The sequence below is a fragment of the Streptococcus sp. Marseille-Q5619 genome (genome assembly GCF_946901205.1).
Classification (GTDB): domain Bacteria; phylum Bacillota; class Bacilli; order Lactobacillales; family Streptococcaceae; genus Streptococcus.
Genome location: NZ_CAMPPO010000007.1, coordinates 57,672 through 115,342 on the forward strand (window position 1 = coordinate 57,672; position 57,671 = coordinate 115,342).

The following is a 57,671-nucleotide window of genomic DNA, read 5'->3' on the forward strand; positions in this document are numbered from 1 at the left end:
CAACTTTTCACAGATGCGGGAATTCTTTGATGAGCATGGTAAGAAATGGCCGCTCATGTGTATGGAGTTCTGGGATGGTTGGTTCAATCGTTGGAAGGAACCGATTATCACACGGGATCCAAAAGAATTGGCAGATGCAGTTCGAGAGGTTTTGGAACAAGGCTCCATCAATCTCTACATGTTCCACGGTGGTACAAACTTTGGCTTCATGAATGGTTGTTCGGCTCGAGGGACTTTGGACCTGCCACAAGTTACATCTTATGATTACGATGCCCTTCTAGATGAGGAAGGAAATCCAACTGCCAAATATCTGGCAGTCAAGAAGATGATGGCAACACATTTTCCAGAGTATCCGCAGTTGGAACCACTCTACAAAGAGAGTATGGAGTTGGATGCTATTCCACTGGCTGAAAAAGTTTCCTTGTTTGAAACCTTGGATAGCTTGTCAAGTCCTGTAGAAAGTCTCTATCCTAAAAAGATGGAGGAATTGGGACAAAGTTATGGCTACCTACTTTATCGAACAGAAACAAACTGGGATGCAGAAGAAGAAAGACTTCGTATCATTGATGGTCGAGATAGGGCCCAGCTTTATGTCGATGGTCAGTGGGTCAAAACCCAATATCAGACAGAGATTGGGGAAGATATTTTTTATCAAGGTGAAAAGAAAGCGCTGTCTAGATTGGATATCTTGGTAGAAAATATGGGGCGTGTCAACTATGGACATAAGTTCTTAGCAGATACGCAACGTAAGGGAATTCGGACAGGGGTTTGTAAGGATTTGCACTTCTTACTAAACTGGAAACACTATCCACTCCCACTAGACAATCCTGAGAAAATTGATTTTTCAAAAGGATGGACTCAAGGGCAACCAGCCTTTTACGCTTATGACTTTACCGTCCAAGAGCCAAAAGATACTTACCTAGACTTATCTGAGTTTGGTAAGGGAGTTGCCTTTGTCAATGGGCAGAATCTAGGACGTTTTTGGAACGTCGGCCCAACCCTCTCTCTTTATATTCCTCATAGCTATCTCAAGGAAGGTGCCAATCGTATCATCATCTTTGAAACAGAGGGCCAATATAAAGAAGAGATTCATTTAACTCGTAAACCTACACTAAAACATATAAAGGGGGAAAACTTATGACAATTGTAGGATGCCGTATCGATGGACGTTTGATCCACGGACAAGTAGCCAATCTTTGGGCTGGAAAACTAAATGTTTCACGTATTATGGTTGTAGATAACGAAGTTGTCAACAATGACGTTGAAAAGAGTGGTTTGAAACTTGCGACACCACCAGGTGTGAAATTGAGTATTTTGCCAATTGAGAAAGCGGCAGCCAATATTCTTGCTGGAAAATACGATAGCCAACGTCTCTTTATCGTGGCTCGCAAACCAGACCGCTTCCTTGGTTTGGTTGAAGCAGGTGTACCAATTGAAACCCTTAATGTTGGGAATATGTCTCAAACACCAGAAACTCGCCCCATCACACGTTCTATCAACGTAGTAGACAAGGATGTGGAAGACTTCCACAAATTGGCAGAAAAAGGTGTTAAACTTACTGCTCAAATGGTTCCAAATGATCCAATTTCAGACTTTTTGAGCTTATTAAAATAGGAAAAAATTTTTAGGAGGTCATTGTTATGATACAATGGTGGCAAATTTTACTTCTCACTTTGTACTCAGCTTATCAAATCTGTGATGAGTTGACGATCGTTTCATCTGCAGGTTCCCCTGTATTTGCTGGTTTCATTACTGGTTTAATTATGGGAGATGTGACTACTGGTCTGCTTATCGGTGGTAACTTGCAGCTATTCGTTCTTGGGGTTGGTACCTTCGGTGGTGCTTCTCGTATCGACGCTACTTCTGGTGCGGTTCTTGCGACAGCCTTCTCTGTTTCACAAGGAATTGATACAGCACTTGCGATTACAACAATCGCTGTGCCAGTAGCAACTCTCTTGACATACTTCGACGTTCTTGGACGTATGACAACTACTTTCTTTGCTCACCGTGTGGATGCTGCAATCGAACGCTTTGACTATAAAGGTATTGAACGCAACTACCTACTTGGTGCGATTCCTTGGGCTCTATCTCGTGCCCTTCCAGTCTTCTTTGCGCTTGCTTTTGGTGGTGAATTTGTACAACACGTAGTAGATTTCGTTACAAAATACCAATGGGTTGCAGATGGTTTGACACTCGCAGGACGTATGCTTCCAGGTCTTGGATTTGCAATCTTGCTTCGTTACCTTCCAGTTAAACGTAACCTTCACTACCTTGCTATGGGATTTGGTTTGACAGCTATGTTGACTGTTCTTTACTCATATGTAACAGGTCTTGGTGGCGCTGTTGCAGGTGTTATCGGTACTCTACCTAAAGATGTTGCTGAAAAAATTGGTTTCGTGAACAACTTCAAAGGATTGTCTATGATTGGTATTTCTATCGTAGGTATCTTCCTTGCAGTGCTTCACTTCAAAAATAGCCAAAAAGTAGCTGTGGCAGCACCTTCTACACCATCAGAAAGTGGGGAAATCGAAGATGACGAATTCTAATTACAAACTTACAAAAGAAGATTTTAACCAAATCAATAAACGTAGCTTGTTTACTTTCCAATTAGGTTGGAACTACGAACGTATGCAAGCTTCTGGTTACCTTTACATGATTTTGCCTCAATTGCGTAAAATGTATGGGGATGGCACTCCTGAATTGAAAGAAATGATGAAAGTTCATACTCAATTCTTCAATACTTCACCATTCTTCCACACCATTATCGCTGGTTTTGACCTTGCCATGGAAGAAAAAGATGGTGTAGGTTCAAAAGATGCCGTTAACGGTATCAAGACAGGTTTGATGGGACCATTTGCTCCTCTTGGAGATACAATCTTTGGTTCACTTGTACCTGCTATCATGGGATCTATCGCAGCAACTATGGCTATCGGTGGTCAACCTTGGGGTATCTTCCTTTGGATCGCAGTTGCAGTAGCGTATGACATCTTCCGTTGGAAACAGTTGGAATTTGCCTACAAAGAAGGGGTTAACCTTATCAACAACATGCAAAGTACCTTGACAGCTTTGATTGACGCTGCATCTGTACTTGGTGTCTTCATGATGGGTGCTCTTGTAGCAACAATGATCAACTTTGAAATTTCTTACAAATGGGCAATCGGTGAGAAGATGATTGACTTCCAAGACATCTTGAACCAAATCTTCCCACGCTTGCTTCCAGCAATCTTTACTGCCTTTATCTTCTGGTTGCTTGGTAAGAAAGGTATGAACTCTACTAAAGCTATCGGTATTATTATCGTACTTGCTTTGGCTCTTTCTGCCTTTGGTAAATTTGTACTTGGAATGGGCGCATAATTTATGGCTAAATCATTAATTTTGGTGAGTCATGGTCGCTTCTGTGAAGAACTTAAAGGTAGCACTGAAATGATCATGGGTCCACAAGACAATATTCATGCAGTGGCTCTTCTTCCAGAAGATGGCCCAGAAGAATTTACTGCAAAATTTGAAGCTGCTATTGAAGGATTAGATGATTTCCTAGTCTTTGCGGATCTTCTCGGTGGAACACCATGTAACGTGGTAAGCCGTTTGATTATGGAAGGTCGTGACATCGAACTTTACGCAGGGATGAATCTTCCAATGGTGATTGAATTTATCAATGCTAGCCTTACAGATGCAGATGCGGATTACAAGAACCGTGCTGCAGAAAGCATTGTGAAAGTTAATGATTTATTAGCGGGCTTCGATGATGACGAAGATGAATAAGATATGACAACGTGAAAATCACAGGGAAAATAGGCGATAGGAGGATGGAGCGATGCTCCGACGATAATCGGTCTTTTTCCCAAAGATTTTAGTTGGAACTCGATTCAATTCATGTGACAACGTGAAAATCGTTAGAGCATTTTATATAGAATATACATGGGAATGGGGCTTACTCCCATTCCCATATTTGATAGAAAAAGAGGAATTCAATGCTACATTATACAAAAGAAGACTTGCTCGAATTGGGTGCAGAAATCACTACACGTGAAATCTACCAACAGCCTGATGTATGGAAAGAAGCTTTTGAATCTTATCAAGCAAAACGTGAAGAAATTGCAGCCTTTCTACAAGGGATCGCTGATAAACATGACTATATCAAGGTTATCTTGACAGGTGCGGGGACTTCTGCTTATGTGGGAGATACCTTGGTACCTTACTTTAAGGAAGTCTATGACGAACGAAAATGGAATTTCAATGCCATTGCGACAACAGATATCGTTGCCAATCCAGAAACTTATTTGAAAAAAGATGTGGCAACTGTACTTGTATCCTTTGCTCGTAGTGGGAACTCGCCTGAAAGTGTGGCGACTGTTGATTTGGCTAAAGCCTTGGTGGATGAGCTTTATCAAGTGACCATTACTTGTGCTGCAGATGGGAAATTGGCTCTTCAAGCTCATGGAGATGATCGCAATCTCTTGCTTTTGCAACCAGCTGCTTCTAATGACGCTGGATTTGCCATGACTTCTAGCTTTACTTCTATGATGTTGACAGCTCTCTTGGTCTTTGATCCTACAGAATTTGCTGTTAAAGCTGAACGTTTTGAAGTTGTATCTAGTCTTGCCCGTAAAATTCTAGACAATGCAGAAGATGTTAAAGAGCTTGTTGATCTCGACTTTAACCGTGTCATCTATCTAGGCGCTGGTCCATTCTTTGGACTTGCTCATGAAGCTCAGCTTAAGATTTTGGAATTGACAGCTGGCCAAGTGGCGACCATGTATGAAAGTCCAGTCGGCTTCCGTCACGGTCCAAAATCACTGATTAACGAAGATACAGTTGTCTTAGTCTTTGGTACAACGACAGACTATACTCGTAAGTACGACTTGGACTTGGTTCGTGAAGTTGCTGGTGACCAGATTGCTCGTCGTGTTGTGCTTTTGAGTGATCAATCCTTTGGTCTTGAAAATGTCAAAGAAGTGGCCCTTGGTTGTGGCGGTTTCTTGAATGATATTTACCGTGTCTTCCCTTACATCGTTTATGCTCAACTCTTTGCTCTATTAACTTCACTCAAGGTAGAAAATAAACCTGATACACCGTCTCCTACAGGTACCGTAAACCGTGTGGTACAAGGTGTTATCATCCACGAATATCAAAAGTAAAACAGTGTTTATGAATTCTTGACAAGAGGATTTGTAAATCATCAGATAGACCATAGATTGTCAGTAGGCTTTCTATGGTTTGTTTGCTTGAGAGAAATAGTAAAAGGAGAACAGAATGAAAGCATACACAGAGCGTGTATTTGGAAATGTTGAGGACAAGGATGTCTTGGCCTATCGCTTTGAGACGGACGGTGGCTATCAGCTTGAGGTTATGACTTATGGTGCGACCATCTTGCGTTATGTCACACCTGACAAGGCTGGAAATTTTGCCAACGTTATCTTGGGATTTGATGACTTTACTAGCTATGTAGGCAATAGTCCTAAGCATGGAGCGAGCGTAGGTCCAGTAGCAGGGCGTATTGCAGGTGCGACCTTTGAGCTTAATGGCAAGACCTATGACCTTGAAGTCAACAATGCTAGCAACTGTAACCATAGTGGTTCAACTGGTTGGGATTCTAGCTTGTTTGAACTAGTTGAAGTGAGCGACCATGGCTTGACCCTCTACATAGAGCGGACAGATGGGATAGGGGGATTTCCAGGAAATCTCAAGATCTGGATCAGTTACTACTTGGAAGAAACTGGTGCCTACGAAATCAGCTACAAGGTAACAACAGATCAGGATACGCTGGTTAATCCAACCAACCACAGCTATTTCAACTTGTCTGGTGATTTCACGCAGACGATTGACCGTCATGTCTTCCAACTAAACACAGAGGGCATTTACCCAATCGCTCCCGACGGTGTTCCTGCCAAAACTCCAGAAGCCAACCGTGATGTGGTCAAACACATCTACAATGGTGCCTTGTTGAAAGATATCTTTGCAGAAGAAGATGAGCAAATCCAGTTGGTATCTGGCTTAGATCATCCATTTGCCCTTCCTGCAGGTCATGACAATGCTGGATTCCTTTATGACCAAAACTCAGGTCGCTTCCTGCTTTTCAAGACAGAGGCTCCTTGCTTTGTGGTCTACACAGCAAACTTTGTGGATGAGAGTGTCATCATAGGAGATCGGCCAATGGTACAGCACAATGGGATTGCCCTTGAAGCGCAAGCTTTACCAGATGCCATTCATAGCGACCTCAAAGACAAAGTTATTATTAAAGCCGGTCAAACCTTTACAAGCAAGACACGTTATGAGCTTGTTGTGAAATAAAGGATGAAGCTTCTACTTTTCGAGGTGAGTTTTATTTACTTCATGACATTAGTAGAAACAGGCAAAGAATAGGAAAATATGATATAATTAAGTGTCAAAAAGTATTTATCAAGATACGATTCAAAAGATATAAGGAGTAAACAATGAAGAAAATTGTATTTGCTAGTGCCTTGGCTTTGACCTTGGCAGGAGCAGTTTTGACAAATGATGTTTTTGCGAATGACAGATTGGTGGCAACGCAATCTGCTGATGGTAATGTATTGACCTCAGAGGTGTTAAAACCTTCTAGTGGCAATGTTTTGGTTGGAATCAAAGGAGAATTTGTGGCTCCTCATCAACAATCTATTTTAGATGCTATCAATAAAATTCGTAAAGAAGCAGCCGACGAAGGTTTGGTAGATAAGTATGTTCCTGTCAAATGGTCAGTTGACCATGAGAAAACGGCTTTTGTACGCGCTGCTGAGGTATCTGTTGCGCTGAAGGCTGAACGTCTTTCCAGTAAAAACAACTGGACTGCCTTTCCATCTGGTAATAGCCTAAGTGGAGAAGCTTTAGATTTGAATCCTGATGGATTTCTAAAAGCAATTGAAAACTGGCATGCTGAAAAGGCGAACTATGTGGCGAAAAAGAAAGATAAAACATCAAAAGAATTTTCATCTTATTATGAGAACTTGATTAACCCTAAATTTACCCATGTGGGTCTTGCTGCTTTTAAAAATGCAGCTAATCCTCAGAAAGCAGCAACCGTTGCTTTGGCTCTAGGAACTACGACTTCTTCAGAGGAATTGGCTGGTGGATATGGTTCTGCTGTTCAGTACACAGAAGTGACTGCTTCAAACCTTTCAACAGTTAAAAGTAAAGCTATAGTTGTAGAAACACCGCTGAAAGATTTCAGAAAATCTACGTCTGATCAGTCTGGCTGGGTGCAGTCTAATGGCAAGTGGTATTTTTATGAGTCTGGTGATGTGAAGACAGGCTGGTTGAAAACAGGTGGTCAATGGTACTACTTGAATGATCTAGGTGTTATGCAGACTGGATTTGTAGAAGTTGATGGATCGGTGTATTATCTAAGTAACTCAGGTGCTATGTTTACAGGCTGGGGAACAGATGGTAGCAGATGGTTCTACTTTGATGGCTCAGGAGCTATGAAAACAGGCTGGTACAAGGAAAATGGTACTTGGTATTACCTTGATGAAGAAGGGATCATGAAAACGGGTTGGTTTAAAGTAGGTCAACACTGGTACTATGCAAATGGTTCAGGCGCTTTGGCTGTTAGCACAACAACACCAGATGGTTACCGTGTAAATGCTAATGGTGAATGGGTAAGCTAGGATGAACATGCTGACTGAGAGGTAAGTTATCCGTCTCACTAGCAACAAGAATGAACGATAAGAAAGAGGTTGATGGCGAACATTGACCTCTTTTTTTTGGTGTGCCTAGGGTCAGTTGTTACTCACTGAAAATAAGAACGAGTCATCATCCATCGCAAATATGCAAGACTATTCCTAATTCAGAAATCAACCTTTTGATATATGGTAATGTGAGTTTTATCTGCAATCGAAAAATAAATACACACCTTGTTTTTGAAGTCAAGGGAGTATAAAAGAGAAACTCTAAGGGAGAGAATGTAAAGAAATACAAAAGTTTTCAAAACTATTTTCATAAAAACTTTGATAAAACAAATAAAATCTCGAACAAAAATGTAACACAAATGTAATATAAAACACTTGACAAGTATTTACGGGGGGGGGGGTATACTTAATATAGTATAGTCTGAAAATGATTATCAGAAAAGAGGTAAATTTAGATGAATAAGAAAAAAATGATTTTAACAAGTCTAGCCAGCGTCGCTATCTTAGGGGCTGGTTTTGTTGCGTCTCAGCCTACTTTTGTAAGAGCAGAAGACGCTCCCGTAGCTAACCAGTCTCAAGCTAAGAAAGACTACGATGCAGCAATGAAAAAATCTGAAGCTGCTAAGAAAGACTACGATGCAGCAATGAAAAAATCTGAAGCTGCTAAGAAAGAATACGAAGACGCTAAAAAAGTTTTAGCTGAAGCAGAAGCTGATCAGAAAAAATATGAAGACGATCAGAAGAAAACTGAAGAGAAAGCAGAGAAAGCAAAAGCAGCTTCTGAAGAGATAGCTAAGGCAACAGAGGAAGTTCAAAAAGCGGTCCTAGATTATCTAAATGCTATCAGAAATCACGACGAAAATGGGAAAAAATCCGCAGAAGAAGCTGAGAAAAAAGCTAAGGAACACGAAACTGCTGCGAAGGAGAAATTTAATACTATTCAAACAACAATAGTAGTTCCTGAACCAGATAAGTTAGCTGAAACTAAGAAAAAAGCAGAAGAGGCTGAAAAAAATAAACCAGAACTTACTAAGAAAGTAGAAGAAGCTAAAGCAAAAGCAGAAGAAGCTAAAAAAGCAGAAGAAGTAGCTAAGAAAAAATCTGATGAGGCAGCTCAAGAAGAAGAAGTAGCGAAGAAAAAAGTAGAGGCAGAGAAGAAAGAAGCCGAAGCCAAAGAAGAATTAAAAAACTTTTTGAATAAAGTAGAAGAAGCTACTATAGCGGAAATCAATAATAGTGATAAAATCAAGCCTGAAGATAAGCCTAAAGCTATTGAAAAAGCAAAAGAAGCTATCGGGAAAGAATATGTTTTAAAGGCTATTGAGAATGGCGAGTTATCAGCTACTGATCTTCTAGCTGATGTTAATAAAGCTGCTGAAGCGCCTGTATTAACAGAAGAGGACGAAAAGAAAGATAATCTCCCTAATAGCACAAGGCAAGATGGTAAATCTCTAACAGACTTACCTAAAGATATTCAAGATGGAATTAAAAAAGGGGAAGAAAATGATGCTGCACGTCCAGCGTCAGAAAAAGCACAAGATCGTGCTGATGATTTAGGTGATGCTGTAGCTAAACAACAAAAGGAAGTTGATGCTTTAAATAAAGAGACAGCAAGTAAACAACAAATTGCTGTAGCAGTAAAAGCTGCTCTTGAAAAAGCGAAGGAGACTCTGAAAGCTACTGAAGAAGCTAATGCAGATTCCGCTATCATTGAGGGAGCTAAAGCTGCTGTTGAAAAACTATCTCAAGCTGAGATGAAAGCAAATTCTGATTTTCAAGAAGCTGGTAGGAGTTTGGAGCAAGAGGTGTCAATTTTGAACGAATTGATAGACTTGTACAATAAAGCTCTTGAAGAGGTTAAAGAAGAAAAAGCAAAAGAAAAAACAGATGATCAAAGAGCTGAAGAAGACTACGCTCGTAAATCAGAAGAAGCATATAACCGCTTGACTCAACAGCAACCTCCAAAAACTGAAAAACCAGCTGAAATTCCAGCAAAACCAGAAAAACCAGCTGAACAACCTCAACCAGCTCCAGCTCCTCAACCAGAGAAAACAGATGATCAACAAGCTGAAGAAGACTATGCTCGTAAATCGGAAGAAGCATATAACCGCTTGATTCAACAGCAACCGCCAAAAACTGAAACTCCAGCACAACCTTCTGTTCCTGCAAGACCATCTAATCCGACATATGTCCCTTCATACCCTTCATATGTTCCATCATACAGCTCATATTCTGTAGTAGAACCAGCTAAACCAGCCGCTCCAAAAACAGGCTGGAAACAAGAAAACGGTATGTGGTACTTCTACAATACTGATGGTTCAATGGCGACAGGTTGGCTACAAGACAACGGTTCATGGTACTACCTAAACGCTAACGGTGCTATGGCAACAGGTTGGGCTAAAGTCAATGGCTCATGGTACTACCTCAACGCTAATGGTTCAATGGCGACAGGTTGGCTACAATACAATGGTTCATGGTACTACCTCAACGCTAACGGCGCTATGGCAACAGGTTGGGCTAAAGTCAACGGTTCATGGTACTACCTAAATGCTAACGGTTCAATGGCAACAGGTTGGGTGAAAGATGGAGATACCTGGTACTATCTTGAAGCATCAGGTGCTATGAAAGCAAGCCAATGGTTCAAAGTATCAGACAAATGGTACAATGTCAATGGCTCAGGTGCCCTTGCAGTCAACACAACTGTAGATGGCTATAGAGTCAATGCCAATGGTGAATGGGTAAACTAAACCTAATATAACTAGTTAATACTGACTTCCTGTAAGAACTCTTTAAAGTATTCCCTACAAATACCATATCCTTTCAGTAGATAATATACTCTTGTAGGAAGTTTAGATTAAAAAATAACTCTGTAATCTCTAGCCTGATCTATGGCGCTAGAGACTACGGAGTTTTTTGATTGGTAAAGAATGGCGGCACTCAAGAGACTCTTAGTTTGCTATTTGATTTGAAAATTACAAATTCTTTCTCTTCTTGGCATTCTTGGTCAGGGAAACCTGGTAAGTATCCTGTTCTTTAGTGAGGTAATTGATGACTTGAAAATCATCGGTTTGAGCCTTGAAATCCACTTCGTAGACAGTGGTGACTTGTTCTCCATCATTGCTGGTATCAATCGAGATGAGGTCTAACTCAGTACAGAATTGTGCCAGTCCAGATTGGATAGTTTGAAGTTTCTCTTCTTGGTTCGCAATTGTGATGGTTAATAGTCTGCGACGTTGGTGGTTGCTCTTGCTTTGTTGTTTCTCTAAAAGAAGCCATACCGTTAAGATAAAGATAGTGAAGAGAACAGCTAAGGTTAGGTAGCCTGTCCCTGCCGCCAGCCCGATAATCATGGCAAGAAAGATAGCAATTAGTTCCCGTGAGCCACTGGTGGCTGAACGGAAACGAATAAGGCTAAAGGTTCCTGCAACGGCGATAGAGGTTCCTAGGCTGCCATTTACCAGAAAGATGACCAAGGTCATCAAGCAGGGGAGTAGGGTCAAACTAACCGCAAATTCCCGTGTATAGAGGGTACGGTGTTTGTAGGCCCAGGTCAGCGCCAAACCTAAAATCAGGCTGACCAAGAGAGCCAGAAAGAGCTGGATAGGATTGGCAGTGGCAGTTGTGTCGTTGAAGATAGAGTTGAAAAGATTAGACATAAGTAGTACCTACACTTTCTGTGCTTGGTCGTGGGCTATAGTCCAGCCCCTGAGACTTGTGGTAGGCGCAGCTGTATTTTGAAAATTTCTGCTCTACCAGTCCATATTGGTCGAGAATATCTTGTAGCCATTGGGGTTTTCTACCTGGAGCTTTAATTTCCATGATGACAATGTCCTCGTTTAGTAGAGGGAAACCGTCTTTTCCTGAAAATAAACTGACATTCTCATCACGATAGGTTAGATTTTGGTCAATGGTGACACGAATTTGATTGTAGGGAAATCCACTAATTTCTTTCTTTTCCTTGAGAGAAAAGCGGTCGTAGTAGATATACATACGAGGGATGATAGCTTGTTGATATTCCTCTTGGAGTTGCTGGATTTTTTCAATCATCATTTGGTCCTTGATGCTGCTATCCAGCTGTCCCTTGGTCATAAACTGGGTGATAGACTGGGGAGTCGACAAGAGACGATATTTTCGCCCGACACCAGTTCTGTCCTTGGATTTGATTTCTAAAAATACCTGACTATCTGGCTGGACTTGACTGAGATAGGTTCGCATCCGAATCTTTTCTTTACGCTTAGTACCTTGGCTATCATCCTGAATCATATCAAATTGCTCTGTATCAAAGTAGATATTAGAAATGGTAGATGTTGGATAGTCATCCTCGACGAGGTATGTTTTTAAGTCTTCTATTAAATTAGCCAAGTCAGTCTTGGTAACGACATATTTGGTTTCAATTCGTTTAAAGCTTGTTTCAATTGGTTTCATAAATCCTGTCTCCTTTATCAAACTGTTTCAGCACTCTATCTTATTAGAAGATATATGTGTCTGGGCAAGTTGAACTTGCTTGTGACTAGTCTAGGGAACTTTCCTAAAACTTTTGTTAAAGATAACTTAACTGAAACTGAACTTAAGAAAACTTTCAGAAAAAGTTTAGAGTTTTTTCAGACTTTCTCTGTAAACTAAGCTCAAGCTAAAGGAAGACGAGGAAAAAAGTATGAAATCAAAAAAATGGACCCTAATCTTAACCAGTGTAACAGCTCTGACCTTGATGACAGCTTGCGGGCAGTCAACGACCAAGTCAAGTACAACTGCAGCGGCAGATACCACTGCCATCACAACTTCAGCTAAAAACAGTCAATCTTCTTATTTTACAGAAAAGGACTACGACACTTCTTTTGATGAAAATACAGCTTCTAAGATTGAGCTATCTGGCTCATCTGTAAACGTCTCTGGAGATGGTGTGACAGTTTCTGGCTCAATGGTGACCATCTCAAAAGCAGGTACCTATGTGATTTCAGGTCAGTCTGACGGAGTGCAAATTAAAATCGCAGCTGATAAGTCTGATGATGTGAAACTTGTCCTAAAAGGCGCGACCATGACCAATACAGATGCGGCTATTTCGGCTACAAGCGCAGGTCATGTCTACCTCACTCTAGCAGAGGGAACCACCAACAGTCTCTCTGACTCAAGTTCTAACAGTGATGAAAAGGCAAATACCGCTCTCTTTTCTAAGGTTGATTTGACCATCAATGGCTCAGGAATTCTCAATGTGGATGGCAAGAAAAGCAATGCTATCAAGGCTAACGACACCCTCCACATCACAGGTGGAACCTTTAACATCACATCAGTTGGCGATGCCTTTAATGTCAATGATGAACTTAATATCACTGGTGCGACCATGACGATTGATGCTAAGGAAGATGGTGTCAAAGTTGACAATGATGATGATATGACTGTCGGAAATATGTATTTGGCGAACAATACCATAACAGTCACAGCAGGCGATGACGGCATTCACGCTTCTGGCAACCTAGTGATTGATAGTGGTACTTACACAGTCAAGAATGCGACTGAAGGAATTGAAGGGAAAGCCATTACGATCAATGGTGGCGATATCAATGTCTACTCGACAGATGATGGAGTCAATGCAGCCAATAAAAATGCCCAGCAAAGTGATATTTACTTTACTATGACAGGTGGAAATCTAACTGTAGAAGTCGGTCAAGGGGATACAGATCCGATTGACTCAAACGGGAATATCACGGTCACAGGCGGAACCATTAAATTGATAGGACAATCAGGCTTTGACTTTGATGGAACAGCAACCTACACAGGTGGGGATATTTACATCAACGGCGAAAAACAAACAGATATTGTCAATTCTATGCCTGGAGGCGGCGGTCCGAATGGAGGTCCTGGCGGTCCAGGCCCTGGCGGACGAGGATAAACAAAAACGAGGCTGGGCAAGAAGTCTTTGAAATCAGAAAACCGCATAGTATCAGGTCTTGAGAAACCTTGGTACTATGCGTTTTATTGTGGGGAGATTTACTTCATTTTCTCCTGAAGTCGACTTTTTGCCCAACATCGTTTTGTCCTGCTATTTGAGTTGTTCTACTTGACTCCAAGTAAAAAAGGAGTATAATGTTGCAATAAATAAAGTTACAACAAACAGAACAAAGGAGAAATAGATGACCTACGCATACAATAGTAAGATTTATTTGGCAGAGGCAGTTTTAAATGTTAAGGATTTGGCAAGTCAGACTGCCTTCTATCATCAGATTCTAGGCTTGGAAATCCTTTCTCAGACAGAATCTGAAAGTATTTTAGGAGCTGGTGGAAAGGCTTTGGTTCATTTACTGAAAACAGACAGGCTAGAGGAGGTGCAAGATCACTATGGTCTCTATCACCTAGCTATCCTTTTACCAAGTCGTGAGGATTTGGCAAATCTGTTTAAGCATATAGCAGAGCTGCAAATTCAGCTAGTCGGTGGGGCGAATCATGGCTACAGTGAAGCAATCTATTTGGAAGATTTAGAAGGGAACGGGATTGAAATTTATCGGGATAAGCCTGTAGAGGACTGGGATATTCGTGAGGATGGGCGCATTGTCGGAGTGACCGAAGCCTTATCTGCTCAAGAAATATATGAGATGGGACGTAAAGTAGAACCTTTTGAGATAGCCTCTACTACGCGCATGGGGCATATTCATCTTTCAGTCAAGGATAGTCAAGTAGCAAGCCAGTTTTATCAAAAGGTTTTAGGACTAGAGGATAAATTTAGTCTACCTAGTGCTAGTTGGATTGCGTCTGGGGATTATCATCATCATTTAGCGGTCAACGAGTGGGGAGGAAAAAGGCTAACCAGACGTGAACAAGGTTTACCCGGCTTGGCCTACTATGTCATTGCAGTCGCAAGCAAAGAAGAACTTCTAGCAATTGCCGAAAGAGGACAAGAAGTTGAAGAGCCTATCAAGTGGCTGACATCAACTCAGTTGGAAGTGACAGACCCAGATGGAATCGTGACGCGTATCCGCTTAGCTAGATAGGATGTGAGAAAGACCAGCATCTAATACTCAATGAAAATCAAAGAGCAAATTAGGAAGCTAGCCGCAGGCTGCTCAAAACACTGTTTTGAGGTTGTAGATAAGACTGACGAAGTCAGCTCAAAACACCGTTTTGAGGTTGCAGATAGAACTGACGAAGTCAGCTCAAAACACCGTTTTGAGGTTGCAGATAGAACTGACGAAGTCAGTAACATATATACGGCAAAGCGACGTTGACGCGGTTTGAAGAGATTTTTGAAGAGTATAAATTGTATAAAATGCTCCTTATCCTAGTCAAATCTGTAAATATTTTGATATGATAGTAGGGAATAAGGAGAAGAATGCAATGACCAGTGAATACCAGAAAATGATAGCAGGAGAGGTTTACCGTCCATCGGACCCAGAATTGCGGGCCTTGGCTCAGGCTTCTCGCCAAAAACAGGCTGCCTTTAACCGAGAAGAAGATCCCTTAAAGGGAGCTGGAATCATTAAGGCTTGGTTTGGCTCGACTGGGAAAAATCTTTATATCAATACTCGCTTGATGGTGGACTACGGTGTCAATATTCATCTAGGGGAAAATTTTTATTCTAATTGGAACTTGACCATGCTGGATGTTTGTCCGATTCGTATCGGGGACAATGCCATGATTGGTCCCAACTGTCAGTTCTTGACTCCACTTCATCCGCTGGATCCACATGAGCGCAATTCAGGTATCGAGTACGGTAAACCTATCACAATCGGAGATAATTTCTGGGCTGGTGGTGGCGTCATTGTCCTGCCTGGAGTCACACTTGGAAATAATGTCGTCGCAGGAGCAGGGGCCGTGATTAGCAAGTCCTTTGGGGACAATGTTGTATTAGGTGGCAACCCTGCGCGCGTGATTAAGAAGATACCTGTGAAATAGAAGTAGAAAGGAACAGCGGGTGTTGTTTCTTTTCTGTCATTCCCTTGTTCTTCTATAATGGAGAAAAAGGGAGTGGAGATAAAAACTTCTTCTACATTTTTACCCGGTTCACATTCACCTACTCTATATCTTAGCAAGTCTGCTTCATTAAGCAATTGCAAAGCATCTTGTAATTGGGATGATTTTTGATACAAGAAGTATTAGTGTAGGAGAGAGTTTTTGTGGATGACTAGATGATATCAATGATTTTTCTATTTATTTTCAGTCAAAGATGATACAATAGTAAGGTCGCAAACACTAGACTGCGCAGGCAGGAGGTGATCTTATGTGCGTTTTCATCGAACTTGTCTTGCTACCTATTCTTGCTGGTACACTAGCGAATGTCTTATCGGAGTGGCTTATCCGATTTGTAGCAAGCAAATGCGACAAGAAAAAGAAATAGCCTGAGCGCCTTGAGCAAGCGCAAAAAAACACCACTGGCGGCAACCGGTGGTGTTTTCTTATATGCTTATTTCATCGAACTTTTAAGCAAGTCCATTGTACCATTAAAAAGAGTCTCTGTCAAAAATATTGTTATTGTATTGTTTTTATTCTCAGCCTCCTCCTTGACACTCCGTCAATTTTTGATACAATAGTACAAAATTAGAGGAGGTGGGCTATGATTCAGAAACATGCGATTCCCATTTTAGAGTTTGATGATAATCCCCAGGCGGTTATCATGCCCAATCACGAGGGGCTGGACTTGCACTTGCCCAAGAAATGTGTCTATGCATTTTTAGGTGAAGAGATTGACCGTTATGCGAGGGGAGTAGGAGCGGACTGTGTCGGCGAATTCGTTTCTGCTACCAAAACCTATCCAGTCTATGTCATCAACTACAAGGGTGAGGAAATTTGTCTGGCTCAGGCTCCTGTTGGTTCAGCTCCAGCAGCCCAGTTTATGGATTGGTTGATTGGATATGGTGTGGAGAAGATTATTTCCACAGGTACCTGTGGTGTGCTAGCCGATATAGAGGAAAATGCCTTTCTAGTCCCTGTTCGCGCTCTGCGAGATGAAGGAGCCAGTTACCACTATGTGGCACCTTCTCGTTATATGGAAATGCAGCCAGAGGCTATTGCTGCTATTGAGCAAGTTTTGGAAGCCAGAGAGATTCCTTATGAAGAAGTCATGACCTGGACGACAGACGGTTTTTACCGAGAAACGGCTGAAAAGGTGGCTTATCGTAAGGAAAAAGGCTGTGCTGTTGTAGAGATGGAGTGTGCTGCGCTTGCGGCAGTAGCCCAACTGCGTGGGGTTCTCTGGGGAGAATTGTTGTTCACAGCAGATTCCCTAGCTGACTTGGACCAGTACGATAGTCGTGACTGGGGCTCGGAAGCTTTTGATAAGGCGCTAGAACTCTGCCTTGAAATAGCCTTTCAGATCTAACTCCTCTCCTTCTTTTTATGGTACAATGGATGTATGTTATTCAAATTATCTAAGGAAAAAATAGAGCTAGGCTTATCTCGTTTATCGCCAGCTCGTCGTATTTTTTTGAGTTTTGCCTTGGTCATTTTACTAGGCTCTCTTCTTTTGAGCTTGCCTTTTGTGCAAGTGACTAGCTCTCAAGCGACTTATTTTGATCATCTTTTTACAACTGTATCTATGGTCTGTGTGACAGGTCTTTTTACCCAGCCTGTCGCTGACACCTACAATATTTGGGGTCAGCTCATTTGTATGTTCTTGATTCAGATTGGTGGTCTGGGGCTTATGACCTTTATTGGAGTTTTCTATATCCAGAGCAAGCAAAAGCTTAGTCTTCGTAGCCGTGCAACTATTCAGGATAGTTTTAGTTATGGAGAGACTCGATCTTTGAGAAAGTTTGTCTATTCTATTTTTCTCACGACTTTTTTGGTTGAGGGTTTGGGAGCTCTATTCCTCAGTTTTCGTTTTGTTCCTCAACTTGGCTGGGGGCGCGGTCTCTTTAGTGCTATTTTTCTAGCTATATCCGCCTTCTGTAATGCAGGTTTTGATAATTTTGGAAGTACGAGCTTGATTGCTTTTCAGACTGACCCCTTGGTCAATCTGGTCATCGCAGGCTTGATTATCACAGGTGGTCTTGGATTTATGGTCTGGTTTGACCTTGCTACGCATATAGGGAAAAAGAAAAAAGGGCGCCTGCATTTTCACACCAAACTGGTTTTATTACTGACGGTGGGGCTACTAGCTTTTGGGACGGTGAGCAGTCTCGCTCTTGAATGGAACAATGCAGGGACGATTGGCAATCTCCCTGTTGCAGATAAGGTCTTGGTCAGCTTTTTCCAAACTGTCAGCATGAGAACGGCTGGTTTTGGGACAATTGATTACAGCATGGCTCGTCCTGTTACCTTATTGATTTATATCTTGCAGATGTTTCTAGGTGGGGCTCCAGGAGGAACAGCTGGGGGGCTCAAGATTACCACATTTTTTGTCCTCTTGGTCTTTGCACGAAGTGAGCTTCTAGGCTTACCTCATGCCAATGTCGCTCGACGGACGATTGCGCCGCGAACGGTTCAAAAATCCTTTAGTGTCTTTATTATCTTTTTGATGACCTTCTTGCTGGGCTTGATTTTACTAGGGATGACAGCCAAGGGAAATCCTCCCTTTATCCACCTCATATTTGAAACCATTTCTGCTCTTGGGACAGTCGGAGTGACGGCAAATTTAACTCCAGATTTAGGGAAATTAGCTCTAAGTGTGATTATGGTTCTCATGTTTATCGGACGAATTGGTCCCTTGACCCTGCTGGTCAGTCTAGCAGATTACCATCCAGAAAAGAAAGATATGATTCACTATATGAAAGCAGATATTAGTATTGGTTAAGAAAGGAAAGAGCATGTCAGATCGTACGATTGGAATTTTAGGCTTGGGAATTTTTGGGAGCAGTGTCCTAGCCGCCCTAGCCAAGCAGGATATGAATATTATCGCTATTGATGACCACGCAGAGCGCATCAATCAGTTTGAGCCAGTTTTGGCGCGTGGAGTGATTGGTGACATCACAGATGAAGAATTATTGAGATCAGCAGGGATTGATACCTGCGATACCGTTGTAGTCGCGACAGGTGAAAATTTGGAGTCGAGTGTGCTTGCGGTTATGCACTGTAAGAGTTTGGGGGTACCGACTGTTATTGCTAAGGTCAAAAGCCATACAGCTAAGAAAGTGCTGGAAAAGATTGGAGCTGACTCGGTTATCTCGCCAGAGTATGAAATGGGGCAGTCTCTAGCACAGACCATTCTTTTCCATAATAGTGTTGATGTCTTTCAGTTGGATAAAAATGTCTCTATTGTGGAGATGAAGATTCCTCAGTCTTGGGCAGGTCAAAGTCTGAGTGAATTAGACCTCCGTGGCAAATACAATCTGAATATTTTGGGTTTCCGAGAGCAGGAAAATTCCCCATTGGATGTTGAATTTGGACCAGATGACCTCTTGAAGGCAGATACCTATATTTTGGCAGTCATCAACAACCAGTATTTGGATACCCTAGCAGCATTGAATTCGTAAAAGAGGGAGCTTCCCTCTTTTTTGATTCCCAAGATAGCAAATAGAGATAGCACCCCTTGTATTCTAGTAAAAGTTCTTCAAAGGCTGGACTTTATGGTAAAATAGAAAGAAGTGACAAGAGAGAGTAATATTCAATGAAAATCAAAGAGCAAACTAGGAAACTAGCCGCAGGCTGCTCAAAACACTGTTTTGAGGTTGCAGATAGGGTTGATGCGGTTTGAAGAGATTTTCGAAGAGTATAAGAAAAAATCAGTCCCCTAAAGGAGTAGATTATGAAGTTATTGTCTATCGCCATTCCTAGCTATAATGCTGCAGCCTATCTTCATTACTGTGTGGAGTCGCTAGTGGTTGGTGGTGAGCAAGTTGAGATTTTGATTATCAATGACGGGTCTCAGGACCAGACTCAGGAAATCGCTGAGCATTTAGCTAGCAAGTATCCTAACATCGTTAGAGCCATCTATCAGGAAAATAAGGGCCATGGCGGTGCTGTCAATCGTGGCTTGGCAGAGGCTTCTGGTCGTTATTTTAAAGTAGTTGACAGTGATGACTGGGTGGATCCTCGTGCTTACCTAAAGATTCTTGAAACCTTGCAGGAACTAGAGAGCGAGGGTCAAGAGGTTGACGCCTTTGTGACCAATTTTGTCTATGAAAAGGAAGGTCAGTCTCGTAAGAAGAGTATGAGTTATGAGTCAGTCTTGCCTGTTCGGCAGATTTTTGGCTGGGACCAGGTCGGAAATTTCTCCAAAGGCCAGTATATCATGATGCATTCGCTGATTTATCGGACAGATTTGTTGCGTGCTAGCCAGTTCCAACTGCCTGAACATACTTTTTATGTCGATAATCTCTTTGTCTTTACCCCCCTTCAGCAGGTCAAGACCATGTACTATCTGCCTGTCGATTTCTATCGTTATTTGATTGGGCGTGAGGACCAGTCTGTCAATGAGCAAGTGATGATTAAGCGCATTGACCAGCAACTGAAAGTCAATCGACTCTTGGTAGACCAGCTTGATTTATCCCAAGTGAGCCACCCCAAAATGCGAGAATATCTGCTGAATCATATTGAAATCACGACGGTGATTTCCAGTGCCCTGCTCAACCGAGCAGGCACAGCAGAGCATCTTGCCAAAAAACGGGAGCTGTGGACCTATATTCAGCAGGAAAATCCAGAGGTTTTTCAAGCTATCCGCAAGACCATGCTCAGCCGTTTGACCAAACATTCAGTCTTGCCAGCCCGCAAACTGTCCAATGTTGTCTATCAAATCACCAAATCTGTTTATGGATTTAATTGATATAAGTATTTTATAAGAGGGATTTAAGAAAAATTTTAACTTTTTCTTAGTCCTTTTTAATTTTAGGAGATTATACTAGAGTCATCAAATAAAGAAAAACTCTAAGGAGAATCCTATGAAATTCAATCCAAATCAAAGATATACTCGTTGGTCTATTCGCCGTCTTAGTGTCGGTGTTGCCTCAGTTGTTGTGGCTAGTGGCTTCTTTGTCCTAGTTGGTCAGCCAAGTTCTGTACGTGCCGATGGGCTCAATCCAACCCCTGCTCAAGTCTTACCCGAAGGGGAATCGGTAACGAAAGAGGGTGACTTAGCAGAAACTCAGGGAGACACCGTTCTTGCTGAAGCGAAACCTGAGGTCGTTGCTGGAAATACGAATTCACTTCCGACACCTACAGAAGGAACTGAAGTGAGCGAGGAAACAAGCCCTTCTCGTCTGGATACACTTTTTGAAAAAGGTGAAGAAGAACAAGAAAATCCAGAGCTAACAGATGTCTTAAAAGAAGCTGTAGATACAGCTGATGTGGCAGGGACACAAGCAACTCCAGCAGATATTGAAAAAGCTGTCGATGAGGATGTTAAAGACAGTATCGATGTCCCAGCTGGCTACCTAGAACAAGCCAAAGTTCCCGGTCCTTTCTTGGCTGGTGTAAACAAACCACTTAAATATGAACTTTTCGCAGGCGATGGTATGTTGACTCGTCTCTTGCTCAAAGCATCTGACAAGGCTCCATGGTCAGATAACGGTGTCGCTCAAAACGAGAAAATTCCACCAGTGAAAAATTTACCTGATGACAAGTATTACTATCAAGTATCTTTGAATGGTAACACCACAGGTAAGCAGGGTCAGGATTTATTAGATACACTTCGTACTAATGGTACAAATACCTATGAAGCTACCCTGACTGTCTATGAAGCAGCCGGAGATAAACCTGATTTGACTAAGGTTGTCAAGGAACGTAAAGTCAATATTACCTTGAACGGTCTTGTAACAAGAAGCGATGTTAACTCTGCAGTTGAAAACAACGTTAAAGACAGTATCGATGTTCCAGCAGCTTATCTTGAAAAAGCTGAAGGAAAAGGTCCTTTCACTGCCGGTGTAAACCAAGTAATTCCTTATGAACTATTCGCAGGTGATGGTATGTTGACTCGTCTATTACTAAAAGCTTCTGATAAGGCTCCTTGGTCTGATAATGGTGTAGCTAAAAATCCTGCTTTATCTCCATTAGGAGAAAATGTGAAAACAAAAGGTCAATACTTCTATGAAGTAGACTTAAATGGCAATACTGTTGGTAAACAAGGTCAAGATTTAATTGATCAGCTTCGTGCTAATGGTACTCAAACTTATAAAGCTACTGTTAAAGTTTACGGAAATAAAGACGGTAAAGCTGACTTGACTAATCTAGTTGCTACTAAAAATGTAGACATCAACATCAATGGATTAGTTGCTAAAGAAACTGTCGAAAAAGCTGTTAAAGATAACGTTAAAGACAGTATTGATGTTCCTGCTGCTTATCTTGAAAAAGCTGAAGGAAAAGGTCCTTTCACTGCCGGTGTAAACCAAGTAATTCCATATGAACTCTTCGCAGGTGATGGCATGTTGACTCGTCTCTTGCTCAAAGCATCTGACAAGGCTCCATGGTCTGATAATGGTGTAGCTAAAAATCCTGCTTTATCTCCATTAGGAGAAAATGTGAAAACAAAAGGTCAATACTTCTATGAAGTAGACTTAAATGGCAATACTGTTGGTAAACAAGGTCAAGATTTAATTGACCAGTTCCGAGCAAACGGTACTCAAACTTACAGCGCTACAGTCAATGTCTATGGCAACAAAGATGGTAAAGCAGATTTGACAAATATCGTAGCAACTAAAAAAGTCACTATTAAGATAAATGTTAAAGAAACATCAGACACAGCAAATGGTTCATTCTCACCTTCTAACTCTGGTTCTGGCGTGACTCCGATGAATCACAGTCATGCTACAGGTGCGACTCATCAAACAGCTGCTGACCATAAGGACATGATGGCACCAGCCAAAGAGACTGATAAAGCAATGCCAGCAAATGACCAAATGGAAAAATCAGGTATGAAGACTGAGACTCCAGCTCCAGGTACTACAGATAGCATGCCTGCTGACACCATGACAAGCTCTACCAATACGATGGCAGGTGAAAACATGGCTGCTTCTGCCAATAAGATGGCTGATACGATGATGTCAGACAAGATGATGTCAGATGATAAAGCTATGCTACCAAATACTGGTGAAGCTCAAACATCAATGGCAAGTATTGGTTTCCTTGGGCTTGCACTCGCAGGTTTACTCGGTGGTCTAGGTTTGAAAAACAAAAAAGAAGAAAACTAATCAGCTAAGGAAATAAATGATGGATAGTGGGCTGACTAAGGCTAGTTTACCAACTCAATCAGCAATCAGGACTTTCTTTCAATAGCAGATTAAAATCATCGTAAAACAATAAAAATAGTGTTATACTTAAAGCAGTATAGCACTGTTTTTATCAAAGGAGAGACAGATGGGAAAGACAATTTTACTCGTTGACGACGAGGTAGAAATCACAGATATTCATCAGAGATACTTAATTCAGGCAGGTTATCAGGTCTTGGTAGCCCATGATGGACTGGAAGCGCTAGAGCTGTTCAAGAAAAAACCGATTGATTTGATTATCACAGATGTCATGATGCCTCGGATGGATGGTTATGATTTAATCGGTGAGGTTCAATACTTATCACCAGAGCAGCCTTTCCTATTTATTACTGCTAAGACCAGTGAACAGGACAAGATTTACGGTCTGAGCTTGGGAGCAGATGATTTTATTGCTAAGCCCTTTAGCCCTCGTGAGCTAGTTTTGCGGGTCCACAATATTTTGCGCCGCCTTCATCGTGGGGGCGAAACAGAGCTGATTTCCCTTGGCAATCTGAAAATGAATCATAGTAGTCATGAAGTTCAAATAGGAGAAGAAATGCTGGATTTGACTGTTAAATCATTTGAATTGCTGTGGATTTTAGCTAGCAATCCAGAGCGAGTTTTCTCCAAGACAGACCTCTATGAAAAGGTCTGGCAAGAAGACTATGTGGATGACACCAACACCTTGAATGTGCATATTCATGCTCTTCGACAGGAGTTGGCAAAATATAGTAGTGACCAAACGCCCACTATTAAGACAGTTTGGGGGTTGGGATATAAGATAGAGAAACCGAGAGGACAAACATGAAACTAAAAAGTTATATTTTGGTTGGATATATTATTTCAACCCTCTTAACCATTTTGGTTGTTTTTTGGGCTGTTCAAAAAATGCTGATTGAGAAAAGCGAGATTTACTTTTTGCTTGGGATGACCATCGTTGCCAGCCTTGTCGGTGCTGGGATTAGTCTCTTTCTCCTATCGCCGGTCTTTACGTCGTTGGGCAAACTCAAGGAGCATGCCAAGCGGGTAGCGGACAAGGATTTTCCTTTAAATTTGGAGGTTCAAGGTCCTTTAGAATTTCAACAATTAGGGCAAGCTTTTAATGAAATGTCCCATGATTTGCAGGCCAGCTTTGATTCCTTGGAAGAAAGCGAACGAGAAAAGGGCTTGATGATTGCTCAACTTTCGCATGATATTAAGACTCCTATCACTTCGATCCAAGCGACGGTAGAAGGGATTTTGGATGGGGTTATCAAGGAGTCGGAGCAAGCTCATTATCTAGCAACCATTGGACGCCAGACGGAAAGACTCAATAAACTGGTTGAGGAGTTGAGTTTTTTGACCCTAAACACAGCCAGAAATCAGGCGGATATGACCAGTAAAGACAGTATTTTTCTGGACCAGCTCTTGATTGAGTGCATGAGTGAATTTCAGTTCTTGATTGAGCAGGAGAGAAGAGATGTCCACTTGCAGGTAATCCCAGAGTCTGCCCGGATTGAGGGAGATTATGCCAAACTTTCTCGTATCTTGGTGAATCTGGTTAATAATGCTTTTAAATACTCAGCTCCAGGAACCAAGCTGGAAGTGGTGGCTAAGCTGGAGAAGAACCAGCTTTCAATCAGTGTAACGGATGAGGGGCAGGGTATTGCTCCAGAGGATTTGGAGAATATTTTCAAACGCCTTTATCGTGTAGAAATTTCGCGTAACATGAAAACAGGTGGTCATGGCTTAGGACTTGCGATTGCGCGTGAATTGGCCCATCAATTGGGTGGAGAAATTACAGTCAGCAGCCAGTACGGCCTCGGAAGCACCTTTACCCTCCTTCTCAATCTCTCTGGTAGTGAAAATAAAGCTTAAAACCCCTTTACAAATCCAGCTATTCATGGTAAAATGGATTTTGTGTGAAATATCAGCAGGAAAGCATGAAGCTCGTCAACAGATGTCTTATGATAAGTAACCTTGGCTGTTTAGGCGAAGGGCATCTGCACGAATCAGGGCTTTCTAAGTGACTATTTCCACCGAAATATTATTTATATCAGGAGGACATTCACATGTCACGTTATACAGGACCATCTTGGAAACAAGCTCGTCGCCTTGGCCTTTCACTCACAGGTACAGGTAAAGAATTGGCACGTCGTAACTACGTACCAGGACAACACGGACCAAACAACCGTTCTAAATTGTCAGAATACGGTTTGCAATTGGCTGAAAAACAAAAACTTCGTTTCACTTACGGTGTAGGTGAAAAACAATTCCGTAACTTGTTCGTACAAGCTACAAAAATCAAAGGCGGAATCCTAGGTTTCAACTTCATGCTTCTTTTGGAACGTCGTTTGGATAACGTTGTTTATCGTCTTGGTCTTGCGACTACTCGTCGTCAAGCTCGTCAATTCGTAAACCACGGTCACATCCTTGTTGACGGAAAACGCGTTGATATCCCATCATACCGCGTAACTCCAGGTCAAGTGATCTCAGTTCGTGAAAAATCATTGAAAGTTCCAGCTATCCTTGAAGCAGTAGAAGCTACTCTTGGACGTCCAGCATTCGTATCATTCGACGCTGAAAAATTGGAAGGTTCATTGACTCGCTTGCCAGAACGCGACGAAATCAACCCAGAAATCAACGAAGCCCTTGTCGTTGAATTCTACAACAAAATGTTGTAATATTTTATTGAATCAGATAGGCTTTAGAGCCTTGATATTAAGCACTTTGGGGCGTTTTCCCTTAGTGCTTTTTGATTTCTCTTAGTATCCAGCTATAATCGTCTATACGTAACTAGACCTATATAGTTCAAAGTGATATAATAGTATAAAGGAGGTGCTACCATGAATGTTTTAGAAAAAAACACACAGGTAAACTTTAAGACTAACAGAGACTTGTTAGAGAAGGCTAAAGCGATTATCACAGCGCAAAATCTTGATATGACAGCCAGCTTTAACTTGTTTTTAGAACGCATTGTAGAACATAAATCCTTGCCATTTGAAACCCAAGTAGACAAAGAAAGAGAAGAACTTCTATCAAGGTTGCGTGCTGAAATTGCCCGTAGCTTTGACGATTTAGAACATGGAAGAACTTACAGTCTTGATGAAGTGAGGGCTAACCTTGGAATTTAACGAGAAGGCATATAGCATCATTATCTCCGAAACGGTACAAGAACAGCTAAGAGGTATTAAAGATTATATCTCAGCTAACTACTTTTCAGAACAGGCAGGAGCAAACACAGTTAAGAATGTTCTTTATGGTTTGGAGCGTCTTGAAGTCTTCCCAGAAGCAGGATTTGATGTTGACGAAAGAGTAGGAGGGATTATATACCCATCCCACAAAACTCGATGCATCATTTTAGGAGATTACCTAGCATTCTATCATATTTTAGAGTATAGAAAAGCTGTCTTTGTATCAGATATTATTCATAGCAAACAGGACTACATCCGCTTGATCAAGAAAAAATAGCGCCTTAGGAAGGCGTTTTTGTTTGGGAATTACGTGATATTGATGATATAATATTTTGGCCCCCTCACTTTAAGGAAGGGAGGTGTTACATATGTTAGAAACTTTACTCACAGTGTTTCTAGCTCCGTTACTTATTAACGTGTTATCTGAGCTTTTCAAGTTATGGCTTAAGAAACGTAAGAAGTAATGGTTAACCCTTTTAGAGGGTAGCAAAAAACCCCATCGGTGGCACGGTGGGGCTTTTTTAGTTACATATGCTGTAACTTTACTCACATTGTAAGTTCATTCTAACATATAACACCCAATATTTCAAGCTTTTATTGCTTATACGCGATGTTGATGATATAATGTTTTGGCCCCCTCACTTTAAGGAAGGGAGGTGTTATATATGCTAGAATTATTTTCCCTTTTTCTAGCTCCGTTACTTGTTAACGTACTATCTGAGCTTTTCAAGCTATGGATAAAGAGACGTAGCAAGTAACATCTAACCCTTTTAGAGGGTAGCAAAGAACCCCATCGGTGGCACGGTGGGGCTTTTTAGTTATATATGCTAGAAGCATTATTTCCCTTTATGCTCTCATTCTAACACAATCCCTCTGATATTTCAAGCTTTTGTTTTGATATTTCCCCAGAGGTCATTCCGCAATCTTATAACACTGAATCCTGTTGTTTGAGTCCGCTCTATTGAAATTAGCACACGCGCTACTAGCCTCCATTCTACAGCAAAGAAATAAACTCTTTTCTAGGGGATTTCCGCCCTCATTTTTGTCTTTTGTGCTAAAATAGACTTATAAATTGAAAATAAGGAATGTTTATGAAATCAGGTAATGGTTTTTGGAAAGGCTGTCTCTATTTTTGGGGCTTCTTGTTCTTATTGGGCCTTTTGGTTCAATATGCTCTCCCACTTGCGGCTTGTGTCCTGCTAGGCTATGGCGGTTATCGTCTCTATAAACGTTGGCGCTATCCTCTTGTACAGGATCGCTCGCTCGACGATCGAATTGAGCTTTTAAAAGCTCGGATTCGTCAAGCAGACAAGGATATTCAGCAATTGGAGGGAACTTTAGTAGAAAAAGGTTCGGAGTCCTATAAGAGTCTGGCCAATCAAGTATTGATCGAACTGAGGGAAATCCATCAGGAGGCGGATCGTCTCAAGTCCTATATCGATGATGATGTTTACAACCGTATTGACAAAAAGGTTCGTACAGTGCGGGCAAATATCGATGTTCAGCTAGAACGTTTGGATAGAGAAAGTCAGGTAAATCTTGAAAATGCGGAGCCAGAGGAACTAGCTCCAGAATTATCCCAGACCTTGGCCAATATTGCTATTGACCATCAGGCCATTTTAGACAAGATTGCCACCTCTGCCGAGGGGGATAAGGAAGAATTGACGGCCATTCATAGTTTGAAGATGGAGAAATTCAAAACGATTTTAGAAGGCTATTTAAAGATTAAGGCCAATCCGAAGAACTATAATCGAGCAGAAGAACGTTTGCAACAAGCTAAAGCAGCTATCGAACAATTTGACCTTGAGCTTGACCAAGTTTTGAGAGAACTCAATGAAACAGATATGCGTGATTTTGATATCAGTCTGCGTATCCTAGAAAAAGATCGTAAAGAATAGGTTAGAAACAAAGGAGTAACCATGACAGAATTTAATTTTGATATTGACCAGATTGCCAATAATACGGTAGCTAAGGTGGATAAAACAACCCAAATCATCGAGACAAATACTGGCTCAGACAAGACCTTGACCTTCCTTGAAAAGTTGAGCCCTGAGCAGCAAGAAGGTATCAAGGCGCACGTGCCCCAGTTAGTAGACCAGTTTGTCACCAATCAAAATGCTCTCTTAGATTTTGGACAATCTGCTGTAGAAGGTGTGAACAATACAGTCAATCGTATCTTGTCAGAACAAAAGAAACTGCAGATTCCCCAAGTGGATGATCTACTCAAGAATACCAACCGTGAGTTGCAAGGTTTTGTAGTCAAATACAAGAACGCTGAAATTGCTGAGTTAGAAGAAAAACCAAACTTTTTGCAACGCTTGTTTAACAAGAGCAAGAATACGCTCCAGGAATTTTACTTTGACTCAAAAACAGTAGAGCAAAAGCTCGATGGCATGGCTGCCGCAGTGGTCAAGCAAGAAGAGGTGCTAGCTCGAAATATCGTCTCTGCTGAGATGTTGATTGAGGACAATACCAAATCCATTGAAAATCTAGTGGGAGTGATTTCCTTTATCGAAGCTAGCCAGACAGAAGCTGGTAATCGCGCTGCCGAACTGAAGGCTCAAGCTGACCAACTTGATACAAGTACGGTAGAATACCAAACCAAGTCACAAGAATTGGCCCGCATGGCTGAAGTGGTCAATACCCTTGAACAACAACATACTGAGTATGTCAGCCGTCTCTATGTTGCCTGGGCAACAACACCTCAGATGCGTAATCTTGTGAAGGTGTCATCTGATATGCGCCAAAAATTGGGCATGCTTCGTCGTAATACGATTCCAACAATGAAGCTTTCTATTGCCCAACTTGGTATTTTGCAACAATCCATGAAATCAGGTGTCGTGGCAGATGCCATTGTCAATGCCAACAATGCTGCCCTTCAGATGCTAGCTGAGACCAGCAAGGAAGTGATTCCACAGATGGAACGAATTGCTCAAAGTCCGACAGTCGCTGTTGAGTCTGTTACCAAACTGGCTGAAAGTCTGGTCGCTCAAAACCAAGGTATCGTTGCAGCAATTGAATTGGGACGCCAGAAACGTGCCCAACTAGAAACAACCATCGTCAAGTCCGCAGAAATGATCAACGATTCTGTCAAACTACGTGATGAGAAAATCGTCCAAGCCCTTCTGGATCAAGGAAAGGCTGCTCAGAAAGAAGTACAAGAATAATACACAAGTCCCTTGTAAGTATAGCTTGCAGGGGATTTTGAATTCTTCCTATATATTATAGCCTCTAATTTAATTCACAAAAAATATAGTCAAAAATGTAGTCATTAGATTGATTTTTATTGTAATGTACTAAAATTAACCAAAAGAAAAAAACGATTGAATGTTAGGTGTTATATCCGATATTATACGTTTTTATAATTTTAAAGAAAATTTGTGAATGTGATTACCCCTTTTTAGTCATTGTCTATAAATTTTATATGGAGATTGAAAACTAGAGTTTGGTATTTTGAGTGTAAGTACCTTAAGTGTTGTTTATCATAATAGTTAATTGAAATTATTATTTATGTTTGGTTTAATTTCCGATAGTCTTATATACGAGTGATTTGTAGATAACTTTAACTTTTTATATTATACGTTGAAATAGTAGTATACCAACATGGGATATCATTTAGTAACTCAGAAAAAAAACAAAAAATGATTGACAAATGAAAAAAAAGTGATAGAATTAATGTGTAAATAAAATGGAACGTTCCAAAAGGAGGAAATTATGACAATTGTTCTTACAAGAATCGACCAAAGGCTTATACATGGTATTACCGTAAATGACTGGAATACACGACTGAAACCTAAAAGATTTATGGTGATTGATGATCAAATTAGTGAAGACGAAATAGTTAAAAGTAGCATGCGAATGAGCAAACCCTCAGGAACAGGAATGTCTATTATTTCAACTGAAACTGCCATCAAAAACTTTAACGAAGGAAAATATGATGATCATAGTGTTTTTGTCATAGTAAAAGAGCCAGAGACATTAGTGAAACTAGTAGATAGTGGAGTAGAATTTTCCGATGTTAATGTTGGTTTTTTATTCGCTGAAGCCGATAGGAAACCAATTACTAATCGTATCTCTTTGAATAAGAAAGAGATTGAAGATTTAAAAGAGCTTTCAAGAAGAGATAAAAATGTATCGTTCCAATATAGACCGAGCGATGAACCAATTAGTCTTGAAACAATACTTTCAAAAATAGATTAGGAGACTATTATGCAAGATATCTTACAAAATTTATTGATTATTTTATTAGCTGGTTATATGACCTGGGATAATGGATCAGGTGTCCAAGTAATTGGAGCCTGGCCAGTTTGTACTGCTTTTGTTATGGGATTGATTACAGGGGATTGGAATACCTCTTTAGTCATTGGTGGCACTCTACAATTAATGTCTTTAGGAGTCACTGCTCTAGGTGGAGCTTCTGTTCCAGAATATGGTGTTGCAACAATTGTTTCTATTTTTATTGCAACAAGAACTGGTGTAAGTACCGGAGAAGCAATTGCTGTTGGATTGCCTGTTGGTTTGTTAACTCTACAGTTGGATGTTTTTGTCAAGTATGTAAATACATTTTGTGCACACTGGGAACAAAAGTTGTTGCATCAAAAGAAATTCTCTCAGATGCAAGCGGTTTATATACTATCAGTGATTATCTGGAGTTTAAAATATATTGTTCCAGTTTTAGCTGTTATTATGTTTGGTGCACCTCTTGTAGATTTTGTAACAAATTTAATTCCAAAATGGTTTACTACAGGACTTGAGGTGGCAGGAAATATGTTGCCGGTGCTTGGTGTTGGACTATTGTTACACTATATGCCTGTTAAAAAATATTTTTCATTTTTGCTAATTGGTTTTGTACTATCAGCTTATATTAAACTCCCAATTCTTGGTGTTGCATTATTAGGTGCAGGTTTTGCTTATATTATCTATCAAAATGAAATAAAGAAAAGTGAATATGTAGCGAGTGGATTAAATATAAGTGTGGAAGGAGATGACTTCGATGAATAATCAAATGACTAGAGGAGAAGTAAAGAAATTAACAGAAAAAGAGCGAAAGGCTGCATTCAGACGCTGGACTTTCGTGGCTGGTCTTGGATGGAACTATGAAACACAGCAAGCTCCTTCAGTTGCTTTTTTAATGGCAAAAGCTTTAAGAAAGATTTATCCAAATGATGATGATTATATTGAAGCCATGGATAATCACTTTAAGTATTTCAACATTACACCTCAAATGGGAAATATGGTGTTAGGTGCTACGCTTGCCATGGAAGAACAAGATGGACTTAAAGCAAAAGAAGCTATTCAAAATTTAAAAATTTCATTAATGGGACCTTTGTCAGGTGTTGGAGATTCACTGTTTTGGGTTTTATGGCCTACAATAATCGGTGGGATTTCTGGATACATGGCGTTACAAGGAAATCCAATAGGTGCTATTATTTGGATTTTAATTTCAATTGCTTTGTATTTTGTCAAAATGGCTTTATCTAATTTGGGATATTCTTCTGGTACTAAACTTGTAACAACTTTTGGAGACAAAATCAATATTTTAACAGATGCTGCATCAGTCATGGGGTTGATGGTAGTTGGAACACTAATTGCAACAGTTATTAAAATTTATATTCCATTTACTTTTGAAGTTGGTAAAGTTAGTTTGCCGTTTCAAGCAGAAGTCATTGATAAGATTATGCCTGCGTTGCTTCCAATGCTACTCTCTGCTCTTGTTTATTGGTTGCTGGGGAAAAAATGGTGGTCACCAGTTAAAGTTATTATTCTACTTGTTGTGATTTCACTTGTTGGTGCTTATTTTGGTATTTTAGGCATACAACCTGCTTAATTACAAGAGAATCAATAGATTCTCTTTTTTATAGAATCGAGGTAAAAATGAAAAGAAGGTTTTTAATAGCGACACATAGTTCTTTAGCAGAAGGATTTACAAATGCACTGAAATTTTTTGCAGGTGATGATATTGATGTTGCGTTTATTAATGCTTATATTGATGGAAAGCCTATTGATGATAAAATTGATTTATTTATCTCTAATGTTAAGGATGAGGATGAATTGATAATAATGACAGATCTACTTGCAGGATCTGTTAATCAAAGTTTATTTAAGTTTGTTTCTCGCGAGCATACACATATTTTAACAGGAATCAATCTAGCTTTAGCTTTGTCTTTAGTTTTGGAATCATTTAATTGTTATCTTACTAGTGAGCGTGTTAATGAATTGGTTAAAAGTTCGAAAGAGAATATAGTTTATATGAATGAATACCAAGTAGAGGTAGATGGTGATGATGAATAAAAATGAATGGTGGAAAGAAGCAGTAGTTTATCAAATATACCCTCAATCATTTAAAGATTCAAATAATGATGGAATTGGTGACATTAATGGTATTCGGGAAAAATTATCTTATCTTAAAGATTTAGGTATCAATGTTATTTGGTTAAATCCAATTTATGAATCGCCTATGGTAGATAATGGATATGATATTTCTGATTACTATAAAATTAATGATATCTATGGTTCAATGAACGATTTTGAAATGTTATTGAAAGAATCACATGAGTTAGGGATAAAAATCATTATGGATCTAGCAGTTTGTGCTTCTTCAATTGAGCATAAATGGTTTAAAGAATCAAAAAAATCTCGTAATAATGAATATAGCGATTATTATATTTGGAGAGACCCTAAAGAAGATGGTTCGGCTCCTAATAATTGGGGTTCTATATTTGGCAGTGGATCAGCATGGGAATATGTTAAAGAAAGAAATCAATATTATCTCCATTTATTTGCAGTAGAGCAGCCTGATTTGAACTGGGAAAACCAGGAACTAAGAAAAGAGATTTATGAAAATATGAAATTTTGGTTAGATAAAGGAGTTGATGGATTCCGATTAGATTCAATCAGTTTGATTTCAAAGAATCAAGATTTTCCAGATGATCCTATGGCTGGTGACAATGAATTCGGAAGTCCATATTATGGTGCTTCAAATGGATCAAGAGTACATGAATTCCTCCAAGAAATGTATAAAAATGTATTAAGTAAATATGAAGTTATGACAGTTGGAGAAGCTACAAGAACTCCTGTAGATAAAGCTATACTGTATTGTCAGCCTGAACGCGAAGAATTGAATATGGTTTTTCAATTTGATCATATGCACGTAGATTATGGAAAATATGGCAGATACTCAGATTTAAAATTTAAATTAAGTGACTTGAAAAAAACGATGTTTCAGTGGCAAAAATCATTAAATGGTGTTGGATGGAATTCATTGTATTGGGATAATCATGATCAACCTAGATTTGTATCACGTTTCGGAAACGATCAACCAAAGTATAGAAAAAGATCTGCTACGATGCTTGCAACAGTTTTGTATTTTCAACAGGGCACTCCTTTTATCTATCAAGGAGATGAAATAGGTATGACAAATGTTTCATTTCCTACAATAGATTTTTATAGAGATATAGAAGCGCAAAATATGTATCAAAAATTCTCTAAAATGGGATTAGATAATAAAGACATAATGAATTACATCCATAATAAATCTAGAGATAATGCTAGAACACCTATGCAATGGAATTCTGAAGAGTTTTCAGGCTTTAGTTGTGCTAAACCCTGGATAGACTTAAATCCCAATTACAACAAAATAAATGTAGAATGTGATAGAACGAGTAGATTTTCAATTTTTAATTTTTATAAAAAACTAATCAACTATAGGAAATGTAATAAGATTGTGAGGGATGGAGACTTTAAAGAAATTCATTTTGCTGACTCCGATGTATTAAGTTATACAAGAAATTATGAAAATGAAACACTTTTGGTATTAGGGTCATTTTCTCAAGAAAAAGTATGCTATAATATTCCTAAATGCTTACAAAATTATAAGAAGGAAATAGTACTTTCAAATTATGATAGTGATACTGAACAAAACAATGATGGTAGTACATTGTATTTAAGACCTTATGAATCATTAGTTTTCTATATACGTCATGAATAATTGAAGATAGTGGAAAGATAGTATGAATATAAATATTAACGATGTAGCAGAGGCGGCGGGTGTTTCTAGAGGTTCTGTCTCAAATTATCTAAACAATAAAAATGTTTCTGATAAAATGAAGTTAAAAATTGAATCTGCAATAAAAAAATTAAATTATGTCCCTAATTCTTCTGCTAGGGATCTTCGATCTAAGGAGTCTAGATTTGTTGTATTTATAATTCCTACAGTTTGGTCTCCTTTTTTCTCAGAACTTACTTACTATATTCAAAATGAACTAAACAGCTCTGGGTATAAAATGATACTGTGCATATCTGATTCTGATTTTGATAAAGAAAAGGAATACATTGATTTAGCTAAGAGTCAAAAGGCGGCAGGGATCATATCGATTTCCTATTCTCAAATGAACGACTTTGTTTCACCAGGAATGCCTCTTGTTTCGATAGAGAAAGAGCCAACAGGAAGATTTTCCATGGTTTCTGCAGATAATTATGAAGGAGGGAAACTTGCTGCTCAGAAACTTGTAGAAAATGGAGCCGAGAAGTTAATATATATAGGTGAAAGAGAACTCTATTCGGATGCAATGATATCAAGAAAAAGTGGTTTTGTGGATTATTGTAAACTCAATCATATCCCTTATGAGACAGTTGATGTTTCAAGTATTAAGAGTCACAAAACTGTAATAAAAGAAATTAAATCTTATGTAAAAGAAAATTATACTAAAATAATAGAAAATAAAATAGGATGTTTTACTATAACCGACGAGTATGGTTATATCTTATTTCAAGTATTAAATTCTTTAAAAATTGCTATTCCACAAAATGTTCAAATTGTTGGTTTTGATGGAGGGAAGAAAAATATGAATGATATCCCAGTACTATCTTCCATCAGACAGCCAGTGGATCTGATGGCAAAAGAATCTGTAAGATTATTGGTGAACTTAATCAATAAGGATGCTGAAGTAGTATCTAGAGTATACTTACCAGTTACATTTTATGAGGGACAAACTACATCTTAGATTATATAAATAGTTTAGTATATTAGATATTTGAATTAGATTAATTATTTAAGGTATAGTCACTCTTACTGATATAAACTTATTCAATTATTGAGTTTAGGGAATATAATTCATGATATTATATGACTATTAGTCTGTCTATTTGTGTAAGGTACGAAGTAAATCAAACAAGAGAAAAAACTAAAGTAGAATTTTCAAAATAGAGCGCATAGTATCAAGGATTTTCAAAAATTGATATTATGCGTTCTTCAAATTTTTGAGACTATTTATCCAGCCTTATTTTATCGTGGAACAACATTTAATAATTTTGAATGGGTTAATACTCCATTGTAATAGTAACCATTTTTATCAATTTTAGCAACAAATGCTAACTTAGCAGAAACAGCTTTATTCCTAGAATTTTCTAATTGTAGTTCCTTTTCGTTGGGAATAAATCTTAATTTTTCTTCTAAGAAAACATAAATTTTTTTCGGTATTTTTAGGCTACAGAGATATTTATTGCGTTCATCATCACGAAAAATTCTTAAATAAAAGTCATTAAATTTGTTTTGTACAAGAAATAATTTACATTTTCCATAGTACATTACTAGGTAGTCTTTTTCTTCCATTTCCCTTAATTGTAATGATCTTCTAGGTAAATATTTTCTAATGAAAGTTTTATTTGAATCTGGATTTTCACAAGGACAATATTCGTTAATGTTTTGAATTGAGTTTTGATTTAAAAGTATGATAGGACTTGAAGGAGCATCTTCCAGGACACGTTCTAACATACGTTCAGCTGAGGGAAGATTAATTGATTCGTAGAAAATTTGTAGCTCTTTTTTGCTTGCTGCTGATAATAGATACTCGCATGTTTTGTCATGAGTTGATTTTGGATATGCTGATAAGAAAATCCCATTGTTATTTTCTTTTATAGCTAGTTGTACCTTGTGACAATCAGGGCAAAGTAAATTGCCTTTGTATTTTTCCCTTGTGTGAAACTTGTCTTGATAAAACTCTGTTTCTAGTTCATAGAGCTCTAGGTAATGTTTGTTGTAAAGACAACATTGGTATTTATTTGTTTCAGACATAGTAATTCCTTTCTTTTTGTATATCAGTAATATACTTATATTTTATTATTGTTTATGTTATAGGCAATTCAAAGAACTAGAAGGGGACTAGTTAGTGGAAGTGAAAAACTAAAATCTAAAAGGCTCTAGCCAATATGACTAGAGCCTTTTCTATATATCCGAACATCTAATTTATTTCACAAAAAATGTAGTCAAAAATGTAGTCATTAGATTGATTTTTATTGTAATGTACTAAAATTAACCAAAAGAAAAAACGCTGATCAGCGTTTTTCTTCTGTATTGATTCGTATTGAATGATTACTTCACCTCTGTAAACACAACGTGTTTGCGAAGTTTTGGTGAGTATTTCTTCAATTGAAGACGGTCTGGAGTGTTACGTTTGTTTTTAGAAGTAAGGTACAAGCGTTCACCAGATTCTTTGTGTTCAAGTGTAATATTTACGCGCATGGTATCTCCCTTCTATTATTCAGCTGATGCAGCTTTAGCGATTTTACGTCCTTTGTAGTATCCTTTAAGTGATACACGGTGAGAACGTGAGTAATCTCCAGTAGTTTCGTCAAAGTTTACAGATGGAGCTGTTACTTTGTAGTGTGTACGACGTTTGTTTTTCTTCGCTTTTGAAGTGCGACGTGCAGGTACTGCCATTTTGATTTCTCCTTTAGGTATTTATATTCGATTCAATCTACTGATTTTCATCAACCATACTAGGATAACACATTTTTTTTGTAAAGTAAAGTTACTTGACAAAAAAAGATGAAAAAATTCTCCTGTCAGACCTAGCAGACAGGAGAAAATGTTAAATATCAATCTCAAATGGTTCGTCAATGGTTTCTGATACGTATTTTCCGTCTTTCTTCCGTTGTTTGACACACTCTGTGAGGAGATATTCGATTTGCCCATTGACTGAACGAAAGTCGTCTTCTGCCCATGATGCGAGTGCAGCGTATAACTTTGTTGAGAGTCGAAGGTGGATCTGCTTTTTTTAGCTTCAGCCATCTTTAGTAAAGACTTCCTGTGTTGACAATTGGTTGTGCATCATGATTGCCACAGAGAACGACTAGGAGATTTGAAACCATGGCAGCTTTTCGTTCTTCGTCAAGCTCTACCAATTCCCCTTCATTGAGCCGTTCTAGTGCCATTTCAACCATTCCTATTAATTGATATCTAAATGATATCGCTTTAATTTATAACGTGAAAAAAAAGTAGAAAAATAATTACTAAAAACTTTCAGCCCAATAATTTCTTTTAAAAGGTGAGATTATATTGTGCTCAAATACTCTTTTATTCTTATAACTTTTACACTATAATTGTAGTTAGAAAGGAAGAGAAATGTTTGATTATAGAGCACTAGTTATTTTGATGACTTTGATGGATCATTGTGAGCTATCGTTATATGAGTTATCTGTTAAGGTGAGCTTACCTATAAAGGAAGTCAAAGAAGGAATAGATTATTTAGTGCCTTATCTAGCTAATAAAGGGATAGTGCTGGATAAAAAGCAAGGTCGCTATAGTTTATCAAATCGTACGAAGCAATCTTTGACAGATATTATTAAGTCGGATGAATTGGTTTTACCAAAGTCGACTCGCTTAGCTTTAATCTATCTTTACACTTTTTGCCGATTAGATTTTATATCAAATAATCATTACCAAGACTTTTTGAAAGTAAGTAAGAATACAACCTTATCTGATATTCAATCATTAAGAAAGATTATGTTAGATAATGATTTGGAGCTAGGGTATAGTAGAGCAAAAGGTTATACTTTACACGGTTCAGAGTGGAATAAGCACCGTTTAGCTTTTCAAATGGTTAGTGAGTTGCTGGAATCCTCCATAGGAATTTGGGGTTTGGATTATGTTTTATCCAGTTGGGGGTATTCATTAACTTATGATTTGATAAATCAGGTAGTTAAAGATTATTATGAGAAGCTACAGCTAGTACCTATTGTAAATCAATTAAAAGTTTGCCTTTTCGGTTTAGTATTCATTCTGTGTAGGTATCAAAGGGATGTTGAAAGAGTATGTCTTTCAGAGACATTAGTATCTCCTGTTATTCAAGATATAACCACTATTTTATTGGATACAGTGGTTGATTTGGGGATTATAGATACGGTGTTTTCTGAGGATGATTATCGCTATATCACAGTTTTATTATCAAGTTGCTTTGAAGGTGAAGTAGATGTTGCTCCGGTTTACTTTAATCAACTAACAGAGGCTATTATAAGTAGAATGGAAGATATTTCTTTGTTACATTTTAAACAAAGGGAAGGATTGAGAGAAAATCTTCGCCGCCACCTTATACCGGCTTACTATAGATTAAAGTTCGGCCTACCTAGTTCAAATGAATATGTATTGCATGTTAAAGAACATTATCCTGATTTATTTGAACTAGTAAAAGATTCTTTGACTCCCTTGATGGACGCTATTGACAAACCCATACCTGATAGTGAAACAGCATATTTTGTTATCCATTTCGGAGGTTATTTAAAGAAAGCAGATACTTTGCCTCAAAAATGCTATAAAGCAGCAATCATTTGTCCTAATGGTGTTAGTTCTTCATTGATGTTAAAAGAGAATCTATTAGCATTATTTCCTCAAATTGAGTTCATAGGAACCTCAAAGATTGATGATTTACAGGCGAAAACTAGTAGTGACTATGATATGGTTTTTTCTACCATAAAGGTGGAGACAGAAAAGCCAAATTATCTAGTTTCGGTTATGATGACTGAAGAGCAAGCAATACAACTAGTAGAACTAGTGTTAAAAGATTTTCCGAATTTAGAGTATGGGGATTTTGAGATTGAACAAATCCTGAATATTGTCAAAAAATATGGAATTATTACACAAGAATTGGAATTAAGATTGGCGTTAAAGAATTATCTTTATCAAAAAAATGATAGAAAGGAAATTGTACCAGTGCTAGAACAACTTATTACCAAAGAAACCTATCAGGTTAGTTCGCAAAAATTAGGATGGAAGGAGGCGATTCGTTTAGCAGCTAAACCGCTTTTGGATCAAGATAAGATAACTGAGAACTACCCTGAGGCAATGATTCAAAAAGTAGAAGAGTTTGGGCCTTTTATTAATTTAGGGAAGGGAGTAGCAATTCCTCACGCTCGGCCAGATGAAGGTGTGAATGAAATAGGAATGTCAATGTTAGTTTTGGAAGAACCGATTTATTTATTGGATAATCCAGAACAGGAGGTAAGATTGTTAATTTGTATTGCAGCCATTGATAATGAGAGTCATTTAAAGGCTTTGTCACATTTAACAACAATTTTAAGAGATAAAAATCATGTTCAAGCTTTAATTTCATCAAAAAACTATGATGACATTAAAATGATAATTAAACAGGAGGATTAGATAATGTTAAAAATTGGTACAGCTTGTGGTTCAGGATTAGGTTCAAGTTTTATGGTACAGATGAATATTGAATCTGTATTGAGTGATTTGAATGTTTCGGATGTAGAAGTTGAACACTATGATTTAGGTGGAGCAGATCCAAATGCAGCGGATATTTGGATTGTTGGTCGTGATCTAGCTGATTCAGCTAGTCATCTTGGAGATGTTCGTATCTTAAATAGTATTATTGATATGGATGAACTACGAGAATTAATTACTAAACTTTGTGAAGAAAAAGGACTTATATAGGAGGCTAGCGTCATGATGAAGTTCATATTGGATATTGTTAGTACACCAGCTATTTTAGTAGCTTTAATTGCAATTTTAGGATTAGTTCTTCAGAAGAAGAAATTACCTGATATTATTAAAGGTGGAATTAAGACCTTTGTTGGTTTCTTAGTTGTATCTGGTGGTGCAGGAATTGTACAAAATTCTTTAAATCCATTTGGTACCATGTTTGAGCATGCTTTTCATTTATCTGGCGTTGTGCCGAATAATGAAGCAATTGTAGCTGTAGCTTTAACAACATATGGCTCAGCTACTGCAATGATTATGTTTGCAGGCATGGTGTTCAATATCTTAATCGCTCGTTTTACTCGATTTAAATATATCTTTTTAACAGGGCACCACACTCTATATATGGCGTGTATGATTGCGGTCATTTTATCAGTTGCTGGCTTTACTAGCCTGCCTCTTATCTTACTAGGAGGATTAGCACTCGGTATTATTATGAGTATTTCCCCAGCATTTGTGCAAAAATATATGGTTCAATTAACTGGAAATGACAAGGTGGCTTTAGGTCATTTCAGTTCTTTGGGATATTGGTTGAGTGGTTTTACTGGTAGCCTTATCGGTGACAAATCAAAATCAACAGAGGACATTAAATTTCCAAAGAGTTTAGCTTTTTTACGTGATAGTACTGTTAGTATTACTTTATCCATGGCAGTTATTTACATTATTGTAGCTATCTTTGCAGGGTCAGAATATATAGAAAAAGAAATCAGTAGTGGTACAAGTGGTCTAGTTTATGCTTTACAATTAGCAGGTCAATTTGCAGCAGGGGTATTTGTTATTTTAGCAGGTGTTCGCCTTATTTTGGGTGAAATTGTTCCAGCCTTTAAAGGTATTTCAGAGCGTCTTGTACCTAATTCAAAACCTGCTTTGGATTGTCCGATTGTTTATACTTATGCACCCAATGCAGTTCTAATTGGATTTATCTCTAGTTTTGTTGGTGGTTTAGTAAGTATGGCAATTATGATTGCTTCAGGAACGGTTGTTATCTTACCAGGTGTTGTGCCTCATTTCTTCTGTGGAGCGACTGCAGGTGTCATTGGGAATGCATCTGGTGGTGTTCGTGGAGCCACTATTGGAGCATTTTTACAAGGTATTTTAATCAGTTTTCTTCCAGTCTTTTTAATGCCAGTTTTGGGAGGACTTGGTTTCCAAGGATCAACTTTCTCAGATGCAGATTTTGGTCTATCAGGAATTATTTTAGGAATGTTAAATCAATTTGGCTCACAAGCAGGCATTGTGATTGGTCTTGTTCTTATTCTAGCAGTTATGTTTGGAGTATCCTTTATTAAAAAGCCATCTGCAAAGGAGGAATAAGGGATGATTTTAAGTAAAAATAGGGAAGATGAGTTAAGAAAATTTGCGACTAATATCCGATTAAATACTCTTGAAACCTTGAATCATCTTGGATTCGGCCATTATGGAGGGAGTCTGTCTATCGTAGAAGTTTTAGCAGTTCTTTATGGTGAAATAATGCCAATGACTCCAGAAATATTTGCAGCACGAGATAGAGATTATTTCATATTATCAAAAGGTCACGGAGGACCAGCTCTATACAGTACACTCTATTTGAATGGTTTCTTTGACAAAGAATTCTTATATTCTTTAAATACAAATGGAACCAAATTACCGTCTCATCCTGATAGAAATCTAACGCCGGGCATAGATATGACAACTGGCTCTTTAGGACAGGGAATTAGTGTTGCAACCGGACTTGCATATGGTCAGAGAATAAGGAAAAGTCCCTTTTATACCTATGCTATTGTTGGAGATGGTGAGTTAAATGAGGGACAATGTTGGGAGGCTATACAGTTTGCTTCTCATCAACAGTTATCTAATTTAATTGTATTTGTAGACGATAACAAAAAACAATTAGATGGTTTTACAAAGGATATTTGTAATCCAGGTGATTTTGTAGAAAAATTCTCAGCATTTGGATTTGAATCCATTAGGGTCAATGGTTCAGATATTAGAGAAATTTATGAAGGGATTATCCAATTAAAACAGTCAAATAATTCCTCCCCTAAGTGTATTGTATTAGACACTGTAAAAGGTCAAGGAGTTCGAGAGCTGGAAGAAATGAAATCCAATCATCATCTTCGCCCTACTGTAGAGGAGAGACAAATGTTAACTTCAGTTGTAGAAAGATTAAGTCAGGAATTGGAGGAAACAGAATGATGAGAAGTACGAAAGAATTACGACATGTGTATAGAGACTTCCTTTTAGAGGCTAACCAAAGTTATTCTGATATAGTAGTTTTAGAAGCAGACTTGTCAAGTTCTATGGCTACTAATAATCTTGAAAAGGACTTTGGAGACCGTTATGTGAATGTTGGAATAATGGAAGCAGAAATGGTCGGGCTTGCAGCAGGTTTATCTATTCAGGGGTTTAGACCTTATCTTCATACATTTGGCCCTTTTGCTTCAAGAAGAGTATTTGATCAATTATTTATTTCTCTTGGGTACGCACAATTGGATGCCACTGTGATTGGCTCAGATGCAGGAGTAACGGCAGAGATGAATGGTGGCACACATATGCCATTTGAAGAAATTGGATTGTTACGTTTAATTCCTAAATCGATCATTTTTGAAGCAACTGATGATATCCAATTTCGTGAAATCTTGAACCAGACATTAGACTTAAAAGGACTAAAATATATTCGAATAATTAGAAAGGCTCCAGAGGCTGTATATCAAGGTGGAGAAGATTTTTCTAAAGGCTACATTGAGTTAAGACACGGTGAAGATGTTGTAATAGTTGCTTCTGGCATAATGGTTGCTCCAAGTATTCGAGTTGCGGATGAACTGTCTAAATTAGGTTATTCAGTAGGTGTGATAGATTTATTTAGAATTAAACCGATACCAGAACAGATAAAAACAATGTTAAGTGGAAAAACTATATTTACTGTAGAAAACCACAATCAGATAGGTGGAATTGGCAGTGCTTTATGTGAATTATTCTCTGATGATGGAATAACAAAAATTCATCGGATGGGTGTTCAAGAAAGATTCGGTCAAGTAGGGAAAGTGGATTATCTTCTTAATGAGTATGGTTTGAGTGAATCGAATATAAAAGAGAAAGTTCTAGAAATTTATAATGCAAGATAGATGTTGAATACACTGTTCTGAAAGAATTTTTGTAACAATTACAGTACGTTATTTAAAGAAAGCGGATTAAAAAGCATATTCTGGTCATCAGAAAGTGCCCTAATCCGCTTTGTTGTTTTTAGTTTTAAATATTTCATATGTATATAGAATTTTCTGAAAATTCAAGAATTTTCTTCTGTTCATTGCTTTTAAAATGTGCTATAATAGTAAAAACTGAAATGGGAGGGAACAAATGACTGAATTAGATAAACGTCACCGCAGTAGCATTTATGACAGTATGGTAAAATCACCAAACCGTGCTATGCTTCGTGCGACTGGTATGACAGATAAGGACTTTGAAACACCGATTGTGGGAGTGATTTCGACTTGGGCGGAAAATACGCCATGTAATATCCACTTGCATGATTTTGGGAAATTAGCCAAAGAAGGTGTAAAATCAGCAGGTGCTTGGCCTGTGCAGTTTGGAACTATCACCGTAGCGGACGGGATTGCTATGGGAACGCCTGGTATGCGTTTCTCTCTAACATCTCGTGACATCATCGCGGACTCCATCGAGGCGGCTATGAGTGGTCACAACGTGGATGCCTTCGTCGCTATCGGTGGCTGTGACAAGAACATGCCTGGATCTATGATTGCTATTGCTAATATGGATATCCCAGCTATTTTCGCCTATGGTGGAACGATTGCACCGGGAAATCTTGATGGTAAAGATATCGACTTGGTTTCTGTCTTTGAAGGGATCGGAAAATGGAACCACGGTGACATGACAGCTGAGGACGTGAAACGTCTTGAATGTAATGCCTGCCCTGGCCCTGGTGGCTGTGGTGGTATGTATACTGCTAATACCATGGCGACTGCTATCGAAGTTTTGGGTATGAGTTTGCCAGGTTCTTCATCTCATCCAGCTGAATCAGCTGATAAGAAAGAAGATATCGAAGCAGCAGGACGTGCTGTAGTTAAAATGTTGGAGCTCGGTCTCAAGCCATCAGATATCTTGACTCGTGAAGCCTTTGAAGATGCCATTACTGTGACTATGGCTCTCGGTGGTTCTACAAATGCTACTCTTCACTTGCTTGCCATTGCCCATGCTGCCAATGTTGACTTGTCACTTGAAGACTTCAATATGATCCAAGAGCGTGTGCCTCACTTGGCCGACTTGAAACCATCTGGTCAGTATGTCTTCCAAGACCTCTACGAAGTCGGTGGTGTGCCTGCGGTTATGAAGTACTTGCTGGCAAATGGATTCCTTCACGGGGACCGTATCACATGTACGGGTAAGACTGTCGCTGAGAACTTAGCTGACTTTGCAGACCTTACACCAGGTCAAAAAGTCATCATGCCACTTGAAAATCCAAAACGCGCGGACGGTCCGCTTATCATCTTGAACGGGAACCTTGCTCCTGACGGTGCGGTTGCCAAGGTGTCAGGTGTTAAGGTCCGTCGTCACGTTGGACCAGCTAAGGTCTTTGACTCAGAAGAAGATGCTATTCAGGCCGTTCTGACAGATGAAATCGTTGATGGTGATGTAGTCGTTGTTCGTTTCGTTGGACCTAAAGGTGGTCCTGGTATGCCTGAGATGCTGTCACTTTCATCAATGATCGTTGGTAAAGGTCAAGGAGACAAGGTTGCCCTCTTGACAGACGGCCGTTTCTCTGGTGGTACTTATGGTCTGGTTGTTGGACATATCGCTCCTGAAGCTCAGGATGGTGGCCCGATTGCCTACCTTCGTACAGGCGATATCGTTACGGTTGATCAAGATACTAAAGAAATTTCCATGGCCGTATCTGAAGAAGAACTTGAAAAACGCAAGGCAGAAACAACCTTGCCACCGCTTTACAGTCGTGGTGTCCTCGGTAAATATGCCCATATCGTATCATCTGCTTCACGCGGAGCTGTGACAGACTTCTGGAATATGGACAAGTCAGGTAAAAAATAAACTCATACTCTTCGAAAATCTCTTCAAACCACGTCAATGTCGCCTTGCCGTAGGTATGGTTACTGACTTCGTCAGTTCTATCCACAACCTCAAAACACTGTTTTGAGCAACCTGCGGCTAGTTTCCTAGTTTGCTCTTTGATTTTCATTGAGTATCAAAAAGCAAGCCAACTTCGGCTTGCTCTTTTTCATCTTCAAAAGTGATTTGCCTGCTTAACGAGGTGGCAGTCCAAGGGCAATACGGCCGTAGCGACTGATTCGTGTGATTTTCCAAGCAGGCGACCAGGTAACTTCAACCTTGACATCTTCGATACCCTCGATTTGTTTCAGACCTGCGACGATTTCGATAGGCAGGCTTTCGGCACAATCGCAGGCAGTGTCGGTGAAGGTCATGACAATCTTACAGAGACCCGTTTCGTCCAGATTGATTTCATAAATCAGTCCTAGATTGTAAACATCCAATTCCACATCTGTATCAAAAACCTTCTCTAGTTTTTCGATAATTTGGTCTTGCAAGGCCAAAGCACGGTCATTGATTTTGATATCCTCTCTCATTACAGTCCCTCCACGTGATAAATATCCTCTATTTTCTCATAATTCTGACAATTTGGCAAGTTTTTGATGAATTTTCTGAAAAATATGATAAAATGAAGAAAATACTGAATCAAGGGGAAGCCTATGGAGCAGATTGGAAAAGTCTTTAGACAATTACGAGAATCAAGAAATATCTCGCTGAGACAAGCAACTGGGGGACAATTTTCGCCGTCTATGTTATCTCGCTTTGAAACAGGTCAGAGTGAGCTTTCGGTGGAAAAGTTTCTGTTTGCCCTAGAAAATATATCTGCCAGTGTAGAGGAAATCCTCTTTCTGGCGAGAGGTTTTCAGTATGATACAGATTCTGAGTTGAGAAAAGAAATCATAGATGTCTTGGATCCAAAGAATATAGCTCCGCTTGAGGACTTGTATCGCAGGGAGTATCAAAAGCATGCCCATTCTCAAAACAAACAGAAACATATTCTAAATGCCATTCTTATCAAGTCTTATATGAAGAGTATGGATGAAAGGGTGGAGTTAACAGCAGAGGAAGGAAAAGTCCTTCATGATTACCTGTTTTCTACCGAGATCTGGGGAATCTATGAACTCAATTTATTTTCAGTCAGTTCTCCCTTTTTATCTGTTTCTCTTTTTACTAGATATGTTAGAGAGATGGTACGAAAATCTGATTTTCTAATGGAAATGTCTGGTAATCGAAATCTGTTTCACACTATACTATTGAATGGCTTTTTAGCTAGTATTGAGTGTGAAGAATTTACCAATGCCTCTTATTTTAAACGTGTCATAGAAGAGCATTTCTACAAGGAAAATGAAACCTATTTCCGAATTGTCTATTTATGGGCGGAAGGTCTCCTTGATAGCAAGCAAGGCAGAGTCAAGGAAGGTCAGAAAAAGATGGAAGATGCTGTCCGTATTTTTGAGATGCTTGGCTGTAATAAATCTGCCGAATACTATAGAAAAACGACCGATTATTGAATATCTGCAAACTAAGAGAATGATTTGAAATTTTAAGCGATAGAACTTTTGACTGCTCTCAGGTCATCGAGAAAGTTCTATCGTTTTTTTGCTTATTTTGTGTGTTGCATATATTCAAAGTTTTTCCTCTAAAATTTCTAAGTGCTATACTATAGTCATACTTCACATAAAACTTATACTCTTCGAAAATCAAATTCAAACCACGTCAGCTTCACCTTGCCGTACTCAAGTACAGCCTTCGGCTAGCTTCCTAGTTTGCTCTTTGATTTTCATTGAGTATTTGAACAAGAAGGGAGATTATCTATGAAATTATTGTTTAGAAATCAAGCTTATCGACTCTTGACTTTGTCACGCTTCTTCAATGCTTTTGGTGCTTCAATTTTTAACTTGGTATTCATCGTCTATGCATCGACCTTGCCACAAGCTTCGTTTGCGGTTGCTATGGCGAATATTGTCATGATTCTTCCGACTCTCTTTACAGTTTTTGTAGGGATTCGGGCAGATTACACGAGAGACAAGGTCAAATGGATGGTCTATAGCGGTTTGTTTCAGGCGGTTTTATTTTTTCTAGCAGCCCTAGTTGTTCAGCAAGCTAGTCTCTTTGCATTTTCTAGCCTGTGTTTAATCAATGTCATTAGTGATGTCATCAGTGATTTTGCAGGTGGCCTGCGCATGCCTCTTATTAAGGAAAAAGTAGCTGAAAATGATTTGATGGAGGCTTATTCTTTTTCTCAATTTATCACCTATATTTCAGCTATTGGTGGTCAAGCTTTTGGAGTCTGGCTCTTAGGACTATCGGTCAACAATTTTTCCCTCGTTGCGGGAATCAATGCTTGCTTTTTCCTAGTATCAGCCTCTGTTCTCTTTTTAGGAAGAAGCAAATTGAGCCTGTCAACTTCATCTGCTGATGGGGAATTACATAAAAATGAGAAGATTTCTATCAAAGACCAGTTCCTAACGATTTATCGAAATTTACGTCTCGTTTTTCTAAAAAGTGGACAGAAAAACTTTGGTTTTATGATCTTTGCTGTCTTGCTTATCAATGCCTTGGGTGGCGCTTTAGGAAGCATCTATAACATCTTCTTTTTGAGCCATTCTCTCTTGAATTTTTCTTACACAGAGGCGTTATTTATCAGTCAAGTCGGTGCTTTAGTAGCAGTCATCATCAGTAGCCTTACGGGCAATGATTATTTTGGGAAGCAGTCCCTGCCTAGATTGATGATGTGGGCTACCGTAGGGCTCACTCTAATTGGTCTGGCTAACGTATTCAATCAAGTCGTACTTGGTTTGCTATTTCTCTTTTCAACTCTATATGTGTCTGGTAAAGTTCAACCAAAGATTAGTGCCATGCTCATGAAAAATCTAGCTCCAGAGGTTCTAGCTCGTACCAGTAATTTTTTAGGTTTATTGTTTACCTTATCCATACCTGTGGGAACAGCCTGTTTTTCACTTGTAGCCGTATGGAATATACAGTTGACTTGGATGCTATTTGTTGGTCTTTCCTTGATAGCTATTTTTTTGACAGTTATTAATCTCAAAAATGATATTTGAATCCTAATTTTTTTTCTCACTGTTTTAATCCCTCTATTTATGGTAAAATAAGACTATTAAGTTTAAAGAGGATTCCCTATGAAATTACAAAAACCAAAAGGAACGCAGGATATTTTACCTGCTGAATCTGACAAATGGCAGTACGTTGAGGGCTTTGCCCGTGAGATTTTCAAGCGCTACAACTACGCAGAAGTGCGCACGCCCATTTTTGAGCATTACGAGGTCATCAGTCGCTCTGTCGGAGATACAACGGATATCGTAACCAAGGAAATGTACGATTTCTATGACAAGGGTGACCGTCATATCACCCTCCGTCCAGAAGGAACTGCGCCCGTTGTCCGTTCCTATGTGGAAAATAAACTCTTCGCGCCAGAAGTGCAAAAGCCAAGCAAGTTCTACTACATGGGCCCTATGTTCCGTTATGAGCGTCCACAGGCAGGGCGTTTGCGCCAATTCCACCAGATTGGTGTTGAGTGTTTTGGATCTAGCAATCCAGCTACCGATGTGGAAACCATCGCAATGGCAGCCCATTTCTTGAAAGAAATCGGTATCCAAGGTGTCAAATTGCACCTTAATACTCTTGGAAATCCTGAGAGCCGTGCGGCCTACCGTCAAGCCTTAATTGACTATTTGACACCGCTCAAGGAGACCTTGTCTAAAGATAGCCAACGTCGTTTGGAGGAAAATCCTCTCCGTGTCTTGGACTCTAAGGAAAAAGAAGACAAGGTAGCAGTAGAGAATGCGCCTTCTATCTTGGACTTCCTTGATGAAGAAAGTCAAGCTCATTTTGATGCTGTGCGTCAGATGTTGGAAAATCTTGGAGTAGACTACATCATCGATACCAATATGGTGCGTGGTCTGGACTACTACAATCACACTATTTTCGAGTTTATCACTGAGATTGAGGGCAATGACCTGACAGTCTGTGCGGGTGGTCGTTACGATGGCTTGGTTGCTTACTTTGGAGGCCCAGAAACTGCTGGATTTGGTTTTGGACTTGGTGTAGAGCGCCTGCTTCTCATCCTTGAAAAGCAAGGTGTGGCCCTCCCTATCGAAAATGCCCTAGATGTTTATATCGCAGTCTTGGGTGATGGAGCAAATGTCAAGGCCCTAGAACTAGTCCAAGCTCTTCGCCAACAAGGTTTCAAAGCAGAGCGTGATTACCTCAACCGTAAGCTCAAAGCTCAGTTCAAGTCAGCCGATGCCTTTGCGGCTAAGACCCTCATCACCCTAGGAGAGAGCGAAGTCGAAAGCGGACAAGTAACGGTTAAGAACAACCAAACCCGAGAAGAAGTGCAAGTGTCGCTTGAGACAATCAGCCAAAACTTCTCAGAAATCTTTGAAAAATTAGGCTTTTAATGATAGATAAAAAGGTCAGGAACCTACTCCTGACCTTTTTCTTTTGCAAAATGACAAAAATCATAAACTTTTTGACAAATATGCTTGTCAAAAAGAAAAAGATGTGTTACAATAAATTCAAGTTAAGAAATAGGAGGGAGCCACATGTGGGTATGGATTTTGTTTCCTTTTCTCGTCTTGATTTATATGAGTCAATCTAAGAAAATCAAGCGGATAGAGAAGAGGTTAAAGGTAATCGAAAGAAAAGAGAAAGGAAATATAGAAATGTCAAGATTATTGCAAGAAATGATTGGAAAGAAACCAACAATCATTGGAGAACTATTTGGAACAAATTTTTGGGAAGTTGTGGATGTTGATGAGGAATGGGTCAAGCTACGATATGTAGACAAGACGGGAAAAGAAAAAATCAAGTTGCAACGTATTGAGGATATTCAAACCGTTGAATTTGATGGAGAGTAGGTGTGTAACATGCAACTAAAAAATCGTCTAAAAGAGCTTCGGGCTCGCGATGGCCTCAATCAAACCGACCTAGCTAAACTGGCAGGGGTTTCCAGACAGACCATTAGCCTACTAGAACGGGATGAGTACACCCCATCCATTATCATTGCCCTGAAAATATCTCAGATTTTCAACGAAACAGTCGAATCAGTATTTCGCTTGGAGGAGGACGAGTGATGAACAAGTATAAAGTGATTTATTACATGAGTGTTCTTGCCCTCATTGTGAATGCTTTCGCTATGGTTGGAACATTACTGGGGTGGTTCTATTTTGTTGAAAGTAAGTATTTGGTTTGGGTTAACTTAGTCCTCTTGTCCATTTTCAACTGGTTAAAGAAAAAGGAGAAAAATGATGAACAAGTATAAAGTGATTTATTATGTAGTTGCCATAGCTCTATTAGTCAGCCTGTGTCTACTAATTGGAACAAATCTAGGATGGTTTGATCTCTATTACAGCGACCAATTTATTTGGGCCTATTTTGCCCTCATACCAGTCGTTGACTGGATTGAAAAGAAATCCAAAAATCTAGCAAGTGAATAAGGAGAATGAATATGGAAAAGAAAAAGAAACGTGGATTGTTGTTTTTAATGGTTGTTGTCTTGGGATTTTTCTTGGGCATTTTTGTAGGGATGTTTAAGGCTGTTGCCGAATCCCACGGAATCATGTTAGATGTAAAAATCTTGATACCCTGGATATCAGCTATTTGTTTAGTATTAGGTTTCATTAGCATTCTTTTGACATTCAATTTCCTAAAGAAAAGCAGAAAATTTCATTCCTTGTATCAAGAGGAAATGGATGATGATCTGAATGAAACCTATTATGTGCAAATGTATCGGAATCTCGAGTTTGGAACCATTGCTTTTAATATTGCAAGTGTAGCGATTTTATTGGCTCTTTTCATCTCAGGTAGTGAAGCGGTTGTACTAAATGGAAGCCATATAACCTTATCTCTTTCTTTTTTGGCATTAGTGCTGATTTTCAGTGTTCAAAAATATCTTTTCAAGACGATTTCGATTGTTCGTCAGTTTGATTTGGCATTTTTCTCTATTCCAAAGGATATGTTAGATTATGTCAATTCTTACGATGAAGGAGAACGACAAGCTAATTTGGAACAGAGTTTTCGGATTTTATTCCAATTAAACCAATATATTTTACCAGGTTTGTATATTTTGATTGATATTGTTTCTGTACTTACGAGAGATTCAGTTATTAGGTCTTTTAGCTGTAGCTGTAGTCCATATTTATATCAATATAATGTATATACCTATGGTAAAACGTTATTTCAAATAAAGGAGTTTCTATGATTCGTGTTGAAAATGTAAGCAAAAGTTTTGGGAGCAAAAAGCTCTTCACCAGATTTCTTTTGAGATTAAGGAAGGTGAAATCTTTGGTTTTCTTGGGCCTTCTGGCTCAGGTAAAACAACCATGATCAATGTCTTAACAGGTCAGTTGGCTGCAGATCAAGGTAAAACAGTTTTGTTAGGCAAGAATTCTCAAGATTTAACCTCAAATGATTTGGAACAAATTGGTATTGTTAGTGATGGCAGTGGTTTTTATGAAAAGATGAATCTTTACAAAAATCTTCTCATCTATGCTAAGTTATATGGTCTCAAGTCAGATAGAGTAAATCAGGTGCTCCAACAGGTTGGATTGGCAGATGCTAAAGATATTATCGCAGAAAAGTTATCTACTGGAATGAAACAACGAATGTTCTTGGCTCGTGCTCTTCTTAATGCACCTAAGATTCTCTTCCTTGATGAGCCAACCAGTGGCTTAGACCCTACAACATCTAAGATGATTCATACCCTACTTCAAGAATTAAAGCAGGCGGGGACAACTATCTTTCTGACCACGCATGATATGAATGAAGCAACTCTGCTTTGTGATCGCTTATCTCTTTTAAATAAGGGAAACTTAATAGAGTATGGAAGTCCACAAGATATTATCCAGAAGTACCATGTGGATAAGAAAGTACATGTGGTTTATAACGATGGACGAGAACAGATAGTTCCATTTGAAGAATTGCCACATTTAGACACGACAGATTTGATGGTGGTTCACTCTTGTGAGCCAACTTTAGAAGAGATCTTTATCAGATTGACAGGAGAAAAGTTAGATGTTTAGAAAATTAAATGCCCTACTATGGTTAAGAGTGCAAGTTCTTATTAGCAATTCAACTTTGTTAGCGACTTTATTGATTCCTTTTGGTATTGCTGTTTTATATAATGAATTTTTAAATAAGAATGGACAATTGAGCCTATTTTTACTATCTGCTAGCTTGACGATGGTCTTGAGCATGGGAAGTGGTTATATGGTATCGATTATGATGGCAGAAGATAAGGAAAAACGAAATCTCAAATCACTCATTCTAAGTGGCGTGACAGCAACAGAATATACTTTCAGTATGCTCGTTCTCCCTATTTTGATAATGTTGGTTGCTATGATTGTACTTCCCATCTATCTTAAAGTAGATGTATCGAGTTACTTATTTGCCTATGTTATCTATTTGCTCCTAGCAACTATTAGTATTATTTTTCTCAACCTTCTAATCGGTGCGGTTTCAGATACTCAATCTAAAGCGCAAGTTTATAGTATCTTCCCTATGTTAATTGTCTCTTTTTTACCTATAATTGCTCTTCAAAATGATACGGCTCAGAAAGTGTTAGATTACTCGTTCGTCGGTCCTATTGTAAATCTTTTAAATCAAAAAGGTGGGGAAATATCTTTTTCTAATATTGGTATGTTACTTGCCTGGGTACTTGTGTTAGGAATAGCAAACCTCTTTGTATTGAAAAACAGCTATAAAGCAAGATAGGAGAACTTTATGAAACTACTTAAAAACCTTGGCTGGTTTCTTCTAGCCATTCTATCCTTTTTATTCATCTATGGCTTCATTCAGGGGTTGGCGACCTCTTCGCTTGCCTTAGGTGCTTCACCTTATGCTGTTACCCTACTCTATGTGGCCTTGGCTGGAGTTTATGTGTACGGCATTTACAAATGGTACCAGAAAGGTTCTGTCCATATTGAGAAGAGCGGCTTTAACCGATTTATTTGGCTTCCTGCTCTGGTTTGGTTCTTATCTCTGGTTGTCCAGTTTTTCTTGCCAAATGATCCTTCAGTAAATCAGCAAATAGCGATAGACTTGACCTTGTCTCAACCACTTTTCTCATTCTTTGCGGTCGTTATTTTTGCTCCTTTGACGGAAGAACTTATCTTTAGAGGGATGTTAGCACGCTACCTCTTTCCTAAGCAGGACAATAGTAAACAAACTCTGATTTTTCTTCTGGTATCCAGTGTTCTGTTTACCTTGATTCATTTCCCAGGTGATGTGCAACAATTTTTTGTCTATTTTAGCCTTGGTTTTAGTTTGGGATTGGCCTATATTAGCAGAAAAGGTCTGGTCTACAGTATTTCTCTCCACGCTTTGAATAATTTAGTCGGCTTTTTAATGATTCTCATGCTATAATAGAGTCAGGAGGTCACATGAAACGAGTAATTTTATTAGCAGTGATTCAAGCAGTTGTTCTATTTTTCATTATCGGGGCACTAGCTTATGCCTTCAAAGGCGATTTCTTCTACAACTATCTAGCAGTTGTCTTTGCCCCTATTGCAGGTGTACTGCGTTTTGGGACGGCTTACATAACGGAAATTGTCTTGCCTCGAAAGGCAGCCGAAATTGCTGAAAAGCGTAAAGCAGGCAACAATTCAAAATAAAAGAGTCCGGTGAAGTTCATCGGATTTTTTATTGGTGCTAATTTTTAGGGACTTTACTTGATTTTTAAAGTCAGGCAAACTTTTCTGATGATTTTCATGAAGAGCCTGCGCTTTTATGGTAAAATAGTAACAGAATAAAAGAGGAGAGAAACAATGAAACGTAGTATGTATGCTGGTCGTGTTCGTGAGGAACACATCGGACAAGAAATGACCTTGAAAGGATGGGTTGGCCGTCGTCGTGACCTTGGTGGTTTGATCTTTATCGATCTTCGTGACCGTGAAGGAATCATGCAGTTGGTTATCAACCCTGAAAAAGTCTCTGTAGAGGTTATGGAAACAGCTGAAAGCCTTCGTAGCGAATTTGTTATCGAGGTGACTGGACAGGTCGCTGCGCGTGAGCAAGCCAATGATAAGTTGCCAACTGGTGCAGTTGAGTTAAACGTGACAGCTCTGACAGTGCTTAATACAGCTAAGACAACCCCATTTGAGATTAAGGATGGCATTGAGGCCAATGACGATACGCGTTTGCGTTACCGTTACCTTGACCTTCGTCGTCCAGAAATGTTGGAAAATCTTAAACTTCGTGCTAAGGTGACTCACTCTATCCGCAACTACTTGGATGAGTTGGAGTTTATCGACGTGGAGACACCATTCCTTTCTAAGTCAACTCCTGAAGGGGCGCGTGACTATTTGGTACCATCTCGTGTCAATAAAGGGCATTTCTATGCTCTTCCTCAAAGTCCACAAATCACGAAGCAGCTCTTGATGAATGCTGGTTTTGACCGTTACTACCAAATTGTCAAATGTTTCCGTGATGAGGACTTGCGTGGTGACCGCCAGCCTGAGTTCACTCAGGTCGACTTGGAAACGTCTTTCCTTACTGAGCAAGAAATCCAAGATATCACAGAAGGCTTGATTGCGCGCGTCATGAAAGAAACTAAAGGCATCGAAGTGACGCTTCCATTCCCTCGTATGAAATACGATGACGCTATGGCTCTTTATGGTTCTGACAAGCCTGATACGCGTTTTGATATGTTGCTTCAGGACTTGACAGAAGTGGTCAAAGGTGTAGACTTTAAAGTCTTTTCAGAAGCACCTGCTGTAAAAGCAATTGTGGTCAAAGGAGCTGCGGACAACTATTCACGTAAAGACATCGACAAGATGACGGAAGTAGCCAAACAGTACGGTGCCAAAGGTCTTGCTTGGGTCAAGGTGGTTGATGGAGCATTAAACGGACCAGTTGCTAAGTTCTTGACTGGCATCCAAGCAGAATTGACAACTGCGCTTGCTCTTGAAGATAAGGACTTGGTTCTATTTGTTGCTGATACGCTTGAAGTAGCTAATGCAACACTTGGTGCCCTTCGTGGACGTATTGCTAAAGAACTTGGCTTGATTGATACAGACAAATTCAACTTCCTCTGGGTAGTTGACTGGCCAATGTTTGAATGGTCTGAAGAAGAGGGACGTTACATGAGCGCCCACCATCCATTTACCCTTCCTCAGGCAGATACTGCTCATGAACTCGAAGGTGAATTGGCTAAGGTTCGTGCCATTGCTTACGATATCGTCTTGAACGGTTATGAACTTGGTGGTGGTAGCCTTCGTATCAACCAAAAAGACCTTCAAGAACGCATGTTCAAAGCTCTTGGTTTCTCAGCTGAAGAAGCAAATGACCAGTTTGGCTTCCTTCTTGAAGCCATGGACTATGGTTTCCCACCACACGGTGGTTTGGCTATCGGGCTTGACCGATTTGTCATGCTCTTAGCAGGAGAAGAAAATATCCGTGAAGTTATTGCCTTTCCTAAGAACAACAAGGCAACTGACCCAATGACACAAGCTCCTTCAACAGTGGCTCTCAAACAACTAGAGGAACTCAGCTTACAAGTGGAAGAAGATGAAACAAGCAAAACGAATTAAGCGGTGGCGCTATTATCTGCGCCGCTTTGCTCATCAGATAAAAATTTTACGTGTCTTACAAAGCATCTCTCGTGAGAAGTATGACGAGAAGATTTCGGCCTCTCTAGTCTATGGTTTTTTATCAGCAGTAGCGGTCAATTTCTTTTTCCAACCGGGGCATGTGTATTCGAGTGGTGCAACAGGTTTGGCACAGATTATCTCTGCCTTGAGTAATCACTGGTTTGGGTTTCATATTCCGATTTCGCTAACCTTTTACGCTATTAACTTCCCTTTGATGGTCTTGGCCTGGTATCAGATTGGGCATAAGTTTACTGTTTTTACCTTTATCACGGTGTCCATGAGTTCCTTCTTTATCCAGTTTGTCCCTGTGGCAACCTTGACGGAGGATCCTATTATCAATGCCCTTTTTGGGGGTGTTGTCATGGGCTTGGGGATTGGTTTTGCTCTTCGAAACAATATCTCCAGTGGTGGGACGGATATCGTCAGTCTGACTATTCGCAAGAAAACAGGTAAGAATGTCGGCAGTATTTCTTTCTTGGTAAATGGTACCATTATGCTGATAGCAGGTTTGACCTTTGGATGGAAATACGCTCTCTATTCTATGATTACCATCTTTGTCTCTAGCCGTGTGACAGATGCGGTCTTTACCAAGCAAAAACGCATGCAGGCCATGATTGTGACCAATCATCCAGATAAAGTAATTGAGAAAATCCATAAAAAATTGCACCGCGGAGCAACCATGATCCACGATGCAGAAGGAACCTATAATCACGAGAGAAAGGCAGTTTTAATTACTGTCATTACACGTGCAGAGTTTAATGAATTTAAACTCATTATGAAACAGGTGGATCCAGGTGCCTTTGTCTCTGTATCTGAGAATGTCCATATTCTGGGACGATTCGTTGAAACAGAAAATTAGTGACTAAAAAAACCAGCGCGAGCTGGTTTTTATTTTTCGATAATTTTGTGGGCAATCAACTGACGGTAACAAATTTGCTTATTGCTTTTAGCATCGTTGATAATTTGGAGGATAGTTTCAAGGGAAACACGACCAAGTTCTAGGCTATTGATATCAACATAGGCCGCCAAGTTGAGCTTGGGATTGACTGAGTCGAAGCTGAGAACAGGGACATCCAGTTGGTGCTTAGCAATATAGTCACAAACACCTTCAGCTAGAAGGCTATCGATTGTAATGATAGCATCAATCTGTGGGTCATGCTGAAAGAGGAGTTTACTAAATTGATATCCTTTTTCCTCTAGAAATTCATTTGCAAAGTAGGTCAGATTGTCATCAAGAGGCAGTTTGTATTGCTTGAGCGCGGATTCGTAACCAGTTAGACGGTCTTGTGTAACGAAGAGTTTCTTAGAACCTCCGATAAAGGCAATTCGTTTGCATCCTTTTTTGATGAAATATTCGGTTGCATCAAAACCAGCTTGGGCATTGTCATTATCGACAAGAGGGATAAAGGGTGAAATGGATTTTCCTAGAATGAGGAAGGGGAACTGCTCTTCAGCCACCAATTTTACCAAGGGATCTTCCTCTTCAGCATAAAGGAAAATCAAACCATCCACACGTTTACCGTAAACCATTTGTGAGATAGCTTTAAGGCGTTCTTTTTCATCTTTACCTGTTGCTATCTGAATGGCATAGTGGTTTTCAGATGCGACTTGAGAGATGCCACGTAGGACTGATGGAAAGAAAGGATTCTGGTAGAAGGCATCTGAGTCGTCAGGAAGGACCAAGCCGATAACTTGGGTATAACTGCTTACCAAACTACGAGCGTTGAGGTTGGGGTGGTAATTGAGCTCCTTCATAGCCTTGCGAACGCGTTTTTTTGTTTCGTCGCTAATGGTTGATTTGTTTTGAATAACACGGGTTACGGTTGAAGGCGAAACACCAGCAGCCTTGGCCACGTCTTTAATCGTAACGGGCATAAAAATCTCCTATTTATGGTAATCTGGATCACGGAAATGCGTTTTATAAAAGATAGTGACCAGATACAGAACAAAAAGAATGTTTTGTACAGTAATGAGAGTTGTCATATTTTGGCCAAAGAGTCCCAAAATAAGCGTAATCAGAGTTGGTAATCCTAAACAGTTCAAGATAAAATGGTAGCACTCTTTAAAGGTCCTAAATGAAAAGAGGCGTGATTTCTTAGTGATATAAAGGAGAAGACTAGCTCCTAGAGAGACGATAAAGAAATTCAAACCAAAGAGGAAGCTCGCACCGAGAACTAGAAAGAGACTGATATAGACACGATTCTGCTGGTACCAGTCTTTAGAAATGGCTTGGGTCAAGCTATCTTTACTTTTGAAACTCTCAGTCTCAATCGCTCGGTAAGAGACACGGGTCAGCTCTTTACTTTCCTTGCTGATGA

At 39.3% G+C, this 57,671-nt stretch carries 60 protein-coding genes and 1 pseudogene (2 of these 61 cut by a window edge); 51 read left to right on the forward strand and 10 right to left on the reverse strand.

Annotation, left to right across the window (positions count from 1 at the left end; translation table 11 throughout):
* From OC530_RS09005 to OC530_RS09045, 9 genes are all read left to right on the forward strand, one after another.
* On the forward strand, positions 1-1,141 hold the 3' portion of the coding sequence (locus tag OC530_RS09005) for a beta-galactosidase family protein (RefSeq protein ID WP_262081108.1). It extends 647 nt beyond the left edge of the window; 1,141 of the gene's 1,788 nt are visible here — the last part of the coding sequence; its start codon lies off the left edge, out of view; its stop codon occupies positions 1,139-1,141.
* The gene (locus tag OC530_RS09010; protein WP_049522379.1) at positions 1,138-1,614 is read left to right on the forward strand and encodes a PTS system mannose/fructose/N-acetylgalactosamine-transporter subunit IIB; all 477 of its coding nucleotides are present in this window, start codon (positions 1,138-1,140) and stop codon (positions 1,612-1,614) included. The genes OC530_RS09005 and OC530_RS09010 overlap by 4 nt, the downstream gene beginning before the upstream one ends.
* Positions 1,615-1,640: 26 nt before the next feature.
* The gene (locus tag OC530_RS09015; RefSeq protein WP_049522380.1) at positions 1,641-2,546 is read left to right on the forward strand and encodes a PTS mannose/fructose/sorbose/N-acetylgalactosamine transporter subunit IIC; all 906 of its coding nucleotides are present in this window, start codon (positions 1,641-1,643) and stop codon (positions 2,544-2,546) included.
* Positions 2,533-3,354 carry a PTS system mannose/fructose/sorbose family transporter subunit IID gene (locus OC530_RS09020; protein WP_000185294.1) on the forward strand — a complete coding sequence of 274 codons (822 nt, stop codon included), beginning with the start codon at positions 2,533-2,535 and terminating at the stop codon, positions 3,352-3,354. The genes OC530_RS09015 and OC530_RS09020 overlap by 14 nt, the downstream gene beginning before the upstream one ends.
* A 3-nt stretch (positions 3,355-3,357) precedes the next feature.
* A complete protein-coding gene (locus OC530_RS09025) occupies positions 3,358-3,762 on the forward strand; it encodes a PTS sugar transporter subunit IIA (protein WP_262081109.1) in 405 nt (134 codons plus the stop codon).
* Between the two features lie 209 nt (positions 3,763-3,971).
* Entirely contained in the window at positions 3,972-5,138 is a 1,167-nt protein-coding gene (locus OC530_RS09030; protein ID WP_262081110.1) for an SIS domain-containing protein, read from the forward strand.
* Between the two features lie 115 nt (positions 5,139-5,253).
* Positions 5,254-6,291, forward strand: coding sequence for an aldose epimerase family protein (locus tag OC530_RS09035; RefSeq protein WP_262081111.1), 1,038 nt, complete (start codon positions 5,254-5,256; stop codon positions 6,289-6,291).
* Between the two features lie 143 nt (positions 6,292-6,434).
* The gene (locus tag OC530_RS09040) at positions 6,435-7,622 is read left to right on the forward strand and encodes a CAP domain-containing protein (protein ID WP_262081112.1); all 1,188 of its coding nucleotides are present in this window, start codon (positions 6,435-6,437) and stop codon (positions 7,620-7,622) included.
* A 476-nt stretch (positions 7,623-8,098) separates the two neighbouring features.
* Positions 8,099-10,390 (forward strand): choline-binding protein, encoded by a 2,292-nt coding sequence (locus OC530_RS09045; RefSeq protein WP_262081113.1) that lies wholly within the window; start codon positions 8,099-8,101, stop codon positions 10,388-10,390.
* Between the two features lie 225 nt (positions 10,391-10,615).
* Here OC530_RS09045 and OC530_RS09050 read toward each other — a convergent pair whose 3' ends face one another.
* Entirely contained in the window at positions 10,616-11,299 is a 684-nt protein-coding gene (locus OC530_RS09050; RefSeq protein ID WP_262081114.1) for a DUF4956 domain-containing protein, read from the reverse strand.
* The gene (locus tag OC530_RS09055) at positions 11,292-12,068 is read right to left on the reverse strand and encodes a polyphosphate polymerase domain-containing protein (protein WP_262081115.1); all 777 of its coding nucleotides are present in this window, start codon (positions 12,066-12,068) and stop codon (positions 11,292-11,294) included. Before OC530_RS09055 ends, OC530_RS09050 begins: the two co-directional genes overlap by 8 nt.
* Before the next feature lie 229 nt (positions 12,069-12,297).
* Here OC530_RS09055 and OC530_RS09060 point away from each other — a divergent pair, with 229 nt between their 5' ends.
* From OC530_RS09060 to OC530_RS09165, 22 genes are all read left to right on the forward strand, one after another.
* Positions 12,298-13,530: a carbohydrate-binding domain-containing protein gene (locus OC530_RS09060; RefSeq protein WP_262081116.1), complete on the forward strand. Its 1,233-nt coding sequence runs from the start codon at positions 12,298-12,300 to the stop codon at positions 13,528-13,530.
* Positions 13,531-13,771: 241 nt separating this feature from the next.
* Positions 13,772-14,626 (forward strand): VOC family protein, encoded by an 855-nt coding sequence (locus OC530_RS09065; protein WP_262081117.1) that lies wholly within the window; start codon positions 13,772-13,774, stop codon positions 14,624-14,626.
* Between the two features lie 30 nt (positions 14,627-14,656).
* Complete coding sequence (locus OC530_RS09070) at positions 14,657-14,860, forward strand: hypothetical protein (RefSeq protein WP_262081118.1); 204 nt, start codon at positions 14,657-14,659, stop codon at positions 14,858-14,860.
* A gap of 109 nt (positions 14,861-14,969) precedes the next feature.
* A complete protein-coding gene (locus OC530_RS09075) occupies positions 14,970-15,527 on the forward strand; it encodes a sugar O-acetyltransferase (RefSeq protein WP_262081119.1) in 558 nt (185 codons plus the stop codon).
* Positions 15,528-16,185: 658 nt separating this feature from the next.
* Positions 16,186-16,950 (forward strand): nucleoside phosphorylase, encoded by a 765-nt coding sequence (locus tag OC530_RS09080; RefSeq protein ID WP_173253465.1) that lies wholly within the window; start codon positions 16,186-16,188, stop codon positions 16,948-16,950.
* A gap of 33 nt (positions 16,951-16,983) precedes the next feature.
* Entirely contained in the window at positions 16,984-18,363 is a 1,380-nt protein-coding gene (locus tag OC530_RS09085) for a potassium transporter TrkG (RefSeq protein WP_262081120.1), read from the forward strand.
* Positions 18,364-18,376: 13 nt separating this feature from the next.
* A complete protein-coding gene (locus tag OC530_RS09090; protein ID WP_050226157.1) occupies positions 18,377-19,042 on the forward strand; it encodes a TrkA family potassium uptake protein in 666 nt (221 codons plus the stop codon).
* A 272-nt stretch (positions 19,043-19,314) separates the two neighbouring features.
* On the forward strand, positions 19,315-20,331 hold the full coding sequence (locus OC530_RS09095) for a glycosyltransferase family 2 protein (RefSeq protein ID WP_262081121.1): 1,017 nt from the start codon (positions 19,315-19,317) through the stop codon (positions 20,329-20,331).
* Positions 20,332-20,446: 115 nt separating this feature from the next.
* Complete coding sequence (locus OC530_RS09100) at positions 20,447-22,690, forward strand: PavB family fibronectin-binding SSURE repeat adhesin (RefSeq protein ID WP_262081122.1); 2,244 nt, start codon at positions 20,447-20,449, stop codon at positions 22,688-22,690.
* A 166-nt stretch (positions 22,691-22,856) separates the two neighbouring features.
* The gene (locus OC530_RS09105) at positions 22,857-23,555 is read left to right on the forward strand and encodes a response regulator transcription factor (protein WP_000520637.1); all 699 of its coding nucleotides are present in this window, start codon (positions 22,857-22,859) and stop codon (positions 23,553-23,555) included.
* A complete protein-coding gene (locus OC530_RS09110; RefSeq protein WP_218764667.1) occupies positions 23,552-24,604 on the forward strand; it encodes a HAMP domain-containing sensor histidine kinase in 1,053 nt (350 codons plus the stop codon). Before OC530_RS09105 ends, OC530_RS09110 begins: the two co-directional genes overlap by 4 nt.
* A gap of 194 nt (positions 24,605-24,798) precedes the next feature.
* Complete coding sequence (gene rpsD / locus OC530_RS09115; RefSeq protein ID WP_000092756.1) at positions 24,799-25,410, forward strand: 30S ribosomal protein S4; 612 nt, start codon at positions 24,799-24,801, stop codon at positions 25,408-25,410.
* 162 nt (positions 25,411-25,572) lie between these two features.
* The gene (locus OC530_RS09120) at positions 25,573-25,860 is read left to right on the forward strand and encodes a type II toxin-antitoxin system RelB/DinJ family antitoxin (RefSeq protein WP_112444862.1); all 288 of its coding nucleotides are present in this window, start codon (positions 25,573-25,575) and stop codon (positions 25,858-25,860) included.
* On the forward strand, positions 25,850-26,197 hold the full coding sequence (locus OC530_RS09125) for a type II toxin-antitoxin system RelE/ParE family toxin (RefSeq protein ID WP_112444860.1): 348 nt from the start codon (positions 25,850-25,852) through the stop codon (positions 26,195-26,197). Before OC530_RS09120 ends, OC530_RS09125 begins: the two co-directional genes overlap by 11 nt.
* An 814-nt stretch (positions 26,198-27,011) precedes the next feature.
* Positions 27,012-27,818, forward strand: a complete 807-nt coding sequence (locus OC530_RS09130) for a hypothetical protein (RefSeq protein ID WP_112444858.1) — start codon at positions 27,012-27,014, stop codon at positions 27,816-27,818.
* 21 nt (positions 27,819-27,839) lie between these two features.
* Complete coding sequence (locus OC530_RS09135; RefSeq protein ID WP_262081124.1) at positions 27,840-29,087, forward strand: toxic anion resistance protein; 1,248 nt, start codon at positions 27,840-27,842, stop codon at positions 29,085-29,087.
* Positions 29,088-29,634: 547 nt separating this feature from the next.
* A complete protein-coding gene (locus tag OC530_RS09140) occupies positions 29,635-30,120 on the forward strand; it encodes a PTS sugar transporter subunit IIB (RefSeq protein WP_262081125.1) in 486 nt (161 codons plus the stop codon).
* 9 nt (positions 30,121-30,129) lie between these two features.
* Entirely contained in the window at positions 30,130-30,921 is a 792-nt protein-coding gene (locus OC530_RS09145) for a PTS sugar transporter subunit IIC (protein ID WP_262081126.1), read from the forward strand.
* A complete protein-coding gene (locus tag OC530_RS09150; RefSeq protein ID WP_262081127.1) occupies positions 30,905-31,747 on the forward strand; it encodes a PTS system mannose/fructose/sorbose family transporter subunit IID in 843 nt (280 codons plus the stop codon). The genes OC530_RS09145 and OC530_RS09150 overlap by 17 nt, the downstream gene beginning before the upstream one ends.
* A 47-nt stretch (positions 31,748-31,794) precedes the next feature.
* Positions 31,795-32,211: a PTS N-acetylglucosamine transporter subunit IIBC gene (locus OC530_RS09155; RefSeq protein ID WP_262081128.1), complete on the forward strand. Its 417-nt coding sequence runs from the start codon at positions 31,795-31,797 to the stop codon at positions 32,209-32,211.
* Positions 32,201-33,907, forward strand: coding sequence for an alpha-glucosidase (locus OC530_RS09160; RefSeq protein ID WP_316043879.1), 1,707 nt, complete (start codon positions 32,201-32,203; stop codon positions 33,905-33,907). Before OC530_RS09155 ends, OC530_RS09160 begins: the two co-directional genes overlap by 11 nt.
* A 22-nt stretch (positions 33,908-33,929) precedes the next feature.
* Positions 33,930-34,922: a LacI family DNA-binding transcriptional regulator gene (locus OC530_RS09165; protein WP_262081129.1), complete on the forward strand. Its 993-nt coding sequence runs from the start codon at positions 33,930-33,932 to the stop codon at positions 34,920-34,922.
* 281 nt (positions 34,923-35,203) lie between these two features.
* On the opposite strand, the gene OC530_RS09170 is transcribed toward OC530_RS09165, so the two are convergent.
* From OC530_RS09170 to OC530_RS09190, 5 genes are all read right to left on the reverse strand, one after another.
* Positions 35,204-35,992, reverse strand: coding sequence for a hypothetical protein (locus OC530_RS09170; RefSeq protein ID WP_262081130.1), 789 nt, complete (start codon positions 35,990-35,992; stop codon positions 35,204-35,206).
* Positions 35,993-36,289: 297 nt separating this feature from the next.
* Positions 36,290-36,439, reverse strand: a complete 150-nt coding sequence (rpmG, locus tag OC530_RS09175; RefSeq protein WP_001265622.1) for a 50S ribosomal protein L33 — start codon at positions 36,437-36,439, stop codon at positions 36,290-36,292.
* A gap of 15 nt (positions 36,440-36,454) precedes the next feature.
* A complete protein-coding gene (gene rpmF / locus OC530_RS09180) occupies positions 36,455-36,637 on the reverse strand; it encodes a 50S ribosomal protein L32 (RefSeq protein ID WP_000290417.1) in 183 nt (60 codons plus the stop codon).
* 151 nt (positions 36,638-36,788) lie between these two features.
* Positions 36,789-36,965 carry a PTS ascorbate transporter subunit IIC gene (locus tag OC530_RS09185; protein WP_196314446.1) on the reverse strand — a complete coding sequence of 59 codons (177 nt, stop codon included), beginning with the start codon at positions 36,963-36,965 and terminating at the stop codon, positions 36,789-36,791.
* A gap of 25 nt (positions 36,966-36,990) precedes the next feature.
* Positions 36,991-37,131 (reverse strand): hypothetical protein, encoded by a 141-nt coding sequence (locus tag OC530_RS09190; RefSeq protein ID WP_173277652.1) that lies wholly within the window; start codon positions 37,129-37,131, stop codon positions 36,991-36,993.
* A gap of 190 nt (positions 37,132-37,321) precedes the next feature.
* On the opposite strand from OC530_RS09190, the gene OC530_RS09195 reads away from it, so the two are divergent.
* From OC530_RS09195 to ilvD, 6 genes are all read left to right on the forward strand, one after another.
* The gene (locus OC530_RS09195; RefSeq protein WP_050197815.1) at positions 37,322-39,352 is read left to right on the forward strand and encodes a BglG family transcription antiterminator; all 2,031 of its coding nucleotides are present in this window, start codon (positions 37,322-37,324) and stop codon (positions 39,350-39,352) included.
* A 3-nt stretch (positions 39,353-39,355) separates the two neighbouring features.
* Positions 39,356-39,640: a PTS sugar transporter subunit IIB gene (locus OC530_RS09200; protein WP_000912476.1), complete on the forward strand. Its 285-nt coding sequence runs from the start codon at positions 39,356-39,358 to the stop codon at positions 39,638-39,640.
* A 12-nt stretch (positions 39,641-39,652) separates the two neighbouring features.
* Positions 39,653-40,999: a PTS ascorbate transporter subunit IIC gene (locus OC530_RS09205; RefSeq protein WP_000975299.1), complete on the forward strand. Its 1,347-nt coding sequence runs from the start codon at positions 39,653-39,655 to the stop codon at positions 40,997-40,999.
* Positions 41,000-41,002: 3 nt separating this feature from the next.
* Positions 41,003-41,860 carry a transketolase gene (locus tag OC530_RS09210; RefSeq protein WP_262081135.1) on the forward strand — a complete coding sequence of 286 codons (858 nt, stop codon included), beginning with the start codon at positions 41,003-41,005 and terminating at the stop codon, positions 41,858-41,860.
* Positions 41,857-42,789 (forward strand): transketolase family protein, encoded by a 933-nt coding sequence (locus OC530_RS09215; RefSeq protein ID WP_262081136.1) that lies wholly within the window; start codon positions 41,857-41,859, stop codon positions 42,787-42,789. The genes OC530_RS09210 and OC530_RS09215 overlap by 4 nt, the downstream gene beginning before the upstream one ends.
* A gap of 232 nt (positions 42,790-43,021) precedes the next feature.
* Complete coding sequence (gene ilvD / locus OC530_RS09220; RefSeq protein ID WP_138701011.1) at positions 43,022-44,725, forward strand: dihydroxy-acid dehydratase; 1,704 nt, start codon at positions 43,022-43,024, stop codon at positions 44,723-44,725.
* Between the two features lie 212 nt (positions 44,726-44,937).
* On the opposite strand, the gene OC530_RS09225 is transcribed toward ilvD, so the two are convergent.
* On the reverse strand, positions 44,938-45,279 hold the full coding sequence (locus tag OC530_RS09225) for a metal-sulfur cluster assembly factor (RefSeq protein ID WP_001206380.1): 342 nt from the start codon (positions 45,277-45,279) through the stop codon (positions 44,938-44,940).
* 123 nt (positions 45,280-45,402) lie between these two features.
* Between OC530_RS09225 and rgg the strand changes: the two genes are divergently transcribed.
* From rgg to OC530_RS09295, 14 genes and pseudogenes are all read left to right on the forward strand, one after another.
* A complete protein-coding gene (rgg, locus tag OC530_RS09230) occupies positions 45,403-46,254 on the forward strand; it encodes a quorum-sensing system transcriptional regulator Rgg (RefSeq protein ID WP_262081137.1) in 852 nt (283 codons plus the stop codon).
* A 303-nt stretch (positions 46,255-46,557) separates the two neighbouring features.
* On the forward strand, positions 46,558-47,805 hold the full coding sequence (locus OC530_RS09235) for a transporter (protein ID WP_262081138.1): 1,248 nt from the start codon (positions 46,558-46,560) through the stop codon (positions 47,803-47,805).
* Positions 47,806-47,883: 78 nt separating this feature from the next.
* Entirely contained in the window at positions 47,884-49,164 is a 1,281-nt protein-coding gene (gene hisS / locus OC530_RS09240) for a histidine--tRNA ligase (RefSeq protein WP_262081139.1), read from the forward strand.
* 144 nt (positions 49,165-49,308) lie between these two features.
* Positions 49,309-49,623 carry a hypothetical protein gene (locus OC530_RS10225; RefSeq protein WP_261075351.1) on the forward strand — a complete coding sequence of 105 codons (315 nt, stop codon included), beginning with the start codon at positions 49,309-49,311 and terminating at the stop codon, positions 49,621-49,623.
* Between the two features lie 9 nt (positions 49,624-49,632).
* Positions 49,633-49,839 (forward strand): helix-turn-helix transcriptional regulator, encoded by a 207-nt coding sequence (locus tag OC530_RS09250; RefSeq protein WP_001176227.1) that lies wholly within the window; start codon positions 49,633-49,635, stop codon positions 49,837-49,839.
* Positions 49,839-50,027, forward strand: coding sequence for a hypothetical protein (locus OC530_RS09255; protein ID WP_262081140.1), 189 nt, complete (start codon positions 49,839-49,841; stop codon positions 50,025-50,027). Before OC530_RS09250 ends, OC530_RS09255 begins: the two co-directional genes overlap by 1 nt.
* On the forward strand, positions 50,014-50,202 hold the full coding sequence (locus tag OC530_RS09260; protein WP_138701918.1) for a hypothetical protein: 189 nt from the start codon (positions 50,014-50,016) through the stop codon (positions 50,200-50,202). Before OC530_RS09255 ends, OC530_RS09260 begins: the two co-directional genes overlap by 14 nt.
* Positions 50,203-50,213: 11 nt before the next feature.
* Complete coding sequence (locus tag OC530_RS09265) at positions 50,214-50,966, forward strand: DUF3169 family protein (protein ID WP_262081141.1); 753 nt, start codon at positions 50,214-50,216, stop codon at positions 50,964-50,966.
* A 16-nt stretch (positions 50,967-50,982) separates the two neighbouring features.
* Positions 50,983-51,786 (forward strand): annotated as a pseudogene (locus OC530_RS09270) (ABC transporter ATP-binding protein); the annotation flags it as partial.
* On the forward strand, positions 51,779-52,477 hold the full coding sequence (locus OC530_RS09275; RefSeq protein WP_262081142.1) for an ABC transporter permease: 699 nt from the start codon (positions 51,779-51,781) through the stop codon (positions 52,475-52,477). The pseudogene OC530_RS09270 and the gene OC530_RS09275, both read left to right, overlap by 8 nt.
* Positions 52,478-52,486: 9 nt before the next feature.
* Positions 52,487-53,128, forward strand: coding sequence for a type II CAAX endopeptidase family protein (locus OC530_RS09280; protein WP_262081143.1), 642 nt, complete (start codon positions 52,487-52,489; stop codon positions 53,126-53,128).
* Positions 53,129-53,145: 17 nt separating this feature from the next.
* The gene (locus OC530_RS09285; RefSeq protein ID WP_000832181.1) at positions 53,146-53,376 is read left to right on the forward strand and encodes a hypothetical protein; all 231 of its coding nucleotides are present in this window, start codon (positions 53,146-53,148) and stop codon (positions 53,374-53,376) included.
* 153 nt (positions 53,377-53,529) lie between these two features.
* Positions 53,530-55,293 (forward strand): aspartate--tRNA ligase, encoded by a 1,764-nt coding sequence (gene aspS, locus OC530_RS09290; RefSeq protein ID WP_262081144.1) that lies wholly within the window; start codon positions 53,530-53,532, stop codon positions 55,291-55,293.
* A complete protein-coding gene (locus tag OC530_RS09295; RefSeq protein WP_101782283.1) occupies positions 55,271-56,212 on the forward strand; it encodes a YitT family protein in 942 nt (313 codons plus the stop codon). Before aspS ends, OC530_RS09295 begins: the two co-directional genes overlap by 23 nt.
* Before the next feature lie 29 nt (positions 56,213-56,241).
* Here the strand turns inward: OC530_RS09295 and OC530_RS09300 are convergent, their stop codons facing one another.
* A complete protein-coding gene (locus OC530_RS09300) occupies positions 56,242-57,228 on the reverse strand; it encodes a LacI family DNA-binding transcriptional regulator (protein ID WP_262081145.1) in 987 nt (328 codons plus the stop codon).
* A gap of 9 nt (positions 57,229-57,237) precedes the next feature.
* Positions 57,238-57,671: the 3' portion of a DUF1189 domain-containing protein gene (locus OC530_RS09305; RefSeq protein ID WP_262081146.1), read on the reverse strand. Its footprint extends 367 nt past the window's final position; the window shows 434 of its 801 coding nt (coding positions 368-801); the start codon falls outside the window, past its right edge; the stop codon is at positions 57,238-57,240.

Coding starts and splice junctions, on each gene's coding strand:
- OC530_RS09050 (WP_262081114.1), bottom strand. CDS start 11,299: ATGTCTAATCTTTTCAACTCTATCTTCAACGACACAACTGCCACTGCC.
- OC530_RS09010 (WP_049522379.1), top strand. CDS start 1,138: ATGACAATTGTAGGATGCCGTATCGATGGACGTTTGATCCACGGACAA.
- rpmG (WP_001265622.1), bottom strand. CDS start 36,439: ATGCGCGTAAATATTACACTTGAACACAAAGAATCTGGTGAACGCTTG.
- OC530_RS09200 (WP_000912476.1), top strand. CDS start 39,356: ATGTTAAAAATTGGTACAGCTTGTGGTTCAGGATTAGGTTCAAGTTTT.
- OC530_RS09255 (WP_262081140.1), top strand. CDS start 49,839: ATGAACAAGTATAAAGTGATTTATTACATGAGTGTTCTTGCCCTCATT.
- OC530_RS09055 (WP_262081115.1), bottom strand. CDS start 12,068: ATGAAACCAATTGAAACAAGCTTTAAACGAATTGAAACCAAATATGTC.
- OC530_RS09195 (WP_050197815.1), top strand. CDS start 37,322: ATGTTTGATTATAGAGCACTAGTTATTTTGATGACTTTGATGGATCAT.
- OC530_RS09035 (WP_262081111.1), top strand. CDS start 5,254: ATGAAAGCATACACAGAGCGTGTATTTGGAAATGTTGAGGACAAGGAT.
- OC530_RS09060 (WP_262081116.1), top strand. CDS start 12,298: ATGAAATCAAAAAAATGGACCCTAATCTTAACCAGTGTAACAGCTCTG.
- rgg (WP_262081137.1), top strand. CDS start 45,403: ATGGAGCAGATTGGAAAAGTCTTTAGACAATTACGAGAATCAAGAAAT.
- OC530_RS09015 (WP_049522380.1), top strand. CDS start 1,641: ATGATACAATGGTGGCAAATTTTACTTCTCACTTTGTACTCAGCTTAT.
- OC530_RS09085 (WP_262081120.1), top strand. CDS start 16,984: ATGTTATTCAAATTATCTAAGGAAAAAATAGAGCTAGGCTTATCTCGT.
- OC530_RS09090 (WP_050226157.1), top strand. CDS start 18,377: ATGTCAGATCGTACGATTGGAATTTTAGGCTTGGGAATTTTTGGGAGC.
- OC530_RS09165 (WP_262081129.1), top strand. CDS start 33,930: ATGAATATAAATATTAACGATGTAGCAGAGGCGGCGGGTGTTTCTAGA.
- OC530_RS09065 (WP_262081117.1), top strand. CDS start 13,772: ATGACCTACGCATACAATAGTAAGATTTATTTGGCAGAGGCAGTTTTA.
- OC530_RS09110 (WP_218764667.1), top strand. CDS start 23,552: ATGAAACTAAAAAGTTATATTTTGGTTGGATATATTATTTCAACCCTC.
- OC530_RS09025 (WP_262081109.1), top strand. CDS start 3,358: ATGGCTAAATCATTAATTTTGGTGAGTCATGGTCGCTTCTGTGAAGAA.
- OC530_RS09145 (WP_262081126.1), top strand. CDS start 30,130: ATGCAAGATATCTTACAAAATTTATTGATTATTTTATTAGCTGGTTAT.
- OC530_RS09190 (WP_173277652.1), bottom strand. CDS start 37,131: ATGGCACTAGAACGGCTCAATGAAGGGGAATTGGTAGAGCTTGACGAA.
- rpsD (WP_000092756.1), top strand. CDS start 24,799: ATGTCACGTTATACAGGACCATCTTGGAAACAAGCTCGTCGCCTTGGC.
- OC530_RS09235 (WP_262081138.1), top strand. CDS start 46,558: ATGAAATTATTGTTTAGAAATCAAGCTTATCGACTCTTGACTTTGTCA.
- OC530_RS09095 (WP_262081121.1), top strand. CDS start 19,315: ATGAAGTTATTGTCTATCGCCATTCCTAGCTATAATGCTGCAGCCTAT.
- OC530_RS09030 (WP_262081110.1), top strand. CDS start 3,972: ATGCTACATTATACAAAAGAAGACTTGCTCGAATTGGGTGCAGAAATC.
- OC530_RS10225 (WP_261075351.1), top strand. CDS start 49,309: ATGTGGGTATGGATTTTGTTTCCTTTTCTCGTCTTGATTTATATGAGT.
- OC530_RS09300 (WP_262081145.1), bottom strand. CDS start 57,228: ATGCCCGTTACGATTAAAGACGTGGCCAAGGCTGCTGGTGTTTCGCCT.
- OC530_RS09250 (WP_001176227.1), top strand. CDS start 49,633: ATGCAACTAAAAAATCGTCTAAAAGAGCTTCGGGCTCGCGATGGCCTC.
- OC530_RS09280 (WP_262081143.1), top strand. CDS start 52,487: ATGAAACTACTTAAAAACCTTGGCTGGTTTCTTCTAGCCATTCTATCC.
- OC530_RS09225 (WP_001206380.1), bottom strand. CDS start 45,279: ATGAGAGAGGATATCAAAATCAATGACCGTGCTTTGGCCTTGCAAGAC.
- OC530_RS09120 (WP_112444862.1), top strand. CDS start 25,573: ATGAATGTTTTAGAAAAAAACACACAGGTAAACTTTAAGACTAACAGA.
- OC530_RS09130 (WP_112444858.1), top strand. CDS start 27,012: ATGAAATCAGGTAATGGTTTTTGGAAAGGCTGTCTCTATTTTTGGGGC.
- OC530_RS09045 (WP_262081113.1), top strand. CDS start 8,099: ATGAATAAGAAAAAAATGATTTTAACAAGTCTAGCCAGCGTCGCTATC.
- OC530_RS09170 (WP_262081130.1), bottom strand. CDS start 35,992: ATGTCTGAAACAAATAAATACCAATGTTGTCTTTACAACAAACATTAC.
- OC530_RS09105 (WP_000520637.1), top strand. CDS start 22,857: ATGGGAAAGACAATTTTACTCGTTGACGACGAGGTAGAAATCACAGAT.
- OC530_RS09285 (WP_000832181.1), top strand. CDS start 53,146: ATGAAACGAGTAATTTTATTAGCAGTGATTCAAGCAGTTGTTCTATTT.
- OC530_RS09135 (WP_262081124.1), top strand. CDS start 27,840: ATGACAGAATTTAATTTTGATATTGACCAGATTGCCAATAATACGGTA.
- OC530_RS09215 (WP_262081136.1), top strand. CDS start 41,857: ATGATGAGAAGTACGAAAGAATTACGACATGTGTATAGAGACTTCCTT.
- OC530_RS09260 (WP_138701918.1), top strand. CDS start 50,014: ATGAACAAGTATAAAGTGATTTATTATGTAGTTGCCATAGCTCTATTA.
- OC530_RS09205 (WP_000975299.1), top strand. CDS start 39,653: ATGATGAAGTTCATATTGGATATTGTTAGTACACCAGCTATTTTAGTA.
- OC530_RS09155 (WP_262081128.1), top strand. CDS start 31,795: ATGAAAAGAAGGTTTTTAATAGCGACACATAGTTCTTTAGCAGAAGGA.
- OC530_RS09020 (WP_000185294.1), top strand. CDS start 2,533: ATGACGAATTCTAATTACAAACTTACAAAAGAAGATTTTAACCAAATC.
- OC530_RS09150 (WP_262081127.1), top strand. CDS start 30,905: ATGACTTCGATGAATAATCAAATGACTAGAGGAGAAGTAAAGAAATTA.
- OC530_RS09040 (WP_262081112.1), top strand. CDS start 6,435: ATGAAGAAAATTGTATTTGCTAGTGCCTTGGCTTTGACCTTGGCAGGA.
- OC530_RS09210 (WP_262081135.1), top strand. CDS start 41,003: ATGATTTTAAGTAAAAATAGGGAAGATGAGTTAAGAAAATTTGCGACT.
- OC530_RS09140 (WP_262081125.1), top strand. CDS start 29,635: ATGACAATTGTTCTTACAAGAATCGACCAAAGGCTTATACATGGTATT.
- OC530_RS09075 (WP_262081119.1), top strand. CDS start 14,970: ATGACCAGTGAATACCAGAAAATGATAGCAGGAGAGGTTTACCGTCCA.
- hisS (WP_262081139.1), top strand. CDS start 47,884: ATGAAATTACAAAAACCAAAAGGAACGCAGGATATTTTACCTGCTGAA.
- OC530_RS09070 (WP_262081118.1), top strand. CDS start 14,657: ATGAAAATCAAAGAGCAAATTAGGAAGCTAGCCGCAGGCTGCTCAAAA.
- OC530_RS09160 (WP_316043879.1), top strand. CDS start 32,201: ATGATGAATAAAAATGAATGGTGGAAAGAAGCAGTAGTTTATCAAATA.
- OC530_RS09295 (WP_101782283.1), top strand. CDS start 55,271: ATGAAACAAGCAAAACGAATTAAGCGGTGGCGCTATTATCTGCGCCGC.
- OC530_RS09100 (WP_262081122.1), top strand. CDS start 20,447: ATGAAATTCAATCCAAATCAAAGATATACTCGTTGGTCTATTCGCCGT.
- ilvD (WP_138701011.1), top strand. CDS start 43,022: ATGACTGAATTAGATAAACGTCACCGCAGTAGCATTTATGACAGTATG.
- OC530_RS09080 (WP_173253465.1), top strand. CDS start 16,186: ATGATTCAGAAACATGCGATTCCCATTTTAGAGTTTGATGATAATCCC.
- rpmF (WP_000290417.1), bottom strand. CDS start 36,637: ATGGCAGTACCTGCACGTCGCACTTCAAAAGCGAAGAAAAACAAACGT.
- OC530_RS09265 (WP_262081141.1), top strand. CDS start 50,214: ATGGAAAAGAAAAAGAAACGTGGATTGTTGTTTTTAATGGTTGTTGTC.
- OC530_RS09275 (WP_262081142.1), top strand. CDS start 51,779: ATGTTTAGAAAATTAAATGCCCTACTATGGTTAAGAGTGCAAGTTCTT.
- aspS (WP_262081144.1), top strand. CDS start 53,530: ATGAAACGTAGTATGTATGCTGGTCGTGTTCGTGAGGAACACATCGGA.